Consider the following 57,671-nt stretch of genomic DNA (forward strand, 5'->3'; position numbering starts at 1 on the left):
AACTATCCTGCCATAGGGGGTCGCTGTGAGATGGATAATAGGTTTGTCTAGAAGTCTGTCTCGTAGGCTGTAACAATCCGTTTGTTCTTTCAGAATTCGAGTTTTTCTGAGTGTCTAGTGGACCAAGTACAAACTATTCTAAATAGAGAGAAATGGCATAACCATCACAAAAAGTTCTTCTACGCTATCATGAAAGTTGTTATATGCTGCTCACTGGCCGCTATTAGCAGAGCAATGCATAGAGCAAGAGAAGAGTTACGGTGAATTTTTACTGTCTTTACTGGAAACTGAGCAACAACACAGAGATGAAGTTCCAGGCAAATACAATCAGAGATCGTGCTGTGCTGTCGACTATCAGGCTTGGCAAAGAGGTTAGGCGACGAACCGATTATGTTATGACAGGAAAGCAACTGCGCTGGGCTATACGTGAATACGTGCGCTTGATACATCTGCTCGGGAGGCCCAATTATGAGGGACCCCCAGCGCCGCCTTAAGCGATGAGTGACAGCTTGCTAAAATGTGAAGTGAAACGGGACCGAGCCAACTGTTACGAATCCGATTTTAAGGCCTTGTTAACACTTCTTTTTACGCTCAATCACGTTTGGCAGTTTAAAAAAAGATCCATCTCCCCTACCGCTATGAAAAAAGCCCCAGCGCTTTTCAGGATCTAGCAAATCAATTTTACAGATATGGTGATCACTAGCCTTCACTCCATCAGAAAACAGGCGAAAGCTTAGCTCATCGGTATTGATCTCCACAATAAGACCAGAAAAGTCCAAGTTATAACAACTTTCTAAAATTTTGTGCTTATCACTTGGAAAATTATCTTTGTAAATAGCATTATATCGTGGTTGGAAATATCTGATTAGACCGGCTTCTACTAGACAAATTTGCTCATACTCTGAAAGATGATTATCAACAATGTTTCTGAATCTATCCATATCTCTATAGTCAGAGATCACATTACCTGCTCTACCGTCCATTTGATGGATAATTCTATATGGTTCGTATTCAAATGTAAGAATCTGAATCTCTGAATCTGGTGATTCATATTGAGCCTGAGCAAGTATTTTTTGCAGGGTAGAATGACTTTTTAAACGTTCAAAAGCGGTTCGAGTGCCATCTCCGTATGCTTGACCGACATACAACACTTCTAAGTCACTTAACTCTCTATTAGTTAGGTGCCAGCCCATACCCATACAAATTATGCTGGCAGGGAGATATCTAATTTCATTACCATCAGCATCTAGAGTTAATATTTCACGGTGAGGGTATTTTGATAACCTCACTTCAACTGCGCCATCCAGTAGTGGAAAATCAATTGAAAAATCTTTTTCGCGTAACTCACCATCTACTCGATAATTAATCCTACCGCTAATCTTTCCATTTTCGTACCGGAAATACTCCTTTGAGTAGGAAATTATAGGAGACTTAGAAATTAAATAAATATGTGAATTATTTGATACTTCCGTTTCTTTTGGTCCCATTGTACCACCAGTCATTAACTGACTAGCAGAGGTTAATAACCACCTGCCTGAGCATATATTTACAGCAAACTCTGATAAAAAAACTTTTTTGGGTTGTACCACTGACTCAATCCTTAAATAGAAGTGCTAACGCATTGATAACGGGCAAGCTTGTCTTATCCCAGTTTATTAACTTGTTACAACACGTAAACACGTAGTCAGTTGTTACATTTGACTACTGAAATAAGGTTTTAAAACAAAATGAAAAATAAAATTAGCGATAAGAATCGCAACTACAGAGAGGCATATGATTCCTACTGGTTTCTTATACCAATTTTCAACGTTGTTGTTGGTACTGTCATATGCCTCAACTTCCCGTTGTAAATGAAGTAGGACGTCCTCAGTATCTTTAGAAATCCTGCCACCGCGTTCCTATTTTAGGGTTCAGAAATACTTAAACAATTCTTTCTTATCCTCTTCTGATAAGTCTGGATTGTACGCTAATTTCTTTTTAGCTTCTAAAGTTTCTTGAGAGAAATCGTAAGCCATATCAAAACCTTAAAATGAAAACACTAACACTTTACACAGATAAAACCTATTACAACAGGTTACACATTAGCTAAAAAGAGGAAAGTATGAACATTACAAACGAAGATTTACAGGCGATAGAGAAGACAATAGCTTTCACTAAGGACTTAGCAGAAGGTAGAGTTACTTATAAAGATTATGAAAGAGCTGTTGAACGGGGCCTTGTTGATCAAATCCAGATAGCTTAGGTAACACTGCGATTTCAGCTGTTTCCCTGATATTCAGGCATACCTAGCCCAATCATCCTATTGAGTACTTTCACTTTGATCATCGCTTCAGTGTGCTGCTGAGTAAATCCACGACTGACCAGCTTGTCACCCACTAGCTGTTTATACCGGTAAATTGCTGTTTCCGCCAGTGAACGTTACACCTTGGTGGGATCACTGCTTCGGCCTTTTTGGGTGCGACTTCGGCATAAAAGCCCATGGTACCACAGACGCCATCCGCTTTTACCAAGCCGATCACACAAAGCTAAATTAGCTCAGTGATTTAGGAAACAACACCCAATTACAGAGATTTTACACTTAGATAATACAGTCAAGGCAAAACTACGTAATGGTGGTAGGTAAGTATGCATAATTCAGTAAATGACCCAGTCATGTCAAACCTCCTTTTACAAGCTATCAGTGTGGCCGGTGCAACCAGATCTAAGTAAACAAAAAAAGCGAGCATACCCAAGGTATGCTCGCTGAAGAATAAAAAAACCGGTCTAGTCCGTTAGACCGTAACCTACTCAACGGGTTGTGAGCTAATAAGCTAAGGCAATGGGCTGGCCACTGGCTGTTATCTTGGCTCTATGGTTAAGGGAGATAATGTGATTTTTGCATTATTGCTGGCGCCCATATGTCCGCTATAGTTCTGGCCTTCAAACAAGGTGTAAAACACATCAACATAGTCATCATCATTGCTGAACCAGTGATCTGGCATCGCTTTGATCAGCTGGTTAGTGAGCTGAGGAATAATCGCATAACCCTGTACATTGGGATCCGGAATGGTGCGCATGACCTGAGTGACAATATCCAGGAAAGTCGTCGCTAAGTCTTTATAGTTGGTATTGTCATCCTGCTCCATAAGCAAGACATCAGCCGCCTGCCAACGATAACGCTCCCAGTGGATAAGGATTTGGTTTGGTGTATAGTCAGTACCGTCATGGTCAAGATAAGGCATATCAACAATATCCAGAACCGGCTCATCGCGCGACGGGCTCACTCCGGTGACAATACCATACACCTCCGCCTTACCCAGGATCCACGGCTCCTGATCATTGTTCAGACGAATACGCTTCAAAACACTGGTCGAAATGGCTTCAGACTGAATGTTTACTTGGTTCGTTTGCAGCATATCGCGAGATAAGCGTTCAGCGCCTTGTGTCTGTCTGGCGCTGCTAAAGATGTCCTGCATCACGGCCAGACCTTCGCGACGTACCTGCTGCTGATCAAGCTCCAAAACAAGCACAGGACGCTGCGGCATTTGCTGCGCGTCCAGCAGGTGAAGCTGACCGTCACTGTCATAAGCCTCTACGTGGATCCAGGTCTTGTCATCCCCCTTAGGTGCAAAGGCGATCAGCGGCTCTTCGCCTTCCTGCCATTGGCTCAGCATGTCTGCAGAAGCCAGACGTAATTGATACAGGTTACTATCACATTGCGGCAATCCTTTCAGTACCCGGGTCTGTGTGCTTGCCTGGCCGATCAGCGACTGCGCCTGTTGCGAAACCTGCATGTCCTGTACAGTCAGACGTGACTGGCTTGCCAGTGTTGACTGCCAACGCGGGCCCTGGCTTGACAACTCCCGAGCCAGAGATTTCGCCATCACTTTCTTAATATCACTGACCTGAAAAGCCTGTGGATTAAAGCGATCAATTTGTGCCAGCGGCGCTGCCAGGTTATTCACGGTGTCTACCGGGGCTGCAGTTGCGCTTGCTGCTGCACTCAGGCTCAGGGCCAGTGCAGATAAGGTCATCTGAGATATGCGTTTCATTGTTATAATTCTCCAGAAATAATCCTGTTCTGGCCTCACCTGAACCACGGGAAGCCACCTCTCGTGTGCCAAATCAAGATAAAACACGAAAATTAAATTATCAACACATTAATATAAAATTTACACAACTTATTTAACAAATAAACAATAAGATATTGTTATATATAAATTTAAAATGTTAAAAAAAGAATGGGAACTAGATCTAATCAGCAACAAGAGTGATGACTCTATTGGGATTCAGTCACTATTATAGGTTAAGGAATAATGGCGAAGCGGCAACAGCAGCATAGTTGGATCCGTGCGGTTTATCGCGCTGATCCAACTCAACGAGCAATGAAAGGCTGAATAGAAGGGATTATTTCTCGGCTGGATACAAGGTGATCTCCATTCCGGCACCAATGGCAGAGATCCGTAACAGCGTATCGACATGCAGTGCCTGAGAGTAACATTTAGGCTGTTCACCGCAGCTAAAACCTATGTCAAAGGTCCGCTTAGAACACCCCAACCATTGCTTCAGTGCGGCCTTAGAGCATGATTCTATTAATTCACACAGGTGATTAATGGCTTTATCCGGGCTCGTCACCTGAGTGCTGGCCTCTATTCTCGCCAGCTGGCGGTACTCATCCTGATCATAGTGCAGTACCACCGCGTTTTTCTTAAGATCCGCAACCAGGGCAGAAATATCCTGCTTGGATTCTAACTCTAAATCGACATTTAAAAACTGGATTTCTGACATGACGGGACATTTACCTTGTTTCTTTTTGAGTAGTTCGCTGCCAGACCTGAGCCATGTTCAAGCGACAGAACACATACGATTGGCAGGTGCGACAATATGTCACTATGGATTTTACGCGAATTCTCATAAGCTATCAGCAATTTTGACGAAAAAACAGCACTATGAATAAATCCAGCTTTAAACCCATCCGACAATTTCACAAGCTGGCCGGCTATCTGCTGGCATTACAGCTCTTTGCCTGGCTGCTTGGTGGCCTGGTGATGAGCGCGATCCCTTTGGAAATGGTACATGGTAAACATCTCGCCAAGCGTAATCTGGATAACCCTTTCACGCTTGCCGACTACCCGGCCGATTTAGACCAGCTGGCACGCCACGTTGAGCAATTCAACGCGCTGACCTTGAGTCATTTTCTGGATCAGCCCATGATCATTGCCACTGGCGCAGAAACAGCCTATTTCACCGCCTCTGGGGCCCCCTTTCCCAGTCCAACCGAAACACAAATCCGTGCCAATGCCCGCGCCCATTACCTGGGTGACAGCGCCATTGAATCTGCACAGCGACTAGCCAGGGGACCAAGGGAAGTTCAATATCGGCCACAAGTCTGGCAGATCACCTTTGCCGACATATTAAGTACTACCCTGTATCTGGATGCCAACAGCGGCCAGGTGATCACTGTAAGAAGTACGCTTTGGCGTATTTTTGACTTTTTCTGGATGTTGCACATTATGGATTACGACGAGCGTGATGACTTCAACAATCCACTGCTTATCACCTTCGCAGCCAGTAGCGTGGCTTTTTGTCTCAGTGGCATGCTGTTACTGTTGCAATCTCCGCCCTGGCGACGCCGCCGTTCACGAGGTTGAACTTTTAATTTGAAGCCGCTGTCCTACACTTACTAATTGTGCTGCCGTTGACATTAATTAACAATCAATCCGGTCTTTATATTGTATTGTAGAAACAGTGTTGATAGTTTTTAGTGCAATGACTAAACAGGATAGAACCATGAAGCAATTCAGTAGCTTATACCTTGCCATCGGATTGGCCTTAAGCACCAGTGCACTCACCGGGTGCGGTGGTGGCGGTACCGAGAGCGGAACAGGCAGCAACACCGGCAACGTAACAACACCCACGGACACCAATAGCAACGGTGGCAACAGCGGTGACGGCAGCACTGCGCCTAGTTGGCAGGCTGGTGTATTTGCACCGGCCAGTAACTTCATTAACTTCTGTGCCAATCCGCGTTCGGGGGTCGATCAGTTTAACAATAATCAGCCTTTCCCAGACAAAGCGGGCACTGTGATGCACGAAAAAATGTGGTTGCGCTCATTCAGTCATGAAACCTATCTTTGGTACGACGAGCTGCCCGACAATAACCCGCAAGATTTTAATAGCGTTGCTGAATACTTCGCACAGCTCAGAACGACACAACGTAACCCTGATGGGTCGTTAAAGGATCAGTTTCACTACTCGGAAACCTACGAAAGCTATCAAAAAGAAAGCCAGTCAGGTGTAACCACCAGTTATGGGATCCGCTGGGCTGCAATAGAAACAGCACCACCACGTAACTTTACCATTGCTTACGTTGAACCCAATTCACCGGCAGCGCAGAGCGGGCTCACTCGTGGTGATAGCCTGCTGAGTATTGATGGGCTTGATTTCATCAACAGCGACGAAGTGGCACAACTCAATGAGGCTCTGTTCCCTACTGAAACGAAGGCCCATACGTTCGTTTTTCGCTCAGTTCAGGGGGATGAAAAGTCGGCCGAAATGACCGCCATCGATTTTGCACTTTCTCCGGTGCAAAATGCAAAATACATTGATCACGGCGGAAAACGAGTCGGCTATGTGCAGTTTAATCAGTTTATTGCCAGTGCTCAGGGAGAGCTGATCGACGCATTCAATGGCTTTATCGCAGATGGCGTTAACGAACTGGTGCTGGATATGCGCTATAACGGCGGTGGATTGATCCACAGTGCTGCACAGCTGGGCTATATGATTGCGGGCGATAGCTCGCTGGACCGCAATTTCGGTGTGACCACCTACAATGCTAAACGCCAGGGCAATAATCGGATCTATACCTTTGAGCCCCGCCAGATAGACTGGGCCCGGGAGGTCTTTCTGAACGACACCACTTTACCAACGCTGAACCTCTCCAGAGTGTATGTACTCACTACCGATGATACCGCATCAGCCAGTGAAATGGTGATCAATGGTCTGCGTGGTATAGACGTAGAGGTCGTGCAGATAGGCACCACCACACGAGGCAAACCCTATGGTTTTTTACCTGCGCCTAATTGCGGCATGGTCTACTACACCATTCAGTCAAAGTCTGCCAATGAAAAAGGCTTTGGAGACTATGCTGACGGCTTTACCCCAACGCCAGCAAGTCAGATAAGCGGTGAAGCCGGACTGGATGCCAGGGTACCGGGCTGTCGCGTCAACGACGATTTTGGCAGTGCTCTGGGCGACGAAAATGAGCGCCTGCTTGCTACCGCTTTGCATCACAGTGCAACCGGAAGCTGCTTATTTAACGACGCCCCGCAAGGGGTCTCAGCCCGACCGGGAGATGCCGACACCAGTCATGCTGTGACTCTGCCATTTAGGCCACTGCGTGATGGTGCCATTCACGCAACGCTGGAAGGTCAGTAATCATGAAATGTTCGGGCTGGTTTGCAACGTTACTCACTTTACTACTGTGTGGCTGCCAATATTCTAAAGCAACCCCTGTGTATGCGGCGTTAATTGAGCAAACCACACCGGCCATGATCCGTGAAATACAAGATGCCATTGTCGCCCTCAAGGGCGGCACTGCACCCCGACTGGCACATAATGTGTTTATGCAGCATTCAACGCTGTTGCTGGAAAAAGGCAACAGTCTGGATCTTTCTGGGCAGCCTATTCTGGGCAGTAAAGAAGGCGGAGTAACCGGCTTCGAGCTGCAAAAACGTGCTGAGCAATGTGTCTTGTATTATCCCAGAACACAAAAATACCAGGTGTTATCCACTGTTCCCTGCGTGATAAACCCACAGCAGCCTGAACGCCGATAATATCGGGGGACATTTCAATATCCGTGTCTGCTTGCAACCTTTCCCTATATCGGTAATATGACTGCCACTAATTGAGGGAGTCGTATGTCGTTAACATCAACCAAACTGTTTACACCCCAGCTGCCATTTACCAGCCACAGCTGTGCCTTTCATATTGGAACCTATCAGGACAGCGATTTTGCGACTTTCGCTCAGCCATTGCCCGCCAAACTCAGCCGCGCCGTAGCCAAACGCAAGGCCGAATATCTGGCCGGACGACACTGTGCCAGTCAGGCTTTAAAAGCACTGGGACTACCACATACCATCATTACCAGCGCCGAAAGTCGCGCGCCGATTTGGCCTGCCGGCATTCAGGGCACCATCACCCATACTCGGGAGCTGGCGATGGCCATGGTCTGTGACGATCCTGCAATACTGGGGTTGGGAATAGATCTGGAAAGAAAGATGTCGCTCAAGCAGGAGCAGGAGCTCCAGACACAGATCCTGGCAAAAGCAGAGCAGCCAGCTTTCGAGCGGCTAGGCAAGACACATGCTTGTCCGCTGACCCTGATCTTCTCTGCCAAAGAAAGTATCTATAAAGCGCTCTACCCAGTTGTACAACGCTTTTTTGGATTTGAAGCGGCATGCCTGGTAGAGCACAGCGATACTCAGTTATTCTTTACGCTCACAGAAACGCTCCATGAGACTCTGCCGCAGGGCACTCAGATCAGCGTGTATTTTCAGTGCAATGACGAACTGGTGCTGACCGAGTGCTGTTTGCGCGCTGACGTTTAAGCCGGCTCAGTGTGTTTTGCTGGCGTCTGGGGCGCCACCTGAACAGCTTCACTGAGACACCCGTTGTCCATTTTTAGTAACCGATCGGCCAGAGCAAAATACTTGTCATCATGGGTGATCACCAGCACGGTTTTGCCCTGAGCGCTGAGCTCCGGCAGCAACTCGCGATAGAATACCTCCTTAAAGACCGGATCCTGATCAGCAGCCCACTCGTCAAAGATATAGAAAGGTCTGTCTTCCATATATGCCACCACCAGCGCCAGTCGTTTACGTTGACCTTGCGATAGCTTTTGGGTGGTAAAGGCACCATCCTTAATCGCCACTTTGTGGTGCAGATTAAGCTTGCGGATCAAAGCATTGCCTTTATCTTCCAAATCCTGTCCCTGACAACCCAGTACCCGGTCAAAGAGATAAAAGTCACTAAATACGGTGCTGAACAGCTGACGATAATCATCAAATTGCTGGGTCTCAAGTACCTGATTGTCGACCTGGATTTGACCTTCCTGAGCTTCATACAAGCCACACAGCAACTTGGCAAAAGTCGTCTTACCGCTGCCATTGCCACCCACCAGATAAACTAACTCGCCTTTGCGCAGAGTCAGATTAATAGGCGTAAGGGCAAACACTTCGTCACTTTGTTCGTGATAATAACCGTGGCTAATGTCCTTAAGAGTCAGTTGCTCAAAGGTGGTCATAGCTTGATCGCTGTGCGGCATCAGGGCCATTTCTTCTGTCAATGTGGCAATCGTATTGGCCGATGCTTTTGCTGCCGCAGCTTTAGGGATAGCCCCGAGCATGACTTCCAGTGGTGTGAGCATATATAAGAAAAGCAACGCAAAACCCGACATCACTTTGCCGGTGTCTTCGGCTTGCCCTGACAAATAAAACAGTGCGCCACCGATGAAAGCAAACACACTGAATCCACCCCAGGAAGCGGCGTAATGGTAAATACTCGCGCCTTGTACCCGACGTTTTTGCAACAGGGTAATGGTGTCTCCAATCACCTGATTTAAAAAGGTGATACGCTTTTCGCGATGCAGTTTAAGCTCTTTGGCACCGGCATAAATCGCATCAAACTGTTCATACAGCGCATCCTGAATGCTGGCGGCTTCAGAGACTTTTCTGAATGCGGTGGCGTTGGCCAGGCTGTAACCCACAGAGCCTAAGATCAGAGTTAACATAGCAAAAACAAATACCTGCCAATCCAGCCAGGCCATGTAGACAAAGCTCCCGAGTACAATCATGCCGTTACTCAGAATATTGGGCAGCCCCTGAAAGAACTCCGCAACCCGAAGACTGTGCTCGGTCAGACACGACTTTATTTTACCGGCGCCTTGTGCTTCGACATGGCTGAAACGGGCACCTATAACGTGCTCCGCCACCTGCTGGCGTACTGTCGCTTGACTGAGTTCACTGAGCTGCTCTGCCAGTATGCGTGATACCAGCTGTAATACGACACCCAGACAGGCCAGGATTGCAAACAGGGTGAACTGTTCAGCCCGGGACTCCAAGGTGCCATTGATGATTTCGTTGATCAGCGCGACCAAAGACACGCTTATTACACCAAACAGAATACTACTGAAGGCGGTCGCGATGAATCGCCACCAGGTATTTTGGATCAATTTTGCAAGCACTGTGACTCTCTCATTTGCTAACGCGAATTTACTTATATGGCTTGACGATCTGGAAGTAAAAAAATTCACCCTTCAAACGTCTTAACTAAGTCTTTTAAAAAGTAAGTAAAATCGAGGTTCTTTTGCTACCGACACTGCAGCCATTTTTTCAGGGGCCCTTTAGCGAATATGGCGATGCGATGGCACTGTCTCAGTCTCAGTCCGAACCGACACTGGCACAGTGTTTAGACGAGCGCGGACTGCTGGCAACAGCAATCACTGGCTGGGCACACTCACAGGGAATAGCGCCTGGGCGGGCACAGGCGTCTATCTGGCATATGTTGTATACGATCAGAGTGATGCCATCTGTGTTACTGAGTCATAGCGTGTTGATGCGCCCTTTACCGCTGAGTACCCACTCAGTCCGACTGTGTCTGACAAGCCAGCGACTTATGCTGGCGCATTGCGGAGAAACCAGCCTACTCTCAGGCGATACTGACAGCAGATACCATGCGCTGATTTTCGAGCATTTTGCGCCTGTGCACCAATATCTGAACGAACAGTTTGGCATTGCGGAGCGCGTACTGTGGAGCAGCCTGGTGTATCGCCTGAACCATCTCAGCAAGACGATTGCTGAGCACCTGCCCAACCCGACTCAATTAAACCAGGATATCCACTGGCTTTTGCACACTCAGCAATGGCGTGGTCAACGCAACCCCTTGTTTAAAGCCCACCAAAAAGGCTTTGATGTGGGTGCCATGCGTGTGCGGGGCGATTGCTGCCTGATGCACGAACACCCGGTTAAGGGCTACTGTGATGATTGCCCAAAACGACCTGAGCACATGAACATGCGCGCATCAGTTGCTAAATCTTTGTCGCAATAATACGTCTTGAACACATTCAATCAGTGGCAAATTGTTTCTCACTGACACGATTTGATGAATACGAGGAAGAAATCGCATGCATGCTGGTCACCTATCCGATGTCCCCCAGACCCAAGAATTGGGGGAGTTCCGGCCTGAGCAAGATTGTTTGTTTGTTTCCGGGCAAAACTGCCTGGTTAGCCGTGGCGTGGCTCAGCGCTTTACGCTACCAATCAGTGACACTGACAATCTGGCCAACCGGTTACAGCAAGCCTTAAACAACGCAGCAAAGACCAACCCGGGTCAAGCCATTGCCTTCGGTGTGGTGCCCTTTTGTAAACAACAGCAGGCGCAGTTTATTATCCCGGAACAGGTCAGCACGCTGGATAAACAACTCTTTGCACAGTGCCTGAGTGCACAGCATACACGCGCTCAAACGCCCAATCGCCTGCAGTCAGTGCATTACAAACAAGATCGGGCACACTTTGAGCAAACCGTACGCGATGCCAAAGCATTGTTTGCCGACGGTGAGCTGGATAAAATCGTGCTCAGTAAACAGGTTGAATTACAGTTTGAGCAGCCACTGGACCAGGTTGGCGTGCTTTCACAACTGCTGGCACAAAGTCCCAGCGGCTATCATTTCTCTATCCCCGGCCAGTTACATGATGCCGATGCGCAGCGCGATGCCGGCGTACTCATGGGGGTGAGCCCGGAGCTGTTGCTACGCAAATCTGACGGACAGCTCTTCAGTAATCCACTGGCCGGGTCTATTCCTCGCGATCCGTGCCCAAGCGTCGAAGCACAGCGCCGCTCAACCCTGTTCGCATCGAAAAAAGACCGCTATGAACATGCTGTTGTGCTACAAGATATGGCACAGATCCTCGGCCCCCTTTGCTCCAACTTACATATACCGGAGCAACCCGATCTGCTCAGCACGGCCACCATGTGGCATTTATCGACTGTTATTGAAGGAACACTCACAGACCCCGATCAGCCTGCCATTGCGCTGGCCAACCGCCTCCACCCTACACCTGCACTGTGTGGTAAACCCACAGAGCTGGCATATCAGCATATTGATGCGCTGGAAGGTCATGGCCGTGGCCTGTTCTCAGGAATTGTCGGCTGGTGTGACAATCAGGGCAATGGTGAGTGGGTCGTGGTGATCCGCTGCGGTTACCTGCAAGCCAACCTGGCGACCTTATTTGCCGGCGCCGGTATTGTGGCCGCTTCCGACCCCAGCTCCGAGTGGCTGGAAACCGAAGCCAAACTAAACACTATGCTGAATGCGCTGGACGTACGGCATGCCTATCACTTAGCAACGAAACACACACTATGAGTATTGAATATACCCCGTGGCCCGAAGAGCTGGCCGCCCACTATCGCGCCCAGGGCTACTGGCAGGATAAACCACTCACCAGCATTTTGAACGAACAACTGGTGCATAACGGGCAAGGCATTGCCGTCGCCGATGCCAATCGACAACTGAGCTATCAGCAGCTCGATGAGTACAGCACCAACCTGGCGGCTCATCTGGCCAGTCAGGGACTGCAACAGGGTGATACCGCGCTTATTCAGCTGCCCAACTGTGTGGAGTTTTATATCAGCTACTTTGCGCTGCTTAAACTCGGCGTGGCGCCGGTGTGTGCCCTGTTTAATCATCAACGCACTGAGCTGCAAAGCTATTGTGAAATTTTGCAGCCTAAGCTGCTGTTGGTTTCTTCTGCTCAGCCACTGTTTGCAGATGAATCCTTTTCTCAGGAGTTGTTTAACCGCTTTGCCTGCATCAGCCACATTATGGTGGATCACAGTAAAGGCAATAGCGAACTGAAACAGGCGTATTTGCACGTACGAGCCTTCCGTGCGCCTGAGCTCAATCCAGAAGACGTCGCCTTCTTTCAGCTCTCCGGTGGCAGCACCGGCACCCCTAAATTGATCCCTCGCACCCACAACGATTACCTTTACTCTGTGGTTGCCAGTCGGGATATTTGCCAGCTGCACGGGGATACCCGCTATTTGTGCGCACTACCGGCACCGCATAACTTCCCGCTCAGTTCGCCAGGCGCACTGGGCGTATTCGCAGCCGGCGGCTCGGTGATCCTGGCTTCAGACCCCAGTCCAAGTAACTGTTTTGCCTTGATTGAACGCTTTGCCATAACCCACACCGCGCTGGTACCACCGGCACTCCAGCTGTGGTTGCAACATGCCGCACACAGCAACCATGACCTGAGCAGCCTGATGCTGATCCAGGTTGGGGGTGCTAAGCTCAGCCGCACCGTGGCCGAGCAGGTCAGGCCGGTGCTGGGTGCCCAACTGCAACAAGTATTTGGCATGGCAGAAGGCCTGGTGAACTACACCCGTCACGACGATGATGACGAGCTGGTACTGACCACTCAGGGCCGCCCGATTAGTCCCGACGATGAGATCAAGGTGGTGGATGAGCATGGCCTGCCCGTCGCACCTGGTGAAGCCGGCAGACTCCTGACCCGTGGCCCTTATACGTTCCGCGGCTACTACAAGTCACCTCAGCATAATGCCAGTGCATTTGATGCTGACGGCTTTTATGCCTCCGGCGATCTGGTCAGGCAACTGCCCTCCGGCCACCTGATTGTGGTTGGCCGTGATAAAGATCAGATCAACCGAGGCGGCGAAAAAATTGCGGCAGAAGAAGTAGAAAACCATTTACTTGGCCATCCACACATCGAGCAAGTCGCCATAGTGTCTATGCCCGATGCCACTTTGGGCGAGAAAAGCTGTGCCTTCGTGGTGGCAGCCGAAAAACTCACCCCTTTACAGCTACGAAAGTACCTGCGCCAGCTGGGGATCGCCGATTTCAAAGTGCCCGACAAATTCCAATTTGTAACCGACTTACCCCTGACTGCGGTCGGCAAAGTCGATAAAAAAGCCCTGCGTGCCACCTTCGACGGCCAGGCCTGATTAACAGAAGAAGCAAAAAAGACAATGAGTATTCCTAAGTTATCCCATTACCCGTTACCCCGCGCTGCGGAGTTACCTGAAAACCGCGTTGACTGGCAGCTGGATGCCAGTCGTGCCGCCTTACTGATCCACGATGTACAGCATTACTTTGTGGGTTACTACGGTGACAATAACCCCCTGATTGAAACCATGATCAATCATATTCAGCGCCTTAAACAGTTCTGTTACGAGCAGGGCATTCCGGTGTTTTACACCGCGCAACCAATCAAACAGGGCCAGCATGAACGTGGACTGTTGAGTGACATGTGGGGCCCGGGCCTGCAAGACCCGGCACAACAACCGATTGTCGATGCGCTGGCACCTGGCGAGCAAGATGTCGTGCTTACCAAGTGGCGTTACAGTGCCTTTCAGAAATGCGACTTTGAAGCGCAACTACAAGAGCGCGGCCGTGACCAGCTAATGATAGTCGGTATCTATGGCCACATCGGGGTGATGACCACCGCTGTAGATGCCTTTATGCGTGACATTCAGCCGTTTGTGATTGCCGATGCGATTGCCGACTTCAGCCGCGATGAGCATCTGATGGCGCTGAACTTTGTGGCGGGACGCTGCGGTAAAGTGGCTACTGTGGCTGACATTCTCGGTGAAGAAACTCAGGACATCACCACACTTGAGGGCCTTAAAGCGCATATCCTGCCGCTGATCGACTGTGAAGCCGATGAATTTGACGAGCATGAAAGCCTCATCGACTATGGCCTGGATTCCGTGCAGGTGATGAATCTCATCGCGTTGTGGCAACAACAAGGTATTGAAACAAACTTCATAGAACTGGCACAGATCCCGACCCTGGCTGCCTGGATTGACTTGCTGGAAGAGCGTAAGGAAGACTAATGTCACAGGCATTGCCGTTAACGGACTCACAACAAGCTATGTGGTTGCTGCATACCATCAGCGGCCGTGGCGCGCTGTTCAATGTGGCCGAGTGTATTGAGTTTAAAGGTAAAGTTTCAGCGACTATGTTGCAGCAGGCTTTTGCGCACGTCTGGCAAAGCAGTAACTGCCTGAGTTGTCGTTTTGTTCATGACAATGCTTTTACCCCGCAATTAAAGCCGTATGCTGAGGTGCCAACCCTGGATATCATCCAGCTTGATGCTCAACCAGAGGATATTCCCGCCTTTGCCGAGCAGTTTGTGACACCGGCAATGGCCAGGGCCTTTGTTTTAGAACAAGATGCCCTGCTGAAACTGACACTGGTGCGCGCTCCCGAGCAGGATTTACTGTTTCTGGTTGGCCACCACTTATTGCTCGATGGTTATGGGTTTGGTTTATTCACCCAGGCACTTAATCGTTGTTATAACGCGCTGCAAAAAGGCAAGCCACTGCCCAGGTTGCCATTTGGTCAGCAACAAGACTTGCTCACTTTACACAATAGTGAAGCCTATCTGGCACGCCAACAAGTCGCCCGCGCCACACTCAACAACTGGTTAGACGGTGTACCTGTCCCACTGAGCTTTAGTAGCCAAAAAGAAGATGTAACAGAACCAAACAGACGTCTGAGTCAGGCCTTTACCCACACCGACTGGCATACCGTGATGTCTGCCGCCTCTTTATGTCAGGCGGGTCATGCCGAAGTCCTGCTCGCATCAGTCAGCGCGGCGCTGGTGGCCAAAACTGCGCAATACCATATAACGCTGGGCCTTATCATGATGAACCGCCAGCATCAGCATGAACTCAGCACGCCTTGTGTACAGAGCAATGTTATGCCGCTGCCACTGGAGCTGGCGACAGACATGACACTCAGCCAGTGTTGCCGGGTCATCAATCAGGGCATTAAAGCGCTCAAAGCACTGCAAACTTACCGGGTTGAGGATCTCAAGCGAACTCGTCAGCAGCAAGGTAAAGGTACACATATATTTGGCCCGACCGTTAACCTGCTGCCCTTCACCAGCAGTCCAAAATATGGTGGAATTGCCAGCCACTCCCATATACTCAGTGCCGGTACGACCGACGACATCATGTTGCAGTGGCACCTGTTGCAGGATCAACCTGCCAGGCTGGATGTCGATGCCAATGTGGCACGTTATTCAGATCAGCAACAGCAGCAGGTGCAGGCCGCCATATTCCGGGCCGCTCACTACTGGTCTCAACATCCCACCCAAACACTGGGCAGCGTGGTCACAGCATTAAACGGAGTCTATGACCATGTCTTATGATGCGCGACTACAGCAGGAGTATCAGGATCGGATTGTCTGGATCAGTGGTGTCGGTCAGGGCATAGGACTGGCAACAGCCCAGCGCTTTGCCGCCCTGGGGGCGAAAGTGATTGGCTTTGATCGCCAGTTCAGTGACACCGACATACTCGAGCGTGCCGTGCAGTGTGATCTGGCAGATTTGACGCAGCTGGAAGCCACGTTAAACGAGCTGCTGGCTCAGGGCCTGGCGCCATATAACCTGATCAACATCGCCGGGGTCTTGGAGCTGGGTGAGGTTGAGCAGTTATCACTGGCACAATGGCAGCACTGCCTGAATGTCAATGCGGGTGCCGTGTTTACCTTTATTCGCGCCTGCACGCCCCACCTTAAACAACAACAGACAGGGGCCATTGTGACGGTTGGCTCCAATGCGGCACACACCCCTCGTCAACAGATGGCAGCCTATTGTGCTTCAAAAGCCGCCGTCACTCAGCTTACGCTGAGCGCGGGGCTGGAACTGGCGAACTTTGGTGTGCGTTGTAATGTGGTGGCTCCAGGTTCGACACTGACGCCAATGCAAACCGGTATGTGGCAGGACGAGCAAGGTGCACAGCGCGTCATAGAAGGCTTTGCCCCCCAGTATAAGTTAGGGATCCCGCTTCAAAAGCTGGCCACGGCACAAGAGATTGCCGATAGCGTGGTATTTCTGGCGTCAAAGCTTTCATCTCACACCACCTTGCAAACCATCACCATCGATGGTGGTGCGACTTTCTAAGTTGTTCCGCACAATCAAAAGAGCCCGGTTATGGGCTCTTCCTTCGCTGTTTAGGTCAATGCCGCCAGTTGCTGCGCCTGACGCTGTGCGATTTGTGTTTCCTCAAGACAAAATGCCTGGATCACGAGCTGATAAATATGCGCCAGATCGGCAATGTCCTGTATCTGTGCGGATTCATTGATTTGGTGGATGTTGTCGTTTTTCAGACCAAATTCAATGACCTGAGTATGATTAGAGGCAATAAAACGGCCATCCGATGTACCGCCATCTGTGGTCAGCATGGGGACCTGACCCACTACACTCTCTATCGCACCACAGATCAGGGCAACAAACTCATCCGCCTGATTGAAATAAGGCGCACAAGGGCGCTGCCACTCAATGTCATAATTGAGGTCTAAATCCAGCAAAATATCGTCGATCAGTCGTTTCAGCTCCGCTTCGTTAAAGCGACTACTGTAGCGAATGTTAAAGCACACATCGCAGGCACCCGGGACCACATTATCGACAAACTCACCACTGTTGAGCTGCGTCACCTGAAATGTGGTACCCGGCATTTGCGCACTGCCTTCGTCCCATTCCAGTGCCAGTAAACGCTGCAACAGGCGTGAGGTATGATGCGTGGCGTTATCACAGTTATGCGGATAGGCCACATGACCCTGACGGCCATAAACCCGAATATGGGCAGACAAGGAGCCGCGACGACCTATCTTAAGTACATCACCCAGCGTCTTACGACTCGATGGCTCTCCCACCAAGCAATAATGCGGCAGGTGATCTACGCCTTGTTGTTTCAAATGGCTCATGAGCACAGCAGTGCCGTGTTCCGCCTCTCCTTCTTCGTCACAGGTAATCAAAAACATCAGACTACCACGGCTGCATTGTTCGAGCAGAGACTCAACTGCCGCAATAAAGCAGGCTATTGCCCCTTTCATATCGGCTACCCCGCGACCATATAAGCGGCCGTCCTGGATCTCTGCAGCAAAAGGCGGACATTGCCACAGCTCGACCGGCCCGGGCGGCACAACGTCCAGGTGGCCGGCAAATGCCAGGGTTTCGCCGGGTCCAAATACTCTTTTCGCAACCAGGTTCCTGACCCCCTGACGAGTGACTTCATGACAATCAAATCCGAGTGACTGAAGCTTACGGATCAGGAAACACATGCTGCCAGCATCTTCAGGTGTGATGGATTTATAACGTACCAGCTTCTGGGTCAATGCAATGGCATTTTCACTTAATGACTGGCATTTTTCCAAGGCAAAGTCGGCAACTAACATATTGGTTTCACTCACTCATTTTAGCGCAAAGAACATATGGGGCGACGGCATTTAGCAACGTAGCCACGGTGAACTAGCTAGACGAGTTATTGACAAAAAAATTCACATTTTATGAGAATTTATTGCGCTCGCGCATGGTAATTATTTTTCCCTTACTTTTTGCGCCGATTGCACCTGACGGCCCCTAAAGAAACCCGCACATCTTTCGTCTTTATGACAATCAATATTATTTCACGCACCCGTGCGTGCGATTTAAGGTAATCAAAGGCAGAAAAATGAAACTATATGACGTGATTGGGATCGGGTTTGGCCCGGCCAACCTGGCACTGGCTATCGCCCTGAAAGAGCAAAACAAACTGAGCGATCGAGTGTGTTTTATCGAGAAACAGCCGGACTTTTTGTGGCATGGTGGGATGCTGCTGGACAACACCGATATGCAGATCTCTTTCCTCAAAGATCTGGTTTCATTACGCAACCCGACCAGTCATTTCAGCTTCATTAATTATTTACATAATCAAAACCGCCTGGACAGTTTCATCAACCTGAAGACCTTCTATCCTTCTCGTCATGAGTTCAATGACTACCTGCGCTGGTCAGCCAGCCATTTCCGTGATCACTGTCACTTTGGCGAGCAGGTCAATGACGTTGAGCCAATTATTGTAGAAGGTAAAGTTGATCACCTCAAAGTCACCAGCCGGGATGCCGAGGGCAATCAAAGCGTACGCCTGACCAAAAACCTGGTTGTGAGCGTTGGCGGTTCGGCGAAAATCCCCGCCCCATTTGACGCACTGAAAGACAGCAATCATGTTTGGCACTCATCACAGTATTTGCACAACAAACATAAAGTCAAAGCGGGAGATCGCGTTGCGATTATCGGTGCGGGGCAAAGTGGTGCTGAGATTTTTGCAGATCTGGAAAACATGACGGAGCAACCACAGGTTGACTTAATCATGCGTGCCGGCGCGATGAAGCCTGCTGATTCAAGCCCATTTGTAAACGAGATCTTTGACCCTGCATTCACCGATGTGGTGTTCGACAAGTCGCCAGAGCAAAAAGACCGCTACTTTAACGAATTCAGAAGCACCAACTACTCTGTAGTCGATGAGCCATTGATTGATAGTATTTACGCCAGCCTGTATGACCAGAAACTCAAAGGAGGCGATCGCCTGGCCATTCGTCACCGTACCTCCGTCAATAGCGCAGCGATTGATACCGAAGGTAAGATCAATCTGGATCTGGAGGATGTGCAAAGCCGTGGAATGCAAAAGTACGACCATTTAATTCTGGCGACTGGCTACCAGTACCCCAGCCGCTCGCCGCTCCTTGAGCAATTGGCAGAATGGCTGAAGCCAGACATCAGTCGCTATTATCAAATTGAAACAGCCGACAACTTTATGCCAAAAGTGTTTACCCAGGGCGTCAATGAGCAAACCCATGGCATCAGTGACTCTTTACTGTCAGTGTTGGCAGTACGTTCAGCGGAGATCGTCGAAGCGCTCGACCTGTAATCAAATGTGCCGGGGAGGACATTCAGTCGCTCCCCAGCCCCACCGCTCAGAAAGAATAGCAGGATACTTCACGCCCGGCGTCATCCAGCAGCTGACAACTTTCATTGCTGGTACGCCAAAGCGCTCGCGGGCTGCTGAAGCTGTAGCCGCCGGTCTGCGGATCTATGTAGTTGGAATAGACCCGAGCAGGTGCCTGAGGCGCCAGCTGGGCCCCCTCCGGGAAAATAAATTGCGCATCCCCCTTTACGGCGCGAATTTGCCAGCCACTGATGTCCACACGGCAATCTGACATATTAAATAGCTCAACATATTCATCACTGAAATCTCTGCCCCCCTGACTGTCGCTGTGCACATCGCTGATGATCACAAGGTTGTGGGCTGACTGGCCATATACAAACTGATAACGCAGCTCACGATGTGCATCAAACAACAACACCCTGTCACCCCGACGGTTTAAAGCATTGGCCGCGTTAAAGCTAAGTTCGCCTCCCCTGTCAATGTAGACACTGAGCTCCTCCCCCGGCCGCAAGATTGTATCTGGGCCAAATGTAAACGTCTGAGCTGATGATGCTATCTCTAAACACCACCCATTGAGGTCACAAATATGCTCCCCCTTGTTGCATAACTCAATATGCTGCGCGACTTTGTCTCGGTCTACGTTAACGATTTCAATCGCCTGCGTATGATCCATTGTTAATTACCTCTATTTTGTACACCTAAGATCTCTATTTAAACGCAGGCAGGGGGCTTTTTCTATCACACTTGATTACACCAGCCTGTGCGCACCCAGTCGATCTGCTGACACAAAAAAGCCGTGCATTCGCACGGCTTTTTTACCTTCGACTCTGACGCGCTTAATCAGTGCACAGCAAACTGTCGTAAACGGAGGTGAGTACCTCTTCGGCAGCAATGATCTGGCGATGATCATAATCCAGATGCGTCACATCAAACTCAGCGTCCAGCTCCGCAAGATAGGCATCCATCGCAGCCTGATCTGCCTGATTTGACCACCAGGCATGCGCTTTTGCCGAGGCTTCCTGAGCATACTGCTGAGGCGCCCTGGCCAGGCGCTGCAGTTCATAACCCGCCGCCAGTAAGGCCGTTAATTCCGCTTCAGGCAACTGACTGAGCGTGTGCTCAAAGAGATCAGCAAATTGCGCCTGATGCGTGATCAGCCACTGAGCCAGTGTGGCTGGGTCCCGGACAGTATCATCCAGCCCCTGCTGCAATTGCGTCACCAGAGCGTGATGCAATGCACTGTCAGGTGCCAGACTGTAGCCGCCGATCCATGACAGCGCCCAGCTACGCCAGTCCAGACTGCTTTGCGCCGCTTCACCGTGAGGGTTCCAGCTGTCAACCAGATACAGGTGACTCACCGTTCTGCCTCGCGCAGTCAGTGCATTGGCAACCAGTGCCGCCAACGCGCCACCCAAAGACCAGCCCAGCAGTTTGATGGTGCCATTCGGCTGAGCCTCATCCAGTGCCTTCGCATAATGCTGCGCCAAATCGGTCAGCGTACTGAACTGGGCCAGCTGTTTTGCAGCCGCCACACCGATACAATTAACCTTACCCGCCAGCTTCTCAGCCAGCGGACGATATGCCACCGTCAAGCCACTGCCTTCATGCAGACAGAAGAGATTATCCGCACCTGCCACGGCATCATTGAGCGGATGCAGGATAAGCTCGCTCTGGTGCGTCATCTCAGCCACCAGGCTCGCCAGATCCGGGGCTTGCCACAACTGTCTGACAGCCAGCGGCAGGGCATTATGTTGCTGCCACAGACTGATCACTTTCAGACCATTGATAGAGTCTCCACCCAGCGCAAAGAAGTTGTCCAGACGGCCAACCTGCTCTACACCCAGCACGGTTTGCCAGATAGCGGCCATCGCCTGTTCAACTTCCCCCTGGGGTGCCACAAAACTGGCATCACTTTGTAACTGTGCCTTTGGCAGGGCTTTACGGTCAATTTTACCATTGCTGTTTACTGGCAGATCCGTCAACGCCATGATCACCGCTGGGACCATATAATCAGGCAGGTTCGCCGCCAGGTTGGCTTTCAGCTCGACCTCGTCTGGTACACTCCCATCGTGACCACTCACATAAGCCACCAGGCGTTTACCAGCTGGCGTATCATCAGCAACAACCACCGCCTGGCGCACAGTATTGTGCTTGCGCAACAGGGTTTCAATTTCCCCTAATTCAATACGGAAGCCACGGATCTTCACCTGATGGTCGGTCCGGCCCAGGTATTCCATCAGCCCCTGCTCGTTCCAGCGCACCAGGTCACCGGTGCGATACAAGCGGCTGCCATCATCGGCAAATGGGTTCGCCACAAAGCGCTCCGCCGTCAGGTCCGGACGGTTCAGATAACCCCGTGCCAGACCGATTTCTTCGGCCATATACAGCTCACCTATCTGTCCCGGTAACACCCGCTTTAACTGACTGTCCAGCACCCAGGCCTGACGCTGTCCCAGCACTTCACCTATGGGCGCGTACACCGCATCAAACGAGCTGCCCGGCATCGCCTTCCAGGTCAAAGGCGTCACAACCGTCTCGGTCGGACCATATCCATTGATGAAGAAGTCCGGCTTCAGTACTCGCTGCGCCAGTTCAAACGAGGCCTGTGGCATGGCATCCCCGCCAAAACAGTACACTCGCACTGGCGGTGGGTTACCCACCTGCTCAACATAGGCAGACAACTCGCGCAGGAATACGGGCGGGAACACCACGGTCGTAACCCCTTGCTGATGCAGATTCTGATAGGTTTGCTGTAAATCCCACTGCTGCTCTGGACGTATCACCACAGTGCCGCCATGGGTTACCGCAGACAACCAGCGTTCGTGGGCGCCGTCGAAACAGAAGGACATAAAGATCAATTCGCGATCTGCCGAGGTCAACTCGTAGCGGCGACCAATGCCGCGACAGTGTGCGGCGATTGAACCCCGACTCACTAACACGCCTTTTGGATTGCCCGTTGAGCCTGAGGTGTAGATCACATAGGCTCCCTGAGCCGGATACACCTGTGGCTGCTGCCATTGCTGTGTCAACGGAATATCTGCCATCCGATGCAAGCGGGCCTCCCCGGCAATCTCATTAAGACTATGATCGCTGACCAGGATGTGCTGCATCTGACTGTCGTTGATCATGTATGCCAGACGCTCTTTTGGATAACTCAGGTCCATAGGCACATAGACCGCGCCGGCCTTAAGTACCGCAAGGAAAGCCAAGGGTAAGTCGATGCCACGGGTCAGTGCCACCCCAACCCGCTGCTCTGGACCCACCCCCTGCTCACGCAGATAATAGGCCAGCTGGTTAGACTTTTCGTACAGTTCTTTATAGCTGTAACTGTTGCCCTCACAGGTCAGGGCTTCAGCATCGGGTGTTTGCTCGGCCAGCTGGTTTAACGTCGACACCACATCCTGATACTGGGTTGCAGCCAATTGTGGCGGCTTACCCGTCAGTAAGTAAATCGGCTCAACAGCACCACTGTGCAACGGCGTGATTGCCTCACCAAAGCCCTGCTGTTGCAGTGTTTGCTGAATATCCAGTGGCATGATATCCAGCTCTGACAGGTTCAATGCTGGCTGAGTTACAAAGGCACTGAGGATCTGCTGTAAGCCCGCCATCAAAGTTGCGATCCGCTGCTCACTGAACAGCTCCTGTGCATAGTCCAGCTTCAAGGTCAGTTCACCGCTAAAGCTCTCGCTGGTATTGAGTACCAGATCGAACTGTGCCTTGGTCTTAGGCAATTCACTGGGTGCTATGCTCAGTTCCGGCAGATTGACCAGCTCATTGTCATCCTGACGCTGGTGACTCATGACCACCTGAAACAGCGGCTGCTGTCCGACGGTACGCTCCAGCGACAAGCTGTCCACCAGCTTTTCAAACGGTAAATCCTGGTTGGCCTGAGCCTCCTGCAAACGGGTTGCAACTTGTGCCACCACCTGTTGTAAGCTCAGCTCACCACTGAGTGTCGATTGCAGGACCTGAGTATTGGCAAAGAAGCCCACAATATCCTGGCTATGGCTGTGTTGACGATTAGAAATCGGCATGCCAACCCGGATCAGAGACTGGCCACTGTAGTGATGTAACAGCACGTGCCATGCCGCCATCAGCACACCAAATAAGGTGCTGTTTTGCGCTTGGGCAAAGCGCTCCAGTGCCTGTTTCAATGCATCATCCACCACCACTTGCTGTGCGGCGCCATTGTTTTCATACAGATCACTGCTGCGATCCGTTGGCAGGGTCAGATGGGGATGTTCATCCCCTAACAGCGCCTGCCAGTAAGCAAGCTGACGTTGCTCTTCCCCACCGGCCAGCCAGTTGCGCTGCCACAATGCGTAATCACGGTACTCTGGCTGGGCTGCGTCAATGTGCAAAGTGTCACCTGTGACTGCGCTCTGATATGCCGTAACAAAATCACGCACAATTAGCTTCATTGACCAGCCATCCGACACAATGTGGTGCATCACAACGACCAGCTCGTGTCGGGTGTCATGATGTGCAATCACACCAACCCGCAACAAGGGGTCACGGATCAGATCAAACGGTGTATTAACCAGTTTCGCCTTAAACGCCTGCTGCTCATGTGCACTGGTCGCTGTGCTGCGGGCAATCTCGCAGTCACAGTTATCATCCACGTACTGACTGATCTTACCGTCAGCATGCTCAACAAAGCGGGTTCTGAGAACACTGTGTTTACGCATCACAAAATCAAATGCCTGCTGAAGCGCATCCCAATTCAGAACACCATTGAGGTTAAGGCCGCCTGCGATGTGATAAGCATCGCTTTGCGGCGCCAGTTTCCACAGGAACCACTGACGTGCCTGTGCATAGGATAACCCCTGGAAAGCCTGCTCAGGGGCGCTGCGCACAAGTTCAGGTATGCTGCTCTGCGCTGATCCGACCCGTTGCGCCAGACTGTGCAGCTCAGGAGCCGCAAAAATATCGGCCAGAGATAAGTTCATACCGCGCGATTGCGCCTGAGAGATCAGCTTCATGCTGCTGATTGAATCTCCGCCCAGCGCGAAGAAGTTATCCAATCGGCTAACCTGCTCAATGCCTAACAGCGTTTGCCAGATAGACGCCATCGTCTGCTCGACCTCACCTTGTGGCGCTTCGTAGCTAACCAGACTTTGCTGCTCTACCTTGGGCAGGGCCTTACGGTCAATTTTACCATTGCTGTTCACTGGCAGGTCGGCCAGCACCATGATCACCGCCGGCACCATGTAGTCAGGCAATACTGAGGCCAGCTCAGCCTGCAATTCGCCACTGTCCACTGTCACCGCCTCATGGCCACTGACATAGGCAACCAGTCGTTTGCCCGATGGGCCTTCGTCTGCGACCACCACAGCCTCGCGTACACCTTCAAGTGCGTACAACGCCGCTTCAATCTCACCCAGTTCAATACGGAAACCACGGATTTTCACCTGATGGTCGGTACGGCCCAGATACTCCAGCTGACCCGCACTGTTCCAGCATACTAGGTCGCCACTGCGATACATGCGGCTGCCATCCGCCACAAAGGGGTCTGCCACAAAGCGCTCAGCACTGAGATCGGCGCGATTCACATAGCCACGAGCCAACCCGACACCGGCAATGTACAGTTCACCGGCAACCCCCGGCGGACACAAGTTCAACGCTCTGTCGAGCACATAGAGACGGATCCCCGCAATGGGCGCCCCAATTGGCACAGGTAACGCCGCATCGCCATGACAGGTAAAGTGACTGACATCAACCGCCGCTTCCGTTGGACCATAAAGGTTATACAATCTGGCTTCTGGCAGTTTACTCAATGCCTGTGCCTGGACTTCACTGGGCAGAGCTTCACCACTGCACAGAATGCGACGAATACTGGTCGCCGTGTGGACCTGTTCATGGCTAATAAACGCCTGCAACATAGACGGCACAAAGTGCAGGGTCGTCACGCCAAAGGTGTTAATGGTTTCGAGCAGCTGAGTACTGTCTTTGTGTGCACCCGGTTGCGCTATCACTAACTCAGCCCCATACATCAGCGGCCAGAAGAACTCCCACACCGACACATCAAACCCAAACGGCGTCTTTTGCAACACTTTGTCATCGGCCCCAATCGGATACGCCGACTGCTGCCAGGCAATACGGTTGTATATCGCGCTGTGCTGATTGCCAACCCCTTTCGGTTTACCAGTTGAGCCCGAGGTATAAATCACGTAGGCCAGCTGGGTCGGGGCAATGTGGTGTTGTGGCAGCTGCTGTGGGTAATCCTCTAACGGCACACTGCGATAAGGCACACACTGTGCAAGCTGGGACAAGCTCGCCAGTCGCTCTAACGAATCATCCCCGATAAACAGCGACAAGTCGCTGTGCTCGGCAATATAGGCAATGCGTTCTAGCGGCAGTGACGGCTCCAGCGGCACATAGGCTGCACCCGCTTTAACCACCGCCAGAATGCTGACAACCATCTCCAGACTGCGTTCAAAGACCAGTGCAACTTTGTCTTCTGCACCGATCCCACGGGCATTTAGATAGTGGGCCAGCTGATTCGAGGCACGTTCAAGCTCACCATAGGTCATACTCTGCTGGCCAAATCGCAGCGCCACAGCATCACTGGTGCGGGCACTCTGTTCGCTGATCAGAGTCGTGATCGGACGCTGATATGCATGCGCTGGCGTGCCTGTGCCCATCTCTAATAAGGTGCTGAGCTGTTGCTCATCCTGCAATGGCAGTAAAGATGCAAGCTGACACTGACCGCCCTGTGTCATCGCCAGCAGCAAGTCTTTAAACTGAGTGGCCAGCGCACGGACATCGGCTTCAGCCAAAACACTGCCCTGATAATTGAAGCGCAGACGCAACGTCTCTTCTTGTATAAATAACACCGTCAGCGGGAAGTTCGTTTCATCACGATCTTCGAGGATCTCAAAATGCGTCTGGCGCTCACCTTCTTGCATCAGTGCCTGATCGATAGGATAGTTTTCAAATACCAGTAAGGTATCAAACAGGCCATCACGACTAAGCTCCAGCGATTGTGCCGCCAGTTTTTGGATTTCATACAGAGGCGTAAATTCGTGCTCACGCACTGCCAGTGCCGTACTTTGTTGCGCCTGCAACCAGTGCGTCAGTGACTGGGCCGGATCTACGCTCGCCACCATAGGGACGGTATTGATAAACATACCCTGGATAGCCTCGTGACCTGGCAGGTCGTTCGGGCGACCCGCAGTCGTCGCACCAAAGCACACGGTATCTCTGTCAAGATAACGGCTTAGCAACACCGCCCAGGCGCCCTGCACCAGGGTATTCTGGGTGATCCTGTGCTGCTGACAGAAAGCAGTCAGCTGCGCATACTCGCGCTCACTGAGCAGTACATCCAGACCACCGAATTGTCCGCTCGGTGGCTGAGCAAAGGCGCGACTCAGGTAGCTTGGCTCCTCCAGCTCAGCCAGCTGCCCCTGCCAGAATGCCAGATTCTGTGCTTCGTCCTGCGCTGTAAGATACGCAATATAGTCACCATACTGGCCACGTACCGGAGCAAGTGACTGGCCTTCATATGCCGTCAACACCTCGCCCATCATCGCAGAGCGACTCCAGCCGTCGGTCAGAATGTGATGCATGGTCCAGATCAGCGCATGTTGCTGCTCGCCCAGCGTGATCAGAATAACGCGGTTTAATCCAGGCTCGGTGGTCAGGTCGAAACCGCGACGAGATTCATGATGTGCCAGCTCACGTAATCGTGTTTGCTGCTGCTCTGGCGTCAGCGTTTGCCAGTCCAGCTCCTGCCAGTCCAGTACAGCATCGCGATTCACATACTGCAAGGACAGGCCGTCCTGAGTAATAAACCCGGTACGCAGCGCATCGTGACGCTGCACCACCTGTGTCCAGGCATCTTTAAATCGCGCACTGTCCAGGCGGGTGATCATAAAGCAGCTCTGGCTGATGTAGGCTTCGCTTTGCTCAAACAGGCTGTGGAACAACATGCCTTCTTGCATCGGTGACAATGGATAAATGGTACTGATCTGATCCAGCGGCAGCGACAGGGCGTCGATTTGCGCCTGAGACAAATCGGCCAGCGGCAGATCAGAGGGAGTAAAGGTGGCCGGAGCCTGCTCACAGTGAGCAATCAACTCAGCCAGTGCATCCGCAAAATGTGCAGCCAATGCAGCCACGCTCTGACGCGCCAGTCTCTCTTTGCCATAACGAATACTCAACTGTAACTGACCCGAGATAACCTGGCCGGTGATCGTCAGTTCACTGTCCATAGCAAACTGCGGATCCAATGCCGTGCCTGTGTGTTCGTCCGCCGGGCGCCAGTTTTGTGTATCAGCTGTGCTGTTATCCAGCTGACCCAGATAGTTAAATTCAATGGCAGCGCCACCCTGAGCGGCCAGCTCAGCCTGCTGGGCATCACTGCCATAATAGCGGAATGCCCCATACCCAATCCCTTTATTGGGTATGTCGCGCAGCTGTTCTTTGTTGAACTTGATGGTCTGAGCAAGTTGCTCATGGCGCGTCAGTACCACTGGGAAAAGGCTAGTGAACCAGCCAACCGTGCGGCTCAGGTCAACCGTGTCTGTCCAGGCCTCCCGGCCATGTCCTTCCAGGTTAATCTTATGGCTCGCCTGTCCGGTCCAGCGGTACAGTGCATCACTCAGGGCACTGAGCAATAGGTCGTTGACCTGAGTGCGGTAAGCCTGACCTGCACGCGTCAGCAAGGCCTCGGTTTGAATCGCATCCAGCGTCACCTCGGCCACCTCTGAGTCTCGATAGTAGCGGCTGCCTGTATCGTTTAGCTCAGGCAAGACACTGTTGACTCCGGCCATACTCTGCCAGTAGGTAAATTCGTTTTCATGCTGCGCCGGGTATTGCTGAATTTGTTGTGCCCAAAACTGATAGCTGTGGCTCTTAGTGCCCAGCTCAGCATCAGGCTGTTGCCACAACCGCGTTAAATCTTCCAACAAAATCCGCCATGATACGCCATCGACCGCGAGGTGGTGCACCACCAGTAATAATCGTGCACTGCCGTCTTCCACCGTCATATGTACGGCGCGTAACAATGGACCTTCGCTCAGGCTCAGGCTTTGCTGAGCCTGCTCCGCCAGCGCTGTGATTTGCGTGGAATGAGTATCCCGATACCAGATGCTTTGCCCGGCCATGTGTGCGTCAAACGCCGCATAGGCCTGCTGCCACTGTCCCGTCTCATTTTGCAGATAACGCAGTCGCAATGCATCATGGCGCTCGAGTAGGGCAGAAATAAGTTGCGTCAACAGCTGCGCCGCCATTGGCTCAGCCAGGTGCAGCATGACCGCCTGGTTCCAGTGAGTGCGATTGACCATGTCTCGCTCGAAGAAGGCGTGCTGTATTGGCAGCAAACTCACCGCGCCAGTCACCTCTTGTTGCGGTATGGCATCTTCGCTTAACGGGGTCATCAGAGGGGCCAGATTGGCAACCGTTTGGTGTTCAAAGATCTGCTTGGCACTCAGAACAAACCCTGCCTGACGCAGTTTAGCGATGATCTGCAGGCTCAGGATCGAGTCGCCGCCGAGTGTAAAGAAGTTATCGTCCCTGCCCACCTGCTCAAGTCGCAGTAACTGCTGCCATATCTCAGCAAGCAGCATTTCCTGCGCCCCTTGTGGTGCCTGATAGACTTTATCAGCCTCAGCCTGTGGCGCAGGCAGTGCTTTGCGGTCGACCTTGCCATTATGGGTCAATGGCATCTGTGGCAGTACCATGATGAGGCTGGGTACCATGTAATCCGGCAGCTGAGCCGCCAGTGATGCGCTCACTTGCTGACTGTCCAGTTCAGTGCCCGCAGCCGCGCTGACATACGCGACCAGGCGGGTTGAGCCAGTTCCCTGGTCTGCCACGACCACGGCATGCTCTACCTCAGGGAAGGCCAGTAGTTTTGCTTCAATTTCACCGGCTTCAACCCGATAACCGCGGATTTTAAGCTGCTGATCACAACGCCCGACATATTCCAGCTGACCCTGCTGATCCCAGCGTACCAGATCTCCTGTGCGGTACAGGCGACTGCCATCGTTGTCGAACGGGTTCGCCACAAAGCGCTCAGCCGTGAGTCCAGGCTGCTCCAGATAGCCCCGCGCCATTTCAGCACCGCTGATATAAAGCTCACCCGTCATGCCATACGGCAGTAATTGCAGGCTTTCATCAAGAATATAAACTGCGCGACCACCGATTGGCTGACCAATGGGCACATAGTTACTGCCAAGTGCAGCACCTTGTTGCTGAGTCCAGGCCAGCGGTGTGATCACCGTCTCCGATGGACCATAGGCATTGATAAAGCGAGTGTCTGGCGCGTGCGCTAAGAGACTGGCACAGTGCTGTGCAGACCAGGCTTCCCCGCCGACAATAAATAAGCGAAGCGGTGCAGGCAGAGACTTAAATTGCTGCAAATAAGCCGGTGTAAAGCCCATAACGGAAAGTTGCTTGTCCCTTGCAAACTGCTCAAGTTCAGGCTGAGAGAGCAGCTTGAACTCATCCAGCACCACACATGCCCCAGCCAGCAACGGCCCCCATAACTGCTCAATTGAGGCATCGAAGCCAAAGGAAACAGATATCGCACAGCGGTCCTGTGCCTGATATTGATAAAGCGACTGTACGGCGTTGCAGTGGCCCTGCAAGGCCTGATGACTAACGGCCACTCCCTTAGGAGTCCCGGTGGAGCCAGACGTATAAATCACATAAGCCAGTTGTTGAGGGTGGATAAGCGGCTCAGCTCGCTTGAGACCCTCATTGGCACACAACTCAGGGCGATACTGGATCAGCGTTTGCGCTTCGCTCTGATAGTCAGTATTCACAGTGACCACCCACTGACACTGCGCTGTAATAGTCGCGACACGCGCAGCAGGTAGCTCGGCATCAACGGGCACATAACAGGCGCCGCTTTGCAAAATAGCCAGGAAACTCACCACGGTATCAATGTCACGTCTGAATACCACCGCAACTTTGTCTTCGCTGCGAACGCCCTGCTCGATGAGGTAGTGCGCGAATTGCTGAGCACGTGCCTCCAGCTGTGCATAGCTCAGCGTTTGGTCAGCCAGGCTCAGCGCCACGGCATCCGGCGTTAATGTCGCCTGGCGACGCAGTTGGGCAACCAGATTGTCAGCTTGATCGGCACCGGCCAGATAAGGAGTATGCTCAGGCAGCAACCTTTGTTGCTCAGAGTGGGGCAGCACATTGAGAGTGCCGACAGGCTGAGTCAGATCGTGCTGCATCTCAGTCAGGATTGTTGTCAGGCCATAGAACAATGCCTCAGCACGCTGAGCGCTGAATTTCGCACTGACATAGTCCAGTGACAAGGTCAGTGAGCCGTCTTCGCGCTCCAAAGAGTTCAATACCAGATCAAACTGCGCAACCTGGGTATCAGCCTGGCCCTCCTGAGCTTGCAGACCCCCGAACTCAGTCAGGGCGTTTTCTTCCACGCGTTGGTGGTTATACAACACCTGGAACAACGGGGACGCTGCCAGGTTGCGTTCCAGATCCAGGCTATCCAGCAGCTTTTCGAACGGCAGATCCTGGTTGGCCTGAGCACCACGCAGCACCTGATTTATGCGAAGCAAGACACGCTCCAGTGAATCACAGCCTTGGATCTGACTGTTGATCACCTGAGTATTAACAAAGAAACCGACCATGGCCTGAGTGCCGCTATGATGACGGTTGGCCACCGGCATGCCTACCCGGATCTCGCGCTGGCCACTGTACTTGTGTAATAAGATCTGCCATGCGCTCATAAGCAGGCTAAACACTGTGACACCTTGTGTCGCTGCCAACGCCTGCAATGTTTTGGTCTGCTCCTGGCTCAATTCATGAGTGAGGGTGTCGCTGTGACGCTGAGTGTCATCCCCCTCCAGATCGCTGGGCAGAGCAAGCGTGGGATGCTCATCCCCCAACTGCGCCTGCCAGTAGGCCAGCTGTTGCTGCTCAGCACCATCGGCGAGGTAATCACGCTGCCACTTAGCAAAATCACTATATCTTAAGGCGTCTGCTGCCACATCCAGTGCTTCACCGTTGCGGGCCGCTTCATACCCGCGCACAAAGTCCGCAACAATCAGTTTCAATGACCATCCATCAGAGACAATATGATGCATGACCACCACCAGCTCATGCTGCTGTGGGGCATCACAGATCACACCGACCCGGACCAGCGGTCCCCGGGTTAAATCAAATGGCGTGGTGATCAGTGTCTGTTTAAAGTCACTGCGTTGTGCCTGTGTCGCACCAAGCTCCAGGTAAGCGATCTGACAAGGGCTGGCTTGCAGCGTCTGTGTCGAGACAGTGCCTTGCTGATCTTCAACAAATACCGTGCGCAGCGCAGCATGCTTGTTCACCAGGTGATCAAAAGCCGACTGCAATGCACTGCGGTCCAGCTCGCCGGTTAAGTGCAATGCGCTGGGTAAGTGATAAGCGATGCTCTGCGGGTCAAGCTTCCACAAGAACCATTGGCGCTCCTGCGCATAAGACAGGCCACGATATTCATTTTCCTGACGCGGGATCTCTGCTATCGCACTGCCCGCATTGAGGCTGGCAACCAACGCCTGAAGTGTCTCGGCACCAAAGAGCGTCTGAATGTCGAGGGCAATCTCTTTGTGTTTGGCTTGCGCAATCACACGCAGGCTGCTGATAGAGTCGCCTCCCAGTGCGAAGAAATTGTCCAAACGACCAACCCGCTCAACACCCAGCACATCCTGCCAGATGGCAGCCATCGTTTGCTCAATGGCGCCCTCTGGCGCCACATAGCTGACTTCGCTTTGCAGATCCGCTTTAGGTAAGGCTTTGCGATCTATTTTGCCATTGCTGTTCACCGGCAAGTCCGGCAATGCCATGAGCACTGCAGGTACCATATAATCCGGTAAGTTCGCCGCCAGCATGGCCTTTAACTCTGCGTCGTTGGGCAGTGCACCATCATGTCCGCTGACATACGCCACCAGGCGTTTTCCTGCAGGCGTATCGTCGGCAACAACCACCGCCTGACGCACTGTGTCTTGTTTACGCAATAAGGTTTCAATTTCACCCAGTTCGATGCGGAAACCACGGATCTTAACCTGGTGGTCAGTCCGGCCCAGATATTCCATCAGGCCTTGTTCATTCCAGCGCACCAAATCTCCCGTGCGATACAAGCGGCTGCCATCATTGGCAAACGGGTTGGCCACAAAGCGCTCGGCAGTGAGATCGGGACGGTTCAGGTAGCCCCGTGCAAGACCAATCTCCTGTGCCATATATAGCTCACCGATCTGTCCTGGTAACACCAGGTTGAGTTGGCTATCCAGCACCCAGGCCTGTCGCTGCCCCAGCACTTCACCAATGGGCGCGTACACCGCCTCAAATGAACTGCCAGGCATGGCCTTCCAGGTCAGAGGCGTCACAACCGTCTCGGTCGGACCATATCCATTGATGAAGAAGTCCGGCTTCAGTACTCGCTGCGCCAGTTCAAAGGATGCCTGTGGCATCGCATCCCCGCCAAAACAGTAAACCCGCACCGGCGGTGGGTTACCCACCTGCTCCACATATGCCGACAGTTCACGCAAAAATACCGGTGGAAATACCACTGTGGTTACGCCTTGCTGATGCAGGTTTTGATAGGTTTCCTGCAGATCCCATTGACGCTCAGGACGGATCACCACAGTGCCGCCATGGGTTACTGCTGACAGCCAGCGCTCATGGGCACCATCGAAACAAAAAGACATGAAGATCATTTCGCGATCCGCGGCGCTCAGCTCATACCGACGCCCAATACCCCGACAGTGCGCTGCAATTGAGCCACGGCTGACCAGTACGCCTTTGGGGTTACCTGTCGAACCCGAAGTATAAATGACATACGCGCCCTGCATTGGATATACCTGAGGCTGCTGCCACTGCTCGGTCAGTACAATATCCGCCAGACAATGCAAAGTTGCCTCACCGGCAATCTCATCCAGGCTGTTATCACTGACCAGAATATGCGCCATCTGACTGTCGTTGATCATATATGCCAGACGTTCCTGCGGGTAGCTCAAGTCCATTGGCACATAAACCGCACCAGCCTTAAGTACCGCGAGGAAAGCCAGTGGCAGATCGATCCCCCGTTGCAGCGCTACTCCGACACGTTGCTCGGGCACAACTCCTTGCTCACGCAGGTAGAAGGCCAGCTGATTTGATTTCTCGAACAACTCTTTGAATGTATAGCTGTGACCCTCACATGTCAGGGCCTGTGCATCCGGTGTCTGCTCGGCCAACTGGTTCAGCGTCGACACCACATCCTGATATTGCGTGGCCGCCAACTGCGGCAGTTGACCTCCCGGGATATAGATGGGCTCCACAGCACCCGAGTGCAGTGGCGTGATGGATTCACCAAAGCCCAGCTTTTGCAGTGTCCGCTGCTGTGATTCATTGATCAGCGTAAGTGCCGACAAACGGCTTTGCGGTGACGCTATGATATTCAGCAGCAGACGTCTGAATTGCTCTGCCAGTGCCTGTACATCGGCGCCGGCAAGCTCACTGCCCTGATAACTGAAATGTAACCGCAGCGTCTCTTCCTGAATAAAGCTCACCGTGAGCGGGAAGTTGGTTTCTTCTTTGGCCTCACCGACAGTAAATTTGGTCTGTTGTTCAGCACGGGTTTCAAGTGCTTCCGCAAGCGGGTAGTTTTCAAACACCAGCAGGGTATCGAACAAGCCATGCTTGTCCATTGCCAGATGTGTCGCCTGTTTTTGAATATCGTATAAAGGCGTAAATTCGTGTTCCCGACCGGCCAGGTTGGCCGATTGCAGCGCCTGCAGCCAGTGACTCAAAGACAGCTCAGGGCGCACTTCAACCATGACCGGCATAGTGTTGATGAACATCCCCTGGATCCGCTCTGCCCCTGCCAAATCGCTCGGACGCCCTGATGTTGTGGCACCAAAGCACACCGCCTGACGACCAAGATGGCGACTCAGCAAGAGTGCCCACACTCCCTGCATCAGAGTGTTTGGCGTCAGGTGCTGGGCTTTGACAAACTCGCCCAGCGCCGCATCTTCGTGCTCCGTTAGCAGTAAGTCGAACGCGCTGTAGCTGCCCTGCGAGGGCGTGGTAAAGGCCGAACTCAGATAGCACGGCTCCAACAATAAATCGGTTTGCGCCTGCCAGTAAGCCAGATTAGCGGACTGATCTTGTTGTGCCAGATAGGCGATATAGTCACGATATTGGGCCTCTGCCGGAGGCAAAGTGTGACCCTCGTACAGGCGCAACACTTCTCCCATCAGCGCCGAGCAGCTCCAGCCATCGGTCAGAATATGATGTATGGTCCAGATAAAGGCATGCCGTTCAGGTGCCAGCTGTACTAACACAAAACGTTGTAAACCCGGCGTGCCATCGAGTTCAAAGCCCTGGCTACGCTGTTGCTGAGCCAGCTCATGCAGCTTCAGCTGTTGCTCATCGGCGCTCAGGTGCTGCCAGTCCAGTGTCTGCCATTGAGCAGTCAGGGTTTTCACAACAAACTGCAGTGGTTGTGGATCCAGACTTAAGAAGCCACTGCGCAGCACATCATGACGATCTATGACCGTCTGCCATGCGGATTTAAAGCGCGTAGCATCAAGCCCGGTGATGTCCAGACTGGTCTGGTTGATATAGGCTTCGCCCTGCTCGTAAAGACTGTGAAACAGCATGCCCTGCTGCATCGGCGACAGCGGATACAGGTCCTGCAGCTCAGCACCGTTAATCGCTAAGGTATCCAGTTGCGACTGACTCAGTGCGGCCAATGGCACATCACTGGGGGTGAGGCAGCCCGCTGCCTCTGTACAATGGCCGATCACAGCGACTAAGGCCGCCTCCAGATACCTGGCAAAGGCCGTCATTGTCACTTCGCTGAGTCGCTGTGCACCATAGCTAATCACCAGTTGCAGGCGGCCATCGCTCACCTGACCATTGATACTGATCTCACTGTGTGGCTCAAAGTCCGGGCTGAAAGCGGCACCGCTGTGCTCGTCGGCCAGACGCCAGGGGGCCTCTGACTGAGCCAGCGTATTGTCCAGCTGACCAAGATAATTAAACTCAATTTGTCCCAGAGGCTGAGCTGCCAGACAGGACTGGGTTTGCGCATCACCATAATATTTCAGTGCCCCATAGCCAATGCCCTTGTTTGGCACGGTTCTGAGCTGCTCTTTGTTATGTTTCAGGGTGTCGCTCAGGGTGTCATGTCGGGTCAGCTGAACCGGATACAAGCTGGTGAACCAGCCTACCGTGCGACTTAAATCTGTGTCCAGATCCCAGGGTTCACGGCCATGTCCTTCCAGGTTGATCAAACACTCAGCCTGTCCGCTCCATTGATACAAGGCTTCGCTCAGCGCGCTCAGTAATAGTTCATTGACCTGAGTCCGGTAGCTTTTGCCAGCGTCGTGCAGCAAGGTCTGAGTTTGCTGCGTATCAAGTGTGACCTGTACACTGGCACTGTGGGCAAGCTTACGGCTGCCCTCATGGTTGAGGTCAGGCAAAGTCAACTCGGGAGCCTGCTGCTGTTGCCAGTAGCTCAGTTCGTCACTGTGAGTGTGTGCATAACCACTGAGCTGTTGTGCCCAGTACTGATAGCTGTGGCTCTTGCTGGCAAGGGATGGACTAACTTGCTGTTGTAACTGGCCATAAACCCGCGCTAAGTCGTCGAGCAAAATACGCCATGACACGCCATCCACCACCAGGTGATGGATCACCAGCAGCAAGCGTGCACTGCCATCGTCCAGTGTCATATGCACCAGCCGGGTCACCCCAGCTTCAGCAATATTCAGGCTGCGCTGTGCTTCTTCGGCAAGCGCCGTTATTTGAGTCGCTTCAATACGACGCGACCAACAACTGGCCGCTGCCTGCGTGGCATCAAATTCCGTATAGTGCTGCTGCCACTGCTGCGACGCATCTTTGACAAAGCACAGACGCAATGCATCATGGTGTGCGATTAATGCAGACCAGGCTTGCTGGATCAGGGCATCGTCCAGCGGTGTGTCCAGTGTCAGTAACAGCGCCTGGTTATAATGGTTTTTATTGTCCAGCTTGGTGGTCAGGAACTGTTTTTGAATCGGTAACAGAGCCACCTCACCTTCCACCTGCTGTGCTATCGCCTCAGCCTGGCTCAGTTCGCTTAACTGAGGCGCCAAACGGGCAATACTATGCAGTTCAAAAATCTGTTTTGGTGTCACCACATAACCGTGTTCACGCAATCCGGTAACAATCTGCAGACTCAGGATCGAATCGCCACCGAGTTCGAAGAAATTATCCAGTCGGCCAATTTTCGGCTGGCCCAACACATGTTGCCAGACACTTGCCAGCGCCTCTTCACGCGCACCTTGTGGCGCTTCAAATGGCACCGATGAGGTATTACTTACCTTTGGCAGGGCTTTACGGTCAATTTTACCGTTACTGCTTAACGGCAGCGTATCCAGCACCGCTATCACCGCTGGCACCATATATTCAGGCAGGGCCTCAGCAAGTGTTGCTTTTAGCTGTTCGCTATCCAGAGTCTGCTCAGCGACGGCTGAAACATACGCAACCAGGCGTGTCGCAGCGCCACTGTCGTCGGCCACAACAACCGCTTCGCGTACCCCAGATGCTGCATACAACGCAGCTTCAATTTCACCTAACTCTATCCGGAAACCACGGATCTTAACCTGATGGTCTATACGACCGAGATAATCCAGCTGACCCTGAGCATTCCAGCTTACCAAATCACCACTGCGATACATGCGGCTACCATCCGCCGCAATGGGGTCGGCAACAAACCGCTCGGCACTCAAATCAGGGCGGCTCACATAACCGCGTGCCAGGCCTGCACCTGCGATATAGAGTTCTCCGGCAATGCCTTGCGGACAGAGGTTCAAAGCGCGATCCAACACATATAACCGGATCCCCGCAATAGGTGCACCAATTGGGACGGGCAGATCAGCACGACCATGGCAGGTGAAGTGACTGACATCCACAGCCGCTTCTGTCGGGCCATACAGATTGTAAATTGCAATGCCAGGTAACTTGCGCATTGCCTGCGCCTGTACTTCGCTGGGCAACGCCTCACCACTACATAAGATCTGTCGAATGCTGGTGGCCGTAGCAACGGCTTCATGACCTAAAAACGCCTGCAACATCGATGGTACAAAGTGCAGTGTTGTCACGCCAAAGTGATTGATCGTGTCGATCAGTTGCGCACTGTCTTTGTGTGCACCAGGTGGGGCCACTATCAGCTCAGCACCATACATCAGCGGCCAGAAGAATTCCCACACCGAAACATCAAACCCAAACGGGGTTTTTTGCAATACTTTGTCACCAGCATCAATGGGGTAAGCTGACTGTTGCCAGGCAATGCGGTTGTATATAGCACTGTGCTGGTTACCGACGCCCTTGGGCTTGCCGGTGGACCCTGACGTGTAAATCACATAAGCCAGTTGGGTTGCGGGGATCTCATGGGTCGGCAAGCTATGCGGATAGTGCTCAAGTGCCAGTGTCGAAAGCTCCACACGGGGGGCCAGATCTGCCAGGCTGTCCAATCGCGCCAGTGAGTGGTCACCCAAGAACAGGCTCAGACCACTGCTATTGGCGATGTAAGCTATGCGATCTGCCGGTAAAGAGGGCTCCAGTGGCACATAGGCTGCCCCCGCCTTCACCACCGCCAGAATACTGACCACCATCTCGATGCTGCGTTCGAACACCAGCGCCACCTTGTCTTCCGCGCCAATGCCTTGCGCGTTCAGATAATTCGCCAGTTGGTTTGTACGCTGCTCCAGCGCCCGATATGTGAGGCTGTGCGAAGCAAAACGCACTGCAATCGCATCTGGTGTGCTGGCACTTTGCTGGCTGATCAGGGTTGTAACGGGCTGTGAGTAGTCAAACACCTCAGCACCGGTCCCTGTGGTGATCAGGTCGGATACCTGTTGTGCACTTAGCAGAGGAATATTATTGACCTCAGCACTTGGGTCACTCAGGCAGCTATCCAACATCATCTGCAATTGCGCCAGGCAAGCCTGAGCAAACTCAGCATCGTAAAGCTCACGGGCATAGATAAGGTTTAGACTTGTTCCTTCACTGAGGTCTTCAATCACATCCAGCTGCAGGTCAAATGGCATACCGAAACGGTACATTTCGGTGTCCAGCAGAGAAACAGACTCCAGCTGGCTTAGGTTGCGCTTATCACGACGCAGGTAGTTAAACATCACCTGAAAGATAGGGTGAACGCCGCTTTGACGCGCCGGCTTAAGCGCATTCACCAGCTGCTCAAATGGCAGATCCTGGTTGTTCTGTGCCAGTCGGCTCATTGCCGTGTTTTTTTCTAATAACTGTACAAAACTGTCAGTATCTTCAAGCTGCAGCGGCATCACCTGAGTGTTAACGAAAAAGCCGACAAGGTTCTGAGTTTCGCTGCGATGACGATTGGCTATCGGCACGCCGACGCGAATATTCTGGCTGTCGCTGAGGCGCGCCAGCAGAGCCTGCCAGGCAGTTAACAAGACTAAATAGGGTGTGACCTGATACTGACTTGCAAGCGCGCCGATGCGCTGCCACAGCGCCGCTGGCAATGTCTGTGTCTGCGTTGCAACCTGATAATTGAGGTCGTGTCTGTGCTGATTCTTGGCCGGCAAACGTAAGGTCTCTTCGGGCTCTGTCAGCTGCTGCTGCCATACCGCCAGCTGGGTATCGTAGCGTGGCTGATGGTCCTGCTCATTGTCCCATTTCGCAAACTCCAGATAGCCCGACGCTGGCGAGGCAATGTCTTTGCCTGCATAGAGTGCAATAAACTCATCCAAAAGCTGCTGCATTGACGTGCCATCGGCGATGATATGATGCAAGGTCACGATCAGGCTGGTTCGCCCCTCGCAGCGGGCAATGGCGATACGCAACAAAGGCTCACTGCACAGCGCAAATGGTTGCTCAACGAAACGACGAATACTTGCCTGATCGCTATGCTCCCCCAGTTCAAGCTCATGAACTGGTAAAGACTGATACCCGCCATCGCACTGCCAGACCTGCTCTTGCTCCTCAACAAACTGGATCCGCAATCCAGAGTGTTTTACCAGCAAGGTCTCAAATGCCCGCCTGACCTGAGCGGTGTGTAATTCACCCTGAAAATGCAGTGCCCCGGCCAAGTTGTAGGAGACATCCTGAGGGTCCAGCTTCCAGGCATACCAGAGGATCTTCTGTGCGGGTGTCAGCGGTACTCGCTCACCTGCTGTCAACTCAACCTGGAGCTGACCGGCATTGCTCTGGGCCTGGTCAATACGTGCTTTTAAGCGTTGTTGGTCTTCGGTTGATAGGGAGGAGATAGCGCGATTTCTTCTGGTACGTCTTTGCTGTGACATTCTGGCTCCACTGCAGTCAGTTTGATTCTGATTTCAAAATATGACTGCTAGACGAATGAACACGGCAAAAATCCAGCTTAGCGGGTAAAAAATGTGACTTTGAGCAAGGTACCTGAGTGGGCTGTGCAGGGAGAGAAAAATGCCCGCTTACGCGGGCATGATAGGCTTACAAATTAAAAGGTGTAGCTAAACGAGATACCCATGTTTCTTGGGTCCGTGTAGTCACCGTAAATAAATACGTCTGAGCCGGTTACCCGACCTGCACTGATCAAGCTGTCATGATCGAAGGCATTATTTACATAAGCATCGATACGCCAGTTTTCCTCAACATAGGCGGCAGAGAAATGAAACTCGGCGTAGTCGCCTGCCAGGTGCTCAGCTTTTTCACCCAGCTTGCTGTAATACTCACCCACATAGTTGCTACGCGCCGTTAATTGGAACTTGTCTGTGGCCCAGAATTCCAGCCCTAATCCAGCCGTGATATCTGCCGCCATTGGCAGCGCTTTGTCACGTACTGTTGGATTTTCAGCATTCGCTTCGTCAACCGTGCTGTCCATCCAGCCAAAGCTTGCCGACAAGGTCAGATCTGGGTTGATGGCGTAGCGCGCTTCAGTTTCAAAGCCGACGCTTTTTACTTTCGCCAGGTTAATGATGCTAAAGTCATTCGGGTTACCCGTTGGACCGGTACCGTAGTACTGGTAATCCTCGAAGTCATTGTAAAACACGTTTACCGCGAAGTTTAAGTCACCGTCCATAAGCGTAGAGCGCAAGCCGACTTCGAAAGTATCGACATACTCAGGCTCAAAAGTGTAATTGCTCATGCTAAACCAGTGGAAGTCACCGCCGCCCGAGCTATACCCTTTGCGGAAGCTGGCGTTGACTGTGATGTCATCGTTTAAATCGTGCAGATAGGCCAGTTTTGGCAGGTAAATGCGATTATCAACATCGGTGACAAATTCAATATTGGGCATGCCAAATCGTTTCGCCATTTCAGCACCGTCGAAGAGTCGATACTGCTCTTCGTCCTCGATACGGCCACCAACGACCACACGACCCTGATCGCTCACCTTGATGGTTGCCTCACCATAGATTGCCTGGTTTTCACTGTCATCAGTCCCTTTATAGAAACCTTCACGGAAGAAAGTCTGGTCGCGGTCATTCATGTACAAACCCAGATAACCACTGACAGTTTCATTACCCGTAAAGCTCACCTTCGCATCATAGGTTTTGCCACTGTCGTTCATGATCACATACCAAGGCTCCGGATACTGTCTGAACTCATAACGGTAGTCGGTATCTGACAACATGACTTCAAGGTTAATCGCATCATTGATCTCATAGCGTGTGCGCAAAGACCAACGATCATATTCTGTGTCTTTATCACGCGCATATGAGCCTGCGACTGGGCCCGCGGGTGTTGGTACCACCTGATAGGACACAACACGGTCTGATAACTGCGGACCAATTTTGGTATTTTCCGGATCATTGCCATTTAATACCGGTCCCTGGAAGCCCCAATGGCGCTCACCGGTTTCTTCACTGCGCGAGTAGTGTAGCAGCATATCTAAACCACTGAGTGCAGCAGGTTGCCATTTTAGCTTGATGTCCATGCGGGTATCTTCAAGCTCTTTTGGATTAAATGGATATACAATTAAAGGAGAGGTGCCTGTGTAATCCATGTAAGACTCACCTTCGTTACGCTGTACAGTGGCGCGCAGAGCAAGCTGATCTTCCAATAGTGGCACAGAGACCATGCCCGACAGTTCCGTGTTTTCGTTCAGGTCTGAATAGCCAATACGGGTTGCAGCTTCAAAATCAGTCAGTGAAGGTTCTTTGGTCTTGATGTAAACAATACCACCAATGCTGTTGCGGCCACTGTTTGACGATTGTGGGCCACGCAGAACTTCGATTTGCTCAACGTCCCACAGGCCAAAGTCACCGCTTAGCTTAGCAACAAACGGGTCTGAAACGCCGTCACGCATAACAGACACACGTGGTTTGGCACCCGATGAAAATGAACTAAAGCCCTGTGATACACCTTCACCTTGCAAGCCACGGATCGTCGGCAGGCTATCCGTAAATACAACGTTTGCAATGCCTGATAAGGCATCCAGCAGGGAATTAACCTGACCACTTTTCAGTTGCTCTTGATCAATAACGGCAATAGATGACGTGGTGTCTTTCAGTGAACGTTGTGTGTTTTCACCATACACCACTATCTGTTCAATCGACTTCAGGTCTTCTTTACTATCGTCTGCCATAACGGCATTGGAAACGGCGAGTGCGAGCGGCAGTAAACTGTATTTGAGTGGGTTCATTGTTTCATCCTAGTTGTATTTATGACACCCAGACGAACTCTCCCCGCACAAATTTAGTACGAATTATAATAATTATCAAAAAGATAACTTAAGCTGTATTTACTGGTAAATTTGCTACTCAACTGTTTACTTTTAAGACACGGGTTGGTGCAGTTTCATCTCCAGCAAACAAGGTCTGAATCCCGCTTTTTCATAGGCACGAATAGCGGCGGCATTGTCGCTGTAGACGTCTAAATAAAAATCATACACTGACTGATGATTACACCAAGCCATCAGCTTTGTCATGATCTGCTGATTGAGCCCTTTGCCACGATGCTCTGGGTGCACGTACATAAAGCCCAGATAGCCATGTTGTGCATGGTCAAGTTGCGCCTTGGAGTGACGGATTTGGGCATAGCCTGTTGCGATGATGCTGCCATCAATTGTGCCAACAATAAGATAACTATGCTCATCATTCAGCAGGGCAGGTAAATCATAGTAGTGTGCATTGTCTGCTTTAATGGCAGCGTTGAAAGGACGCTCAGCCTCAATGACGGCCTGTTCCAGTTGTTCAAGACGTGGAATATCTTCGGGAGTAGCAACTCGTATCTGCATCAAAGTACCTGTTGGTGTTAATTAAAGATGGTGCTCTACTGTCTCACAATCAGGGAACAGGATGCAAAGGTGCGGCACAGCGCGACTGAGCCTGAATAAGAAAAAAGCCACCTGGTTTTACCCGAGATGGCTTACTAACACTACAAAAATGGTTAAGCTCGATCTGCTTTGCTTAGTCGTCGTGATGATGTCCCTCTTCACTCTTGGCAATGCCAAGCCACACGAGTTTATTCGGTATCACATCCAGTTCGATGGTCTGCACCAACTCACCAGTCTCCAGATCGTACTTTTTAATTTGTTTCGCTATTGGATCAGTTACAAACACAGCATCTTCGGCATATGAGGGCGCCAGTGAAAAACCATGATCTTCAGGCATGTTTACTAAATCTGCGTCAGTAATCGTCACTTCATGCGCCACTTCCCAATGGTGTTCACCCTGGTGTTCGCCGTTTTGTTCTGCTTCGTGCTCGTGCCCTGACAGAATGCTCAGCTTACCCGCACTGTCGAGTGTCACTATGTGCTCACCATCATGGCTAAAGCCAAAATAGCTCAGGCGATGATTTTCAGTGACCTGCCACTCCAGCGCTTCCAGCTCCCCATCTTCCGGGTGCAACATAAACAACTGATTACTCGCACTTGCTATGAACTGCTCCTGCTCGTGATGCCCTTTTAATGCACCAACACGCATGCCCTCTGCAAAGCTTTCTGGGTTAGCCACTTTGGTTGCACTAAACGATTCACCCTGTTGCGTGATAATGGCGACACCATCACCACACCCAAATGCAACGGTGGTGTCGTTTTGTGCACTGCCGTGCAGCGCAGGACAGGTCACATTAAACACCTGTTCCTGATCGAAATGGTCATCATGTGCATGGTACAAAGCAATTTGTGAAGGCAAGACAGAGTCGCTCTCGCTGTCACGTAACGTACTGATCAGATACTCGCCTCTTGCCTGGGCTGCTCCATGCATGTGCGTGCTGTAATTCAGCTTTACGACTTGACTGCTCTCGCCGCTGATCTGCGCTTCACCAAACATAGCGACAGACGCCGTTTGCTGAGTGTCTGCATCGCCATCAGAAAAGACGGCAATCCCGCCTTCATTCACGGTAACATGGGTCGGCTTAGTTGATGTCAGCTGCAAAGACACATTACCTGGGGCATCTTCATGATTGTGAAAGTGATCGCCATGAGCTTCTCTGTAGAGGCCACTGTCAACGAACTCTACCATGCCTTGCTCACGCTGGACCAAAATGGCATAGCGGTGGTTTTCAGACCCGTAGGCATATTGTGGTGCATACGTCAGGCCCACTGATTCAATCAGACTTTGCTCTGCGGCAGAGTAAATATTGACTACGTTGCTCTCGCTACTGGTGACCAGCAAGCGACCCGCGACATCTTTGATTTCTTCGTCATGGTCGTGCGTTTCTTCACCCGCTGTATTTTCGTCTTCCGTTACCGATTCATCAGAAGACACAGCCTGTTGCGTTTTGGTTACCTGATGGTCTGTACCACCACAAGCCGACAATAAGATTGCAGATACAGCTGCAGCCAATACTTTTGCTCTGAAAATCATCAATACTACTCTACAGTTAATACGTTATATTGTAACAATATAAACATGTTATAATATCACATAACCAAACGCAAGAGCCGAACTCTGTAAAGTGTGTTTTTCAGACAAATTGCAGGTGAAGAAAGGCAATGGGCACATCCCATTACCTTGTTACTATCAGGCAGGCTCAGCGTCAGCTGCTACAGGCTTGGGTAAGCGTTGCTCTGCCAGTAACTTCAAGCCTTTGATCATGGCGGGGAAAAGGCTCTGCTGAAAGTTATTCCAGCGCATCTCGATAATGGTATCGTCCGGATTAATATGGGTATCCATTACATCGGTGATCACCGGACCTGAATCGATCCCCTGATCAATATAGTGGAAGGAAGCCCCTGTTTTATCTATCACCGGAACGCTTACGGTTTCTCTCGTCGCCCAATTAGTGACTTTCTGACCACGTGCCCCATAAAGCGCATCCAAAGTCGCGGTCGCACCGCGGCGCTGATAAGGAGAGTCAGCGCGCGTGATCCCCGGGTGAATATTCACTATTTTATTGTGGTATTTGCTGTGTGCACTGGCTAAGTCGTCCAGGATCAGGATGAGTCCATCCAGTAAAACAACATCGGCCTGTAGTGCATCTAGCTGCGCTTCCAGACGTGCCTCAAACTCTTTTTTCCCTGCCACACGCTCAGGTGAGTTCAGCGGTGTTTTGCGATAGCTCGATGGAATATTCTGCAGTAGCTCATCCACCGGCTGACCCTGAATGTTAAGTGACTCCGGGTAGATCCAGGGACCTTTTGAGGTACCACGCGCCAGGCCATAGTCTTGCAGCTTGCGCTGATCAGGCCCATGACTCAGATCGTCATCGAAAATCACGGCTTTCAGCGCGTACTGCTGACCCAAAGAGGTTGTATTCAGCTGCTCCACCAGGTGCTCAAGCGGAGACATCATGTAACGCTGCTCCCCTTTGTACTCAACCATACGCCCGGCCTGATCGGCCGCCGCATTGCGTAGCGAGCAAATATATATCAAGTTCAGTGTTTTCATCATTTATCCAGATTATTATTTATCTTTGCGCTGTACATCCGTTGCACAGTGCACCAGTAAGACGCTCGCTATCGGAGTTTTTTTAACGCAAAAAAAACGGCCTCACCAGGAGACCGTCATCTGATATCTGACCAAACTGAATTATTGCTGTAGCTGAGCCACCAGCTGCTCTTCAATCATATATGCCAGGTTATCTATGGTCGGATCTTCGAAAAAGGCGGCAGGTTCCAGTTCAACACTGAACATTTGCTTGGCCTTCGCCAGCATCTGAATTGCCACCAGAGAATCACCACCCAACTCCAGCAAGCTGTCAAAAATACCGATTTCGTCAAAGCCCAGATACTCAGCCCATAACGTAGCCAGTTTATGTTCCAGTTCACTTTCCGGTGCTTCGAACTCGACCGCCAGCTCCGGGCGAGCATGACCTTTTGGCTTGTTTAACCGTGTCAGAATAGCCTGCTCGGTAGCGCGCGTTGCACTGACAAGTTGTGTCCACTCAGTGCTGGCGCAGTACACCTGCGGCTGTTTCACATCGATGGCTTTATCGAACAACTGACAAGCCGTATCCGGCGTCAGACCCAGCCCGTCCGCCAACTCAATATTGGCAGCCATACCGGTACTTTGCCACGCATCCCAGTTCAGTACTTTCACAGTAAAAGAATGTGACTGCTGCGCGACGGCGTCCAGATAACTGTTTGCTGCACAATAATCACTTTGAGCCATGGCGCCGAGTACGGAAGCTAAAGAAGAGCACAGTACCATAGTGTCCAGCTCAGACTCTGCAAACAAAGTCAGCAGGTTTTGCGTTCCCTGTACTTTCGCAGCTGTACTCTGAACGACCTGCTCAGCGCTTAGCTGAGTAACCAGCCCACCGCCAGGCAAACCGGCAGCATGTACCACCTGAGATATAGAAGAAAGCGGAATTGATGCCGCGTCGAGCGCCGTGCGCATGGCCGCTAAATCGGTCACATCGGCACTAAGTATTCGCAGCTGTGGGCACTGGGCATGAATGTCGAGTAGTTGCCGATAACGCGCACGTTGTTGTGGGGTTTGCTGTTCATCTTCCGCCAGCTGTACCCACTGTGCGCTGTCAGGCAAGGACTGACGAGTCTGTAAGACTAAACTATGGCCCTGTTGCGCCAGATGTTTTGCCAGTGCCAGGCCTACACCCCCTAATCCACCGGTGATCAAGGTACATTGTGGCTTTGTCGTCGCTTTCACTGTGCCTGTTTGGGTGCGCACAGCGCACTGAGACTGGGTAAAGCGATGTGTACCACGATAGGCGATTTCACCACGGGCATGGGCTAAGTCTTCCCGCAGTGCTGCAATCAGTGCAGGGGCCGGGCTTTTCACCATCGCCTCGGTGAGTGCCAGCACCTGACAGCTTTGCTGTGCTTCTTCCAGTGGTGCCACGCGTGACAGCCCAAGCACCGAGGCCTTGGCCGGATTGACAGTCTCATCACCTAATACGTTAAACAGATCGCTTGCCAGTACACTGAGTGGGCGTCCGCCCAGAGACAGCAGCCACTGTAACACGGGCAGAAGCAAGTTGTATCCCAGTGTGTCTGACGAAAGCGCTGCCGTCAGGCGTGTATCAATCACCTGTTCGAACGACCCAATGGCCTCACCAAGTTGCGCCAACTGCTCGGTCGAGCCTAAATCAAGTCGATAAGCTTGTTCGTTGATGCAGCTAAAGGCCTCCCCCTGCCAAACCTGAGTGACCTTTGCCCCAGCCTGATGCAAAGCCTCACTCAGCTGGCTGACCAGTGGCGTATCCACCGCGATCAGCAACAGATGTTTATCCTGCAAATCACGGTGAGTGTGTTCAAGTTCAACCACTTGTTGCCATTGTGGTACATACAGCTGAGACTCAGTATTCAGTGCATTGTCTGCTGAGAATGTGGCGGCCTCAAATGGCTTAGGTTCAACCCAAAATTCGCTATCCGCGAACACATAGTCAGGCAAAATATTCGCCTGACCGTGCGGACGCTCTGTTACCTGTGACCAGTCGATGGCACACCCTAGCTGCCAAAGCTTGCCAAGGGTTTTAGCAAATGGCGGTAACGGCGCTTTGAGGTCGCGCGCATGAGACACCGAATGCAGTGCAACCACACTGTCGCCCAAAGTTTGTCTGGCAAGCTTTTGCAAGGTATCCCCGGGTCCGGCTTCGATGAGCACATCACATCGCTCAGCCAGCGCACTGACACCGCTCACAAAATTAACGGGCTGGCGGATATGATCTAACCAGTACTGAGCCGAACAAGCCTGCTCTGCTGTGATCCAGGTGCCAGTCACATTCGACACAAACGGCGTGTGTGGCGCCTGAAGTGGTGAGGTGCTCAACACCTGTTCTAACGTACCCGCAAACTCAGGTAATACAGCTTCAGTCAGATGGCTGTGGAAGGCATGAGAGACATGCAGTCGGGTGGTCGCAATATCCGCCACTTTGAGCTCGCCCTGGAGTGATTTTATTGCCTCACGGGTACCAGCGACAACCGTATTGGTCGGGCTATTCAGTGCCGCAATATCCAGCTCCTCATTCAGGTAAGGCGCAACCGCCTTGCCATCAGCCATAACCGATAACATGCTGCCAGGTGCCATGCTCTGTAAGACCTCACCACGCGCAGCCACCAGTCGCGTTGCCATCTCCAGGGTCATCACACCCGCCAGGCAGGCCGCAGCATACTCCCCAATGCTGTGTCCCAGCATCGCCGTGATGCGAACACCGTGTGCTTGATAAGCTTTTGCAGTCGCATAAGCCACCACAAACAAAGCTGGCTGAGTGATCCGAGTTTGATTGAGCAATTGATTGGCCGTCAGGATCTCGTTGTCTGCTGGGCTAAATACACTGTTCAGCTCGGCTCTCAGCGCGTCCGGGAAGTGTCTCATCACCTCGTTAAATGCCGCCTTAAATGCAGGCACATCACGCAACAAAGGCTGAGCCATAGTGACATACTGAGATCCCTGCCCTGAAAACATGAGAGCCACTCGCGGCGCCGTCGCTTTGTCACCTTGCGGTTCACGTAGTAACTGAGCAATTGCCTGCTCTGCACTGTCTGCCACACACGCATAGCGTACAGCCAGAGCACTGCGCTTGTGTTGCAGCTGAGCCGCAAGCTGGGCAAATTGCTCTGGGGTACACTGCAGCGCATCGGCCAGCGCTTGCGTCTGACGCATCAAAGCGGCCTGACTGCTGGCACTCAGCGGTAACACTTGCCACGGCGTTGATGCGCTTACTTCATTTGTCTGCTGGTACGTATACTCCTGCAAAATCACATGGGCATTGGTGCCCCCCATGCCCAATGAGCTGACCGCAGCGCGCCGTGGTCCATTGCTTTGCCAGGGCTTGAGTGTATCGTTGACGTAAAACGGGCTGTTCGCAAAATCAATTTTGCTGTTCAGCGGCTGACTGTGCAAACTTGGCGGCAACTCCTGGTGACGCAGGGCCTGAACCGCTTTGATAAGGCCCGTGATACCTGCGGCCGCATCAAGATGGCCCAGGTTGGTTTTAACAGAGCCAATGGCGCAGTACTGTTTTGTATCGCTGGCGTATGCCTGGCTCAGTGCGGCGATTTCAATCGGGTCGCCCAACTCAGTACCCGTGCCATGTGCTTCGATATAACCAACGCTGTGCGGTTCAATATCTGCAAACTCCAGTGCCGCCATGATGGCGTTGGCCTGCCCTGTCACACTGGGGGCAGTGTAACCCACTTTATCACGACCATCGTTATTGATTGCTGAGCCTCTGATCACAGCCAGAATGTGATCGCCCTCTTGCTGAGCTTCCGCCAAACGCTTGAGGACCACGGCCGCACTGCCGCTGCCTATCAGAATACCGTCGGCCTGCTCGCTAAATGCACTCAACTGACCCGACGGTGACAAGCTGCCGCCCGCTGGCGCATGATAACCCTGATCCTGCGCCAAATTCAGCCATACTCCCCCGGCCAGGGCAGAATCACACTCAAAATTCTGCAGGGCACGGCAAGCCATATGAACAGCAACCAAAGACGTAGAGCAGGCAGTCTGCACTGTGACGGCTGGCCCTTTCAGATCCAGTTCATAACTGACCCGGGTAGCAAGTGAGTCTTTGTCGTTACCATTGGTCAGCGCCAGTAAACTGGTGATATCACGTGACTGACCCTGTAATAAGTTTTGCATCAGATAGGCAGGCACACCACACCCGGCATATACACCGGTCTGCTCTCCCAGTGACAGCCCGGCATGGGCCATTGCATGCCAGCAAGTTTGCAGAAAATGGCGTTGCTGTGGATCCAGTTGCTCAGCCTCTTTCGGTGTATATCCAAAGAATTCGGCATCGAACTGTGCGAGCCGCTCAAACGGGACACCGCGCTTAACATAATCCGGGTCCGTGAGGTCGGATTCGCTCACCCCGGCACGACGCAATGCCTCGTCGTCATAACTTTGTACCGCGCACTGCCCGGCGCGAATGTTGTGCCATAAGGCATCGACGTTATCCGCATCGGGGAAACGTCCCGCCATCCCGACGATGGCAATATCCAGTTCACTATACTCATGTTCTGACATGTTTATGATTCTCTTGCTTTTCGTTTGCGAGCGGCGACGGCGCCCATGCCGCGACGCTGTTTGGCACCACTTTGGGTGCTGCTTGTTTGTGACGCAACCGTCCCGGACTGTTCCAGGTAGGCTGCCAGGCTGGCAATACTGGGATAGGCGAATAAATCGGTCAGCTGCAGCTGGCTAAACTGAGGTTTTAAGTCATCATATACAGCCATCAGTAATAACGAGTGACCACCCAGGTCGAAGAAATTGGCGTTCAGATCCAGCTGCTCCGTGGCCAGATGTTTGCGCCACACCGTCTCCAGTGCCAGCTCAATGTCACTACTGGCCGTATTCGAGACCATGCTGGGTGAAGCCTGGACCTGAGGCAGCTGTTGTCGCTCAAGTTTGCCGCTGGCATTAATGGGCAGCTGTGCCAGCACCACAATATGTGACGGCACCATGTATTCTGGCAACTGCTCAGCCAAAGCGCGCTTGAGTTTAGCCGCATACTCTGGGTCATTGTGACGTTCACTTTGCACATAGGCGACCAGGCTCAGCGCCTGCGCTTGCTGCTGGGTGATCACAACGGCTGCGGTTACATCGGGTAACTGCGTCAGACGCGTTTCAATCTCGCCTAACTCAACTCTGAAACCACGAATTTTCACTTGATGGTCACTACGCCCATGATAGTGCAGTGCACCGGCTTGCCAGCTGACCAGATCGCCACTTGCATACATGCGTCCTCCGTCATTGGTAAACGGATCGGCAATAAAGCGCGTCGCGGTCTGAGCGGCACGTTGCCAATATCCACGCGCCAGCATCTCGCCGCCTATATACAGTTCGCCGACTTGCCCGTTCGCGACCGGTTGCAAGTTGTGATCCAGTACGTACAGACGGCGCCCGTTCAGAGCATGTCCCAGCGGCACGGACTCTCCGGGAGTCAGTGCCCGGCAGTCATAAATCGCCGCTTCAACAACTATCTCAGTGGGCCCATAGGTATTGAGTAAGCGGACGTCACCCAGACCGGCTTGTCGCCAGTCCGATATCCCCTGTTCAGACATGGCCTCACCACCAGAGTGAACCTGTCGCAGCCGCGGCAGTGACAAGGGGGTTGTTGCAGCAATACGCGCCCAACTGGCGGCAATGCTACGCCAATAGGCCGCACTCAAGTCCATGACCGAGATACCGTGACGCTGAGCTTGCTGATACAAGGTCTCGGCATCCCACAAACTATCACCTCGCAGCACCACAGTTGCACCCACCGTCCAGCTTGGGAACACTTGCTCTACAAAGGCATCAAAATTGATGGTGGCAAACTGCAACACGACGTCATCAGGCGTTAAATTGATAAAGTCAATCGCCGAGCCGATATAGCTCGCCAGCGCCTGATGCTCAATCGACACGCCTTTGGCCTGACCGGTCGAGCCTGAGGTGTAATTTAAATACGCCAGTGAATGTGAATGATGAGACCACTCAGGCGACTGACTATGCTCGTGGTACTCGCTCAGTAAAGTGACGGGTGAAATCACCGGTACAGACAGCGCAAAGGGCGTGCTGTCACCCAGTACAGCAGCACAGCCACTGTCGTCTATCATATGGGTGAGTTTGGCTTGCGGGAAATTCGGGTCAAGTGGTAAGTAAGCGGCATTGGCTTTGAGGCAGGCCAGCACCGAGGCCAGCATCAGCGGCTTACGCGCCTGCATGATACCAATCACTTCACCTGAAAGGCCCTTACCAACAAGACCGTTGGCCAGCCGGTTCGCGGTCTGCTCCAGCCATGTATAACTGTAGTGCTGATCTTCAAAGATCACCGCAGTATCATCGGGATTTTGCTTGGTATATTCACTGATTGCACTCAGCCAGTTTCCTGCCTGTGCAACCACCTGAGGCCCTACTGCAGCATCCGACATAGTCATCGACTCAGCCTGCAATGACCAGTTACCTATGGCCAGCTCTGCCTGCTGTGGCAACTGGTTGAGTAACTGCTGATATGCATCACACAATCGGGCAATGGTCGATGTCTGATACAATGCCTGGTTATATTGTAGTTCGATAGTCAGCTGTCCCTGACCATCCAGTCGGGAATCAATACTGAGGTCAAACTGGGCCTGCTGCTGCAGGGACTGTGCGCTGGTCGTTGTCGTGCCCGCTAAGGCCAGCGCATCTGTCACGTCCTGCTCCAGATGGTTATACATCACCTGGAATAAAGGCGTCTGCCCTAATGATCTGTGCGGATTGAGTACTTCCACCAGCTTTTCAAACGGGTAGTCCTGATGACGTTGCGCCTCAAGTGCCGCAGTCTTGCACGCTCTGAGCAGCTGAACAAAACTTTGCTCCGGCGCAACAGCGCCACGGATCACCTGGGTATTGATAAAAAAGCCAACCAAATTATGTAGCTGAGCCAGGTTTCGGTTTGCTACGGCAACGCCGATCTGCGGCTGGCGTTTACCACTGACACGGTAAAACAGCACCTGCAAGCTGCTCAGCAGTAGCATAAACAGGCTCGCATTGTTGCCATGTGCCAGTTGTTGCAGCTTGTCGGTGTGTTTGTGGTCCAGTGTAAATTGCATTACACCCAGTGGCGCAGTCAGATCTGCGCCTCGCGCTCGCTCTGGCGCGAACAGCTCTTCATCTCCCTGACCATCCAACCTTTGCTGCCAATAAGCCAGCTGCGCAGCAGCCTGCTCAGATCCCAGCCACTCTCCCTGCCACAGGGCAAAATCACCGTAGTGAAGGGCGTCATTCTGAGTCGGCGCACTCGGTGCGTTGGCACACAATGCATTGTACTGACGGGTGACCTCCGCCAGGATCAAGTCGAAGCTCCAGGCATCGCTGGCAATGTGGTGCATAACCAGCACAAGCCTATGCTGCTGTTCAGAGTGCGAAATCAAAGCTGTGCGGAAGTTTTCCCCTTTGTCCAGTGCGAAAGGTTGCTGCGAAATTTGTTGTTGTATTGTCTGAGCTTGCGCTGTGGGATCGGCGGCATCGCTAATATCGTGCTCTTGCCACTGCAATGGCTGCTCAGTGGTGCGTTGACGCCACTGATCCGTTGCATTTTTGAAGTACGCCTGACGCAGAGCCGGTTGTGATTCAAGCACTTTAGCACAGGCCTGTTTAAGCAGCTCAGGCTGAATACTCCCCTGCAACTCTAAAGTAGCACCAATATGATAGGCACTGCTTTGCGGTTCCAGTTGCCATAAGAACAACTGCCTTTGTTGCTGGGTGCTCAGCGGATAATCAGCCAACTGTGACGCCACCAGCTGAATGCCAGGTGTCGCCTTTGCTTCTCTGACCAGCTGACAGAAATCTGCAAAACGGTGCGCCGCAAACAGGCTGCTGGGTTCAAGCTGACAGTCCAGCTCACTTTGGATCAAGGCCAGCAGTTGAGCGGCTTTAATTGAACTGCCACCAAGCGCGAAGAAATCGGCATCATCATGATTCACCGGATAACGTAATACACTTTGCCAGTGCTGAGCCAATTGCTGCGTTAGCGCATCCCAGTGCGACGTATCCGCACCTGACGAGACGCTGTTGAGTGTTTGTAACTGAGTGAGATTAAAATCACCATAACTGGCCAGTTCACCCGCATTACGCAATTTCAGGCAAGCGCTGCGCTGCAGCTTGCCACTGGAAGTTTTAGGCAGGCCGCCCTGATCTAACAACAAGATCAACTCTGGACAGGCACCGAACTGCTCGGTAATAAAGTCGCGAATAATCAATGCTGTTTGCTCAGCAGGTATGTCATTGCGATAGCTATTACTGGTTTCAATCGCCAGGCCAATTCCTTCGCCACTCTCTTTGCTGGGCACCGGGAAGGCAGAAACACGCCCTTTGCGCACAAAACTTAGCTCGGCTTCAATGGCCCGTTCAATATCCTGAGGATAAACATTATGACCATTCATGATGATCAAATCTTTTTGTCGACCAGAAATATAAAGCTGACCGTCAAAAACATAGCCGACATCACCGGTTCTCAACCAGCGCTTACCTTCGCATTCAACAAACGTCTCCTGTGTCGCTTGCTCATTTTGCCAGTACCCTAAAGCAATGCTCGGCCCCGCAGCCCAAATTTCACCAATGTCTCCGTCAGCCAATGCACGCTGCGATTGCGGGCAAGTGATCCGCACTGAATGTTTGCTGGCAGGCTTACCGCAGCCTACCTGATGACTGTAAGCGTCGGTATCACGAAGATCTTTGGCCTCAACCTGATTAGCCTGCCCCTCTGCCAACCCCTGATTATCGAATGCACGGATAACCGCACCGCCGCCAGCCTCTGTACCGGTTACCATCAGGGTGCCCTCAGCCAACCCATAACACGGATAAATGGCAGACGTTTTCACGCCCTGAGGTGCAAAGCGCTCTGCAAAATCCAGTAAGGTATCGTGGCGGATCGGCTCAGCGCCGGAGAAAGCGACACGCCAGCTGCTTAAGTCGAGCCCTTCCAGCTGTTTTTCACGCACACGCTCAAGACAAAGACGATATGAGAAGTCTGGCCCCCCGGAGATAGTTCCTCCATACTCGCTGATCAGCTGCAACCAACGCGCCGGGCGTTCCATAAAATAGCGTGGCGAGCACAGTACGAGGAGATAACCGGTATAGATAGGTTGTAATAGTCCACCGATTAGCCCCATGTCATGAAAGAGCGGAAGCCAGCTCACCGAGACGTCTTTTTCGCTGGTTTGCATTCGTTCGGCAATGGCAACTTCATTGGCTAACAAGTTGCCATGACTGACCATCACCCCTTTGGGCTTAGCTGTTGAGCCAGAGGTGTACTGTAAAAACGCAATGTCATCGCTAAGTGCCGGATAGCGCGGCGCTGCTGGCGCATCCCCCGTCAACTCATCAACCACCTGTACCACCACTTCGCTCAGAGACTCACACATAGCTGAAACCGTATCAGCAAAGCGGCTGGTCGTCAGAACCAGTGTTGCACTGGCATCTTCTGCAATACCCACTGTCCGGGCAATATGTTGTGCTTTCGTTGACTCGGGTGGAAAACTCGGAATGGCAGTCACACCCAGATACTGGCAGGCAAGAAAACTGGTGACATACTCGATACCAGTGTCCATTAAGATCAGTGCTCTGTCACCTGCATTTACATGCGCCTGAAGGTGGCCCGCAAGCCATACGCTCTGCTCATAAAGAGCCAGATAGCTCCAGCGGGTATGGGCTTTTTTATCCACACAAACTAATGCTGTTTGCTGAGGTTTTTGCTCAGCATGACGGGCAAGCTGATCCATTATCGTCGTGGCGGTCATGGGATACTCCGTAAAACATACAGACAGGGAGGCAGGGGCATACAATCCCCTGTATTAGCCAGGTGCGCATCACTATGAGTACCTCAATACCCATCACAATACGCGAAAGAAGAGTTACTGCTCCATTGCCTGGCGAAGGCTGAGTGGACGCATGTCGGTCCAGTGTTCATTGATGTAGGCCAGACAGGTCTCTTTATCACCTTCCACACCCACGTCTTTCCAGCCACCCGGAACGCTTTTATAGCTGGGCCAGAGTGAATATTGCTCTTCGTGGTTGACCAATACCTTGAAGGTGCCATTTTCATTGTCAAAGCTCATCATATTCTCCAAAAATCAGACTGTCGGCATAGTGACGCGCGACAGCCTGGGTTTTTTAGTCTTTTTTCACAATAAGTTTGGTACTGCTGATGGCACTGAGCGCAATTTGCCAGGGGTAAAATGGCAAGGTGATCAGACCGCCTTGTTGGGCATAGCGCCGGCTACTGTCACTGAAGTGCACTGAGTCACGGTTAGCGCTTTGAGAATGAAGTAACAAGCCTTTGGCCACAGGCCCCCAGTAATCGAAGCCCACCACCATCATCCAGCTGGAGCCATAGTTAACCTCATAACCGTCACGGGTTAATTCAGACCACAACGGCTGACCGTCAACTATGCTGGTCAGTGGCGTGGGAGCGGGCTTGGCAAAGCTGGTGAGATCCATGCCATTGGCCGGGGCAAACATGTTAAATCCACCGCTGCTGTGATCTGGACCAGGCCAGGCCATACGCTCGCTTCCTTTGCGCAGGTATTGGATCTCGCCGTAAGGTGCATCCAGTGCGAATCCATAATGTTGTAAATTAACACCAGCACTCAGCAGCTTCTCAAGAATAGTGCGCTCACTTTTCAGGGTGTGTGGCGTGGTGGTTGGCTGAGTTGCGTCAAACGGTACAACGAAATCCTGGCTCGTATCCAGCGCTCTAAAAAACTCTCGGGCAAGGTGGGCGGCTTTAGAATCCAGGTTAAATTGGCCATCCCATTGTGAAAATGCCGCACAGATAGGGTCCACCTGAGCGCTGACTTGCTCGCTTAACACCAGGGTTTGACCGCCATAGTGTTGACACAGGCCTGCAACCACCGCTCGTTGATCGGCATAATAACTGCCATTGCCCAGTATGACTTTTTCTAACTCAGACAAGTCAAAACGGCCATCCCGGCCACGCTGCGTATTAAGCAGCGCATGTGCGTACCGGCTGCGTTCTGATTGCTTTGCATCTACCTTGCCAAATAAGGGAGACACATCCCGGATGGGTTGCTCCGGATTGGATAACCAGAATGAATCATTGGAGTTTTGTACATAATCACGACGCCTGAGAGAAGGAGACTTATCGAAGTCGATGGCACCATTAAATATCATATCGCTGCGATCACCAGGCAATACAACCTGGCCCGTCGACGCAAACACTGCGGCTGTATATGGATCGGTGCGCAGCCACTCCAATGCCGCCGGTGATAAGTTTGGCACGTTGGAGTCATCGGTATAAAACGTCTCTCCCAGCCTGTCAGCGGCGAGTGTATTGTTAAAGGATAATCCATTATAACGTGCTGATGCTGCTGCTAATTCATCTATTGAAGCAGCTTTATTGTAAGCGAGCCAATGATCTATGGCCTCAAAGTTCTCCAGATTGACATCACGAACAGCAAAGGCAACACTCCCTTGCCAGGGGAAATTTTGTGTGTCTTCCAAAAGAAAGCCAAAATGGGTTGCATAAGCGGTGTGCTCATATGTATCGATACCACCAGCGGTTTTCACCGGTATCTGAATCTGACGGGTTTGTAGATCGCGCCACTGTCCTTCGTACCGATAACGAAGCGGGTTACTCGGGTCTATCGTCAGGCGGTAAAACACATGGTGCAAAGCACTGGAAAAAGTGTGCGTCCAGGTCAAATTGCGGTTGAAGCCGATATTCACAATGCCGGGCACACCAACGATAGATGCCCCCATCACATCCAGCTCCCCCGGGACCGTCGCATGATGCGTCCAGAAACGGGAGTTACCATGAAACGGAAAATGCGGGTTGGCCAGTACCATACCTCGCCCGTTGGCAGTGACCGACTGACCCAGTGCCCATCCATTGGAGCCTTGAGTGATATCACCGACAGACTCAGACACCACATCAACTCCGCTCAGACTATCAGACTGAGGTGGCGCAGCCTGGATCAGCATAGGCAACATGCGCCCTAAGCTGCCTTGTACGCTCATCAGCACTAAACTTGATACAACGTCTTGTGCGGTGATGGGCTTAACCCAGGGCTGATCTCGGCATGCCTGATCCAGTGTTTCACGACCTGCTGCGACTTCGCTCAGAAAGTGGTTATACCCAGCTGCAA

Annotated in this window: 27 protein-coding genes (1 of these 27 running past the window's edge); 12 read left to right on the forward strand and 15 right to left on the reverse strand. The window is 52.0% G+C overall.

Annotated elements, in window-relative coordinates:
* Positions 1-572: 572 nt before the first annotated feature.
* Positions 573-1,589 (reverse strand): hypothetical protein, encoded by a 1,017-nt coding sequence (locus CWB99_RS05795; RefSeq protein ID WP_138552603.1) that lies wholly within the window; start codon positions 1,587-1,589, stop codon positions 573-575.
* Positions 1,590-2,101: 512 nt separating this feature from the next.
* Here CWB99_RS05795 and CWB99_RS23980 point away from each other — a divergent pair.
* Positions 2,102-2,242, forward strand: a complete 141-nt coding sequence (locus tag CWB99_RS23980; protein ID WP_171045271.1) for a hypothetical protein — start codon at positions 2,102-2,104, stop codon at positions 2,240-2,242.
* 595 nt (positions 2,243-2,837) lie between these two features.
* Here CWB99_RS23980 and CWB99_RS05800 read toward each other — a convergent pair.
* On the reverse strand, positions 2,838-4,031 hold the full coding sequence (locus tag CWB99_RS05800) for a DUF3103 family protein (RefSeq protein ID WP_138552604.1): 1,194 nt from the start codon (positions 4,029-4,031) through the stop codon (positions 2,838-2,840).
* A gap of 355 nt (positions 4,032-4,386) precedes the next feature.
* Positions 4,387-4,767: a hypothetical protein gene (locus tag CWB99_RS05805; protein ID WP_138552605.1), complete on the reverse strand. Its 381-nt coding sequence runs from the start codon at positions 4,765-4,767 to the stop codon at positions 4,387-4,389.
* 161 nt (positions 4,768-4,928) lie between these two features.
* Between CWB99_RS05805 and CWB99_RS05810 the strand changes: the two genes are divergently transcribed.
* The 4 genes from CWB99_RS05810 to CWB99_RS05825 all read left to right on the forward strand — a co-directional run bounded on the left by CWB99_RS05810 (position 4,929) and on the right by CWB99_RS05825 (position 8,588).
* Positions 4,929-5,630: a hypothetical protein gene (locus CWB99_RS05810; RefSeq protein ID WP_138552606.1), complete on the forward strand. Its 702-nt coding sequence runs from the start codon at positions 4,929-4,931 to the stop codon at positions 5,628-5,630.
* A 139-nt stretch (positions 5,631-5,769) separates the two neighbouring features.
* A complete protein-coding gene (locus CWB99_RS05815; protein WP_138552607.1) occupies positions 5,770-7,416 on the forward strand; it encodes a S41 family peptidase in 1,647 nt (548 codons plus the stop codon).
* 2 nt (positions 7,417-7,418) lie between these two features.
* Complete coding sequence (locus CWB99_RS05820; RefSeq protein WP_138552608.1) at positions 7,419-7,814, forward strand: hypothetical protein; 396 nt, start codon at positions 7,419-7,421, stop codon at positions 7,812-7,814.
* A gap of 84 nt (positions 7,815-7,898) precedes the next feature.
* Positions 7,899-8,588: a 4'-phosphopantetheinyl transferase family protein gene (locus CWB99_RS05825; protein ID WP_138552609.1), complete on the forward strand. Its 690-nt coding sequence runs from the start codon at positions 7,899-7,901 to the stop codon at positions 8,586-8,588.
* Here CWB99_RS05825 and CWB99_RS05830 read toward each other — a convergent pair.
* The gene (locus CWB99_RS05830; protein WP_138552610.1) at positions 8,585-10,222 is read right to left on the reverse strand and encodes a cyclic peptide export ABC transporter; all 1,638 of its coding nucleotides are present in this window, start codon (positions 10,220-10,222) and stop codon (positions 8,585-8,587) included. The genes CWB99_RS05825 and CWB99_RS05830 overlap by 4 nt on opposite strands.
* Before the next feature lie 122 nt (positions 10,223-10,344).
* Here CWB99_RS05830 and fhuF point away from each other — a divergent pair, with 122 nt between their 5' ends.
* The 6 genes from fhuF to dhbA all read left to right on the forward strand — a co-directional run bounded on the left by fhuF (position 10,345) and on the right by dhbA (position 16,965).
* Entirely contained in the window at positions 10,345-11,085 is a 741-nt protein-coding gene (gene fhuF / locus CWB99_RS05835; RefSeq protein ID WP_138552611.1) for a siderophore-iron reductase FhuF, read from the forward strand.
* A 76-nt stretch (positions 11,086-11,161) separates the two neighbouring features.
* Positions 11,162-12,400, forward strand: a complete 1,239-nt coding sequence (locus CWB99_RS05840) for an isochorismate synthase (protein ID WP_138552612.1) — start codon at positions 11,162-11,164, stop codon at positions 12,398-12,400.
* Positions 12,397-13,998, forward strand: coding sequence for a (2,3-dihydroxybenzoyl)adenylate synthase (locus tag CWB99_RS05845; RefSeq protein WP_138552613.1), 1,602 nt, complete (start codon positions 12,397-12,399; stop codon positions 13,996-13,998). The genes CWB99_RS05840 and CWB99_RS05845 overlap by 4 nt, the downstream gene beginning before the upstream one ends.
* Before the next feature lie 24 nt (positions 13,999-14,022).
* Entirely contained in the window at positions 14,023-14,889 is an 867-nt protein-coding gene (locus CWB99_RS05850) for an isochorismatase family protein (protein ID WP_138545167.1), read from the forward strand.
* Complete coding sequence (locus CWB99_RS05855; RefSeq protein ID WP_138552614.1) at positions 14,889-16,211, forward strand: condensation domain-containing protein; 1,323 nt, start codon at positions 14,889-14,891, stop codon at positions 16,209-16,211. The genes CWB99_RS05850 and CWB99_RS05855 overlap by 1 nt, the downstream gene beginning before the upstream one ends.
* On the forward strand, positions 16,201-16,965 hold the full coding sequence (gene dhbA / locus CWB99_RS05860; protein ID WP_138552615.1) for a 2,3-dihydro-2,3-dihydroxybenzoate dehydrogenase: 765 nt from the start codon (positions 16,201-16,203) through the stop codon (positions 16,963-16,965). Before CWB99_RS05855 ends, dhbA begins: the two co-directional genes overlap by 11 nt.
* 50 nt (positions 16,966-17,015) lie before the next feature.
* Here dhbA and dapE read toward each other — a convergent pair whose 3' ends face one another.
* The gene (dapE, locus tag CWB99_RS05865) at positions 17,016-18,239 is read right to left on the reverse strand and encodes a succinyl-diaminopimelate desuccinylase (protein WP_138552616.1); all 1,224 of its coding nucleotides are present in this window, start codon (positions 18,237-18,239) and stop codon (positions 17,016-17,018) included.
* Positions 18,240-18,514: 275 nt separating this feature from the next.
* On the opposite strand from dapE, the gene CWB99_RS05870 reads away from it, so the two are divergent.
* Positions 18,515-19,747: a lysine N(6)-hydroxylase/L-ornithine N(5)-oxygenase family protein gene (locus CWB99_RS05870; RefSeq protein ID WP_138552617.1), complete on the forward strand. Its 1,233-nt coding sequence runs from the start codon at positions 18,515-18,517 to the stop codon at positions 19,745-19,747.
* A gap of 46 nt (positions 19,748-19,793) precedes the next feature.
* Here CWB99_RS05870 and CWB99_RS05875 read toward each other — a convergent pair whose 3' ends face one another.
* The 10 genes from CWB99_RS05875 to CWB99_RS05920 all read right to left on the reverse strand — a co-directional run.
* Positions 19,794-20,438 carry a lamin tail domain-containing protein gene (locus CWB99_RS05875; protein WP_138552618.1) on the reverse strand — a complete coding sequence of 215 codons (645 nt, stop codon included), beginning with the start codon at positions 20,436-20,438 and terminating at the stop codon, positions 19,794-19,796.
* A 163-nt stretch (positions 20,439-20,601) separates the two neighbouring features.
* Positions 20,602-40,017, reverse strand: coding sequence for a non-ribosomal peptide synthase/polyketide synthase (locus CWB99_RS05880; RefSeq protein WP_138552619.1), 19,416 nt, complete (start codon positions 40,015-40,017; stop codon positions 20,602-20,604).
* Between the two features lie 173 nt (positions 40,018-40,190).
* The gene (locus CWB99_RS05885; protein WP_138552620.1) at positions 40,191-42,335 is read right to left on the reverse strand and encodes a TonB-dependent receptor; all 2,145 of its coding nucleotides are present in this window, start codon (positions 42,333-42,335) and stop codon (positions 40,191-40,193) included.
* A 132-nt stretch (positions 42,336-42,467) separates the two neighbouring features.
* Entirely contained in the window at positions 42,468-42,929 is a 462-nt protein-coding gene (locus tag CWB99_RS05890) for a GNAT family N-acetyltransferase (RefSeq protein ID WP_138552621.1), read from the reverse strand.
* Between the two features lie 172 nt (positions 42,930-43,101).
* Positions 43,102-44,502: a hypothetical protein gene (locus CWB99_RS23985; RefSeq protein ID WP_171045272.1), complete on the reverse strand. Its 1,401-nt coding sequence runs from the start codon at positions 44,500-44,502 to the stop codon at positions 43,102-43,104.
* A gap of 156 nt (positions 44,503-44,658) precedes the next feature.
* The gene (locus CWB99_RS05900) at positions 44,659-45,525 is read right to left on the reverse strand and encodes a formyltransferase family protein (protein ID WP_212748500.1); all 867 of its coding nucleotides are present in this window, start codon (positions 45,523-45,525) and stop codon (positions 44,659-44,661) included.
* Between the two features lie 141 nt (positions 45,526-45,666).
* On the reverse strand, positions 45,667-50,070 hold the full coding sequence (locus tag CWB99_RS05905; protein WP_138552623.1) for an SDR family NAD(P)-dependent oxidoreductase: 4,404 nt from the start codon (positions 50,068-50,070) through the stop codon (positions 45,667-45,669).
* Between the two features lie 2 nt (positions 50,071-50,072).
* Complete coding sequence (locus CWB99_RS05910) at positions 50,073-55,304, reverse strand: non-ribosomal peptide synthetase (RefSeq protein ID WP_138552624.1); 5,232 nt, start codon at positions 55,302-55,304, stop codon at positions 50,073-50,075.
* A gap of 114 nt (positions 55,305-55,418) precedes the next feature.
* Positions 55,419-55,622, reverse strand: coding sequence for an MbtH family protein (locus CWB99_RS05915; RefSeq protein ID WP_054014962.1), 204 nt, complete (start codon positions 55,620-55,622; stop codon positions 55,419-55,421).
* 55 nt (positions 55,623-55,677) lie between these two features.
* Positions 55,678-57,671 carry the 3' portion of a penicillin acylase family protein gene (locus CWB99_RS05920; RefSeq protein WP_138552625.1) on the reverse strand. 397 nt of this gene lie beyond the right edge of the window, so only the last 1,994 of its 2,391 coding nucleotides appear in the window; its start codon lies beyond the right edge, outside the window; its stop codon occupies positions 55,678-55,680.

It is taken from the genome of Pseudoalteromonas rubra (assembly GCF_005887095.1).
Taxonomy (GTDB): domain Bacteria; phylum Pseudomonadota; class Gammaproteobacteria; order Enterobacterales; family Alteromonadaceae; genus Pseudoalteromonas; species Pseudoalteromonas rubra_E.

What these genes read in the sequence shown, in the direction of transcription:
- CWB99_RS23980 (WP_171045271.1), top strand. Translation starts at nt 2,102, where the DNA reads ATGAACATTACAAACGAAGATTTACAGGCGATAGAGAAGACAATAGCT.
- CWB99_RS05800 (WP_138552604.1), bottom strand. Translation starts at nt 4,031, where the DNA reads ATGAAACGCATATCTCAGATGACCTTATCTGCACTGGCCCTGAGCCTG.
- CWB99_RS05805 (WP_138552605.1), bottom strand. Translation starts at nt 4,767, where the DNA reads ATGTCAGAAATCCAGTTTTTAAATGTCGATTTAGAGTTAGAATCCAAG.
- CWB99_RS05810 (WP_138552606.1), top strand. Translation starts at nt 4,929, where the DNA reads ATGAATAAATCCAGCTTTAAACCCATCCGACAATTTCACAAGCTGGCC.
- CWB99_RS05815 (WP_138552607.1), top strand. Translation starts at nt 5,770, where the DNA reads ATGAAGCAATTCAGTAGCTTATACCTTGCCATCGGATTGGCCTTAAGC.
- CWB99_RS05820 (WP_138552608.1), top strand. Translation starts at nt 7,419, where the DNA reads ATGAAATGTTCGGGCTGGTTTGCAACGTTACTCACTTTACTACTGTGT.
- CWB99_RS05825 (WP_138552609.1), top strand. Translation starts at nt 7,899, where the DNA reads ATGTCGTTAACATCAACCAAACTGTTTACACCCCAGCTGCCATTTACC.
- CWB99_RS05840 (WP_138552612.1), top strand. Translation starts at nt 11,162, where the DNA reads ATGCATGCTGGTCACCTATCCGATGTCCCCCAGACCCAAGAATTGGGG.
- CWB99_RS05845 (WP_138552613.1), top strand. Translation starts at nt 12,397, where the DNA reads ATGAGTATTGAATATACCCCGTGGCCCGAAGAGCTGGCCGCCCACTAT.
- CWB99_RS05850 (WP_138545167.1), top strand. Translation starts at nt 14,023, where the DNA reads ATGAGTATTCCTAAGTTATCCCATTACCCGTTACCCCGCGCTGCGGAG.
- CWB99_RS05855 (WP_138552614.1), top strand. Translation starts at nt 14,889, where the DNA reads ATGTCACAGGCATTGCCGTTAACGGACTCACAACAAGCTATGTGGTTG.
- dhbA (WP_138552615.1), top strand. Translation starts at nt 16,201, where the DNA reads ATGTCTTATGATGCGCGACTACAGCAGGAGTATCAGGATCGGATTGTC.
- dapE (WP_138552616.1), bottom strand. Translation starts at nt 18,239, where the DNA reads ATGTTAGTTGCCGACTTTGCCTTGGAAAAATGCCAGTCATTAAGTGAA.
- CWB99_RS05870 (WP_138552617.1), top strand. Translation starts at nt 18,515, where the DNA reads ATGAAACTATATGACGTGATTGGGATCGGGTTTGGCCCGGCCAACCTG.
- CWB99_RS05875 (WP_138552618.1), bottom strand. Translation starts at nt 20,438, where the DNA reads ATGGATCATACGCAGGCGATTGAAATCGTTAACGTAGACCGAGACAAA.
- CWB99_RS05880 (WP_138552619.1), bottom strand. Translation starts at nt 40,017, where the DNA reads ATGTCACAGCAAAGACGTACCAGAAGAAATCGCGCTATCTCCTCCCTA.
- CWB99_RS05885 (WP_138552620.1), bottom strand. Translation starts at nt 42,335, where the DNA reads ATGAACCCACTCAAATACAGTTTACTGCCGCTCGCACTCGCCGTTTCC.
- CWB99_RS05890 (WP_138552621.1), bottom strand. Translation starts at nt 42,929, where the DNA reads ATGCAGATACGAGTTGCTACTCCCGAAGATATTCCACGTCTTGAACAA.
- CWB99_RS23985 (WP_171045272.1), bottom strand. Translation starts at nt 44,502, where the DNA reads ATGATTTTCAGAGCAAAAGTATTGGCTGCAGCTGTATCTGCAATCTTA.
- CWB99_RS05900 (WP_212748500.1), bottom strand. Translation starts at nt 45,525, where the DNA reads ATGAAAACACTGAACTTGATATATATTTGCTCGCTACGCAATGCGGCG.
- CWB99_RS05905 (WP_138552623.1), bottom strand. Translation starts at nt 50,070, where the DNA reads ATGTCAGAACATGAGTATAGTGAACTGGATATTGCCATCGTCGGGATG.
- CWB99_RS05910 (WP_138552624.1), bottom strand. Translation starts at nt 55,304, where the DNA reads ATGACCGCCACGACGATAATGGATCAGCTTGCCCGTCATGCTGAGCAA.
- CWB99_RS05915 (WP_054014962.1), bottom strand. Translation starts at nt 55,622, where the DNA reads ATGAGCTTTGACAATGAAAATGGCACCTTCAAGGTATTGGTCAACCAC.